Source organism: Polaribacter sp. Z022 (genome assembly GCF_023555495.1).
In the GTDB taxonomy this organism is placed as follows: domain Bacteria; phylum Bacteroidota; class Bacteroidia; order Flavobacteriales; family Flavobacteriaceae; genus Polaribacter.
In genome coordinates this window covers 115,344-172,709 of record NZ_JALCZO010000007.1, presented here as the reverse complement: position 1 = coordinate 172,709, position 57,366 = coordinate 115,344, and the positions used below count along the sequence as shown (strand labels likewise).

The 57,366-nt window shown below is 27.7% G+C and carries 52 protein-coding genes; 35 read left to right on the top strand and 17 right to left on the bottom strand.

Annotated elements, in window-relative coordinates; all coding sequences use genetic code 11:
• Positions 1 to 145: 145 nt before the first annotated feature.
• From MPF13_RS14590 to MPF13_RS14570, 5 genes are all read left to right on the top strand, one after another.
• The gene (locus MPF13_RS14590) at positions 146 to 436 is read left to right on the top strand and encodes an EF-hand domain-containing protein (protein ID WP_249983498.1); all 291 of its coding nucleotides are present in this window, start codon (positions 146 to 148) and stop codon (positions 434 to 436) included.
• Positions 437 to 467: 31 nt separating this feature from the next.
• Complete coding sequence (locus MPF13_RS14585) at positions 468 to 1,880, top strand: CotH kinase family protein (protein WP_249983497.1); 1,413 nt, start codon at positions 468 to 470, stop codon at positions 1,878 to 1,880.
• A 166-nt stretch (positions 1,881 to 2,046) separates the two neighbouring features.
• On the top strand, positions 2,047 to 2,796 hold the full coding sequence (locus MPF13_RS14580; RefSeq protein ID WP_249983496.1) for a polyphosphate polymerase domain-containing protein: 750 nt from the start codon (positions 2,047 to 2,049) through the stop codon (positions 2,794 to 2,796).
• Between the two features lie 2 nt (positions 2,797 to 2,798).
• Complete coding sequence (locus tag MPF13_RS14575) at positions 2,799 to 3,401, top strand: DUF4956 domain-containing protein (protein WP_249983495.1); 603 nt, start codon at positions 2,799 to 2,801, stop codon at positions 3,399 to 3,401.
• A gap of 24 nt (positions 3,402 to 3,425) precedes the next feature.
• Positions 3,426 to 4,139, top strand: a complete 714-nt coding sequence (locus MPF13_RS14570; RefSeq protein WP_249983494.1) for a DUF2490 domain-containing protein — start codon at positions 3,426 to 3,428, stop codon at positions 4,137 to 4,139.
• A gap of 58 nt (positions 4,140 to 4,197) precedes the next feature.
• Here MPF13_RS14570 and murB read toward each other — a convergent pair whose 3' ends face one another.
• On the bottom strand, positions 4,198 to 5,208 hold the full coding sequence (gene murB, locus MPF13_RS14565) for a UDP-N-acetylmuramate dehydrogenase (protein WP_249983493.1): 1,011 nt from the start codon (positions 5,206 to 5,208) through the stop codon (positions 4,198 to 4,200).
• Positions 5,209 to 6,399: a pyridoxal phosphate-dependent aminotransferase gene (locus MPF13_RS14560; RefSeq protein ID WP_249983492.1), complete on the bottom strand. Its 1,191-nt coding sequence runs from the start codon at positions 6,397 to 6,399 to the stop codon at positions 5,209 to 5,211. It abuts the gene before it with no gap.
• A 286-nt stretch (positions 6,400 to 6,685) separates the two neighbouring features.
• Between MPF13_RS14560 and MPF13_RS14555 the strand changes: the two genes are divergently transcribed.
• The gene (locus tag MPF13_RS14555) at positions 6,686 to 7,888 is read left to right on the top strand and encodes an aspartyl protease family protein (protein WP_249983491.1); all 1,203 of its coding nucleotides are present in this window, start codon (positions 6,686 to 6,688) and stop codon (positions 7,886 to 7,888) included.
• A 1-nt stretch (position 7,889) separates the two neighbouring features.
• Here MPF13_RS14555 and MPF13_RS14550 read toward each other — a convergent pair whose 3' ends face one another.
• Positions 7,890 to 8,294 (bottom strand): DUF1573 domain-containing protein, encoded by a 405-nt coding sequence (locus tag MPF13_RS14550; RefSeq protein ID WP_249983490.1) that lies wholly within the window; start codon positions 8,292 to 8,294, stop codon positions 7,890 to 7,892.
• A gap of 123 nt (positions 8,295 to 8,417) precedes the next feature.
• Here MPF13_RS14550 and MPF13_RS14545 point away from each other — a divergent pair, with 123 nt between their 5' ends.
• Complete coding sequence (locus MPF13_RS14545; RefSeq protein WP_249983500.1) at positions 8,418 to 11,072, top strand: valine--tRNA ligase; 2,655 nt, start codon at positions 8,418 to 8,420, stop codon at positions 11,070 to 11,072.
• A 168-nt stretch (positions 11,073 to 11,240) separates the two neighbouring features.
• The gene (locus MPF13_RS14540; RefSeq protein WP_249983489.1) at positions 11,241 to 12,101 is read left to right on the top strand and encodes an OmpA/MotB family protein; all 861 of its coding nucleotides are present in this window, start codon (positions 11,241 to 11,243) and stop codon (positions 12,099 to 12,101) included.
• Positions 12,102 to 12,170: 69 nt separating this feature from the next.
• Here MPF13_RS14540 and MPF13_RS14535 read toward each other — a convergent pair whose 3' ends face one another.
• The 3 genes from MPF13_RS14535 to MPF13_RS14525 all read right to left on the bottom strand — a co-directional run bounded on the left by MPF13_RS14535 (position 12,171) and on the right by MPF13_RS14525 (position 17,389).
• Entirely contained in the window at positions 12,171 to 13,169 is a 999-nt protein-coding gene (locus MPF13_RS14535; RefSeq protein WP_249983488.1) for an aldo/keto reductase, read from the bottom strand.
• 4 nt (positions 13,170 to 13,173) lie between these two features.
• Entirely contained in the window at positions 13,174 to 16,071 is a 2,898-nt protein-coding gene (locus MPF13_RS14530) for an FAD-binding and (Fe-S)-binding domain-containing protein (protein ID WP_249983487.1), read from the bottom strand.
• Positions 16,072 to 16,213: 142 nt separating this feature from the next.
• Positions 16,214 to 17,389, bottom strand: a complete 1,176-nt coding sequence (locus MPF13_RS14525) for an MFS transporter (protein WP_249983486.1) — start codon at positions 17,387 to 17,389, stop codon at positions 16,214 to 16,216.
• An 84-nt stretch (positions 17,390 to 17,473) separates the two neighbouring features.
• On the opposite strand from MPF13_RS14525, the gene MPF13_RS14520 reads away from it, so the two are divergent.
• The 6 genes from MPF13_RS14520 to guaB all read left to right on the top strand — a co-directional run bounded on the left by MPF13_RS14520 (position 17,474) and on the right by guaB (position 23,965).
• Positions 17,474 to 18,328: a hydroxymethylglutaryl-CoA lyase gene (locus MPF13_RS14520; protein WP_249983485.1), complete on the top strand. Its 855-nt coding sequence runs from the start codon at positions 17,474 to 17,476 to the stop codon at positions 18,326 to 18,328.
• A gap of 23 nt (positions 18,329 to 18,351) precedes the next feature.
• Entirely contained in the window at positions 18,352 to 19,860 is a 1,509-nt protein-coding gene (locus MPF13_RS14515; protein ID WP_249983484.1) for a bifunctional metallophosphatase/5'-nucleotidase, read from the top strand.
• A gap of 110 nt (positions 19,861 to 19,970) precedes the next feature.
• Positions 19,971 to 21,158: a porin gene (locus tag MPF13_RS14510; RefSeq protein ID WP_249983483.1), complete on the top strand. Its 1,188-nt coding sequence runs from the start codon at positions 19,971 to 19,973 to the stop codon at positions 21,156 to 21,158.
• A gap of 93 nt (positions 21,159 to 21,251) precedes the next feature.
• A complete protein-coding gene (locus MPF13_RS14505) occupies positions 21,252 to 21,788 on the top strand; it encodes an FMN-binding protein (RefSeq protein ID WP_249983482.1) in 537 nt (178 codons plus the stop codon).
• Entirely contained in the window at positions 21,788 to 22,282 is a 495-nt protein-coding gene (locus tag MPF13_RS14500; RefSeq protein WP_249983481.1) for an Aq_1264-related membrane protein, read from the top strand. The genes MPF13_RS14505 and MPF13_RS14500 overlap by 1 nt, the downstream gene beginning before the upstream one ends.
• A 207-nt stretch (positions 22,283 to 22,489) precedes the next feature.
• Entirely contained in the window at positions 22,490 to 23,965 is a 1,476-nt protein-coding gene (gene guaB / locus MPF13_RS14495) for an IMP dehydrogenase (RefSeq protein ID WP_249983480.1), read from the top strand.
• Positions 23,966 to 24,034: 69 nt separating this feature from the next.
• Here guaB and MPF13_RS14490 read toward each other — a convergent pair whose 3' ends face one another.
• Positions 24,035 to 24,580 carry an acyl-CoA thioesterase gene (locus tag MPF13_RS14490; protein ID WP_249983479.1) on the bottom strand — a complete coding sequence of 182 codons (546 nt, stop codon included), beginning with the start codon at positions 24,578 to 24,580 and terminating at the stop codon, positions 24,035 to 24,037.
• Positions 24,581 to 24,849: 269 nt separating this feature from the next.
• Between MPF13_RS14490 and MPF13_RS14485 the strand changes: the two genes are divergently transcribed.
• Entirely contained in the window at positions 24,850 to 25,620 is a 771-nt protein-coding gene (locus tag MPF13_RS14485; RefSeq protein WP_249983478.1) for a choice-of-anchor V domain-containing protein, read from the top strand.
• A 101-nt stretch (positions 25,621 to 25,721) separates the two neighbouring features.
• Positions 25,722 to 26,897: a GlmU family protein gene (locus tag MPF13_RS14480; RefSeq protein WP_249983477.1), complete on the top strand. Its 1,176-nt coding sequence runs from the start codon at positions 25,722 to 25,724 to the stop codon at positions 26,895 to 26,897.
• Positions 26,898 to 26,900: 3 nt separating this feature from the next.
• Here the strand turns inward: MPF13_RS14480 and priA are convergent, their stop codons facing one another.
• A complete protein-coding gene (gene priA / locus MPF13_RS14475) occupies positions 26,901 to 29,345 on the bottom strand; it encodes a replication restart helicase PriA (protein WP_249983499.1) in 2,445 nt (814 codons plus the stop codon).
• A 140-nt stretch (positions 29,346 to 29,485) separates the two neighbouring features.
• Here priA and MPF13_RS14470 point away from each other — a divergent pair, with 140 nt between their 5' ends.
• Genes MPF13_RS14470 through MPF13_RS14455 form a run of 4 tightly spaced genes read left to right on the top strand, consistent with a single transcriptional unit; the run spans position 29,486 to position 33,175 of the window.
• The gene (locus MPF13_RS14470; protein ID WP_249983476.1) at positions 29,486 to 30,844 is read left to right on the top strand and encodes a hypothetical protein; all 1,359 of its coding nucleotides are present in this window, start codon (positions 29,486 to 29,488) and stop codon (positions 30,842 to 30,844) included.
• A gap of 13 nt (positions 30,845 to 30,857) precedes the next feature.
• Positions 30,858 to 31,157 (top strand): hypothetical protein, encoded by a 300-nt coding sequence (locus tag MPF13_RS14465; RefSeq protein ID WP_249983475.1) that lies wholly within the window; start codon positions 30,858 to 30,860, stop codon positions 31,155 to 31,157.
• Positions 31,158 to 31,202: 45 nt separating this feature from the next.
• Positions 31,203 to 32,054: a phosphatase PAP2 family protein gene (locus MPF13_RS14460; protein WP_249983474.1), complete on the top strand. Its 852-nt coding sequence runs from the start codon at positions 31,203 to 31,205 to the stop codon at positions 32,052 to 32,054.
• Positions 32,051 to 33,175, top strand: a complete 1,125-nt coding sequence (locus tag MPF13_RS14455; RefSeq protein ID WP_249983473.1) for a hypothetical protein — start codon at positions 32,051 to 32,053, stop codon at positions 33,173 to 33,175. Before MPF13_RS14460 ends, MPF13_RS14455 begins: the two co-directional genes overlap by 4 nt.
• A gap of 412 nt (positions 33,176 to 33,587) precedes the next feature.
• On the opposite strand, the gene lon is transcribed toward MPF13_RS14455, so the two are convergent.
• Both lon and MPF13_RS14445 read right to left on the bottom strand, forming a co-directional pair.
• Positions 33,588 to 36,041: an endopeptidase La gene (gene lon, locus MPF13_RS14450; RefSeq protein ID WP_249983472.1), complete on the bottom strand. Its 2,454-nt coding sequence runs from the start codon at positions 36,039 to 36,041 to the stop codon at positions 33,588 to 33,590.
• 576 nt (positions 36,042 to 36,617) lie between these two features.
• Positions 36,618 to 37,277, bottom strand: a complete 660-nt coding sequence (locus tag MPF13_RS14445) for a class I SAM-dependent methyltransferase (protein ID WP_249983471.1) — start codon at positions 37,275 to 37,277, stop codon at positions 36,618 to 36,620.
• Between the two features lie 133 nt (positions 37,278 to 37,410).
• On the opposite strand from MPF13_RS14445, the gene MPF13_RS14440 reads away from it, so the two are divergent.
• Genes MPF13_RS14440 through MPF13_RS14425 form a run of 4 tightly spaced genes read left to right on the top strand, consistent with a single transcriptional unit; the run spans position 37,411 to position 40,315 of the window.
• Positions 37,411 to 37,977: an RNA polymerase sigma factor gene (locus tag MPF13_RS14440; protein WP_249983470.1), complete on the top strand. Its 567-nt coding sequence runs from the start codon at positions 37,411 to 37,413 to the stop codon at positions 37,975 to 37,977.
• Positions 37,967 to 38,491 carry a hypothetical protein gene (locus MPF13_RS14435; protein WP_249983469.1) on the top strand — a complete coding sequence of 175 codons (525 nt, stop codon included), beginning with the start codon at positions 37,967 to 37,969 and terminating at the stop codon, positions 38,489 to 38,491. The genes MPF13_RS14440 and MPF13_RS14435 overlap by 11 nt, the downstream gene beginning before the upstream one ends.
• On the top strand, positions 38,475 to 39,554 hold the full coding sequence (locus MPF13_RS14430; protein WP_249983468.1) for a DUF4097 family beta strand repeat-containing protein: 1,080 nt from the start codon (positions 38,475 to 38,477) through the stop codon (positions 39,552 to 39,554). The genes MPF13_RS14435 and MPF13_RS14430 overlap by 17 nt, the downstream gene beginning before the upstream one ends.
• 29 nt (positions 39,555 to 39,583) lie before the next feature.
• Complete coding sequence (locus tag MPF13_RS14425) at positions 39,584 to 40,315, top strand: head GIN domain-containing protein (RefSeq protein WP_249983467.1); 732 nt, start codon at positions 39,584 to 39,586, stop codon at positions 40,313 to 40,315.
• Position 40,316: 1 nt separating this feature from the next.
• Here the strand turns inward: MPF13_RS14425 and MPF13_RS14420 are convergent, their stop codons facing one another.
• Entirely contained in the window at positions 40,317 to 41,129 is an 813-nt protein-coding gene (locus tag MPF13_RS14420) for a DUF1853 family protein (RefSeq protein ID WP_249983466.1), read from the bottom strand.
• Positions 41,130 to 41,207: 78 nt separating this feature from the next.
• Between MPF13_RS14420 and MPF13_RS14415 the strand changes: the two genes are divergently transcribed.
• The 5 genes from MPF13_RS14415 (at position 41,208) to MPF13_RS14395 (ending at position 44,635) form a co-directional block, all read left to right on the top strand.
• The gene (locus MPF13_RS14415; protein WP_249983465.1) at positions 41,208 to 41,879 is read left to right on the top strand and encodes a DUF2461 domain-containing protein; all 672 of its coding nucleotides are present in this window, start codon (positions 41,208 to 41,210) and stop codon (positions 41,877 to 41,879) included.
• A 94-nt stretch (positions 41,880 to 41,973) separates the two neighbouring features.
• The gene (locus MPF13_RS14410) at positions 41,974 to 42,369 is read left to right on the top strand and encodes an acyl-CoA thioesterase (protein ID WP_249983464.1); all 396 of its coding nucleotides are present in this window, start codon (positions 41,974 to 41,976) and stop codon (positions 42,367 to 42,369) included.
• A 30-nt stretch (positions 42,370 to 42,399) separates the two neighbouring features.
• A complete protein-coding gene (locus MPF13_RS14405; protein ID WP_249983463.1) occupies positions 42,400 to 43,521 on the top strand; it encodes a DEAD/DEAH box helicase in 1,122 nt (373 codons plus the stop codon).
• 22 nt (positions 43,522 to 43,543) lie between these two features.
• The gene (locus MPF13_RS14400) at positions 43,544 to 44,167 is read left to right on the top strand and encodes a trimeric intracellular cation channel family protein (protein ID WP_249983462.1); all 624 of its coding nucleotides are present in this window, start codon (positions 43,544 to 43,546) and stop codon (positions 44,165 to 44,167) included.
• Positions 44,168 to 44,170: 3 nt separating this feature from the next.
• Complete coding sequence (locus MPF13_RS14395) at positions 44,171 to 44,635, top strand: MaoC family dehydratase (RefSeq protein ID WP_249983461.1); 465 nt, start codon at positions 44,171 to 44,173, stop codon at positions 44,633 to 44,635.
• Between the two features lie 39 nt (positions 44,636 to 44,674).
• Here the strand turns inward: MPF13_RS14395 and MPF13_RS14390 are convergent, their stop codons facing one another.
• Positions 44,675 to 45,109, bottom strand: coding sequence for a hypothetical protein (locus tag MPF13_RS14390; RefSeq protein WP_249983460.1), 435 nt, complete (start codon positions 45,107 to 45,109; stop codon positions 44,675 to 44,677).
• 116 nt (positions 45,110 to 45,225) lie between these two features.
• On the opposite strand from MPF13_RS14390, the gene MPF13_RS14385 reads away from it, so the two are divergent.
• Positions 45,226 to 45,669, top strand: a complete 444-nt coding sequence (locus MPF13_RS14385; protein WP_249983459.1) for a hypothetical protein — start codon at positions 45,226 to 45,228, stop codon at positions 45,667 to 45,669.
• Position 45,670: 1 nt separating this feature from the next.
• A complete protein-coding gene (locus MPF13_RS14380) occupies positions 45,671 to 45,871 on the top strand; it encodes a helix-turn-helix transcriptional regulator (RefSeq protein ID WP_249983458.1) in 201 nt (66 codons plus the stop codon).
• Positions 45,872 to 45,884: 13 nt separating this feature from the next.
• On the opposite strand, the gene MPF13_RS14375 is transcribed toward MPF13_RS14380, so the two are convergent.
• The 4 genes from MPF13_RS14375 to MPF13_RS14360 are packed head-to-tail and all read right to left on the bottom strand — an operon-like array spanning position 45,885 to position 51,018.
• Positions 45,885 to 47,288, bottom strand: coding sequence for a TolC family protein (locus MPF13_RS14375; protein ID WP_249983457.1), 1,404 nt, complete (start codon positions 47,286 to 47,288; stop codon positions 45,885 to 45,887).
• Positions 47,289 to 47,314: 26 nt separating this feature from the next.
• Complete coding sequence (locus MPF13_RS14370; protein ID WP_249983456.1) at positions 47,315 to 48,673, bottom strand: HlyD family secretion protein; 1,359 nt, start codon at positions 48,671 to 48,673, stop codon at positions 47,315 to 47,317.
• Between the two features lie 6 nt (positions 48,674 to 48,679).
• Positions 48,680 to 50,344: a peptidase domain-containing ABC transporter gene (locus tag MPF13_RS14365; protein WP_249983455.1), complete on the bottom strand. Its 1,665-nt coding sequence runs from the start codon at positions 50,342 to 50,344 to the stop codon at positions 48,680 to 48,682.
• A gap of 2 nt (positions 50,345 to 50,346) precedes the next feature.
• A complete protein-coding gene (locus MPF13_RS14360) occupies positions 50,347 to 51,018 on the bottom strand; it encodes a TetR/AcrR family transcriptional regulator (protein WP_249983454.1) in 672 nt (223 codons plus the stop codon).
• A gap of 239 nt (positions 51,019 to 51,257) precedes the next feature.
• Between MPF13_RS14360 and MPF13_RS14355 the strand changes: the two genes are divergently transcribed.
• Positions 51,258 to 51,710, top strand: coding sequence for a cold-shock protein (locus tag MPF13_RS14355; protein ID WP_249983453.1), 453 nt, complete (start codon positions 51,258 to 51,260; stop codon positions 51,708 to 51,710).
• A 152-nt stretch (positions 51,711 to 51,862) separates the two neighbouring features.
• Positions 51,863 to 54,382, top strand: a complete 2,520-nt coding sequence (locus tag MPF13_RS14350; RefSeq protein ID WP_249983452.1) for a TonB-dependent receptor — start codon at positions 51,863 to 51,865, stop codon at positions 54,380 to 54,382.
• Positions 54,383 to 54,448: 66 nt separating this feature from the next.
• On the opposite strand, the gene aroB is transcribed toward MPF13_RS14350, so the two are convergent.
• Complete coding sequence (gene aroB, locus MPF13_RS14345; RefSeq protein WP_249983451.1) at positions 54,449 to 55,507, bottom strand: 3-dehydroquinate synthase; 1,059 nt, start codon at positions 55,505 to 55,507, stop codon at positions 54,449 to 54,451.
• 90 nt (positions 55,508 to 55,597) lie between these two features.
• Here aroB and MPF13_RS14340 point away from each other — a divergent pair, with 90 nt between their 5' ends.
• Both MPF13_RS14340 and MPF13_RS14335 read left to right on the top strand, forming a co-directional pair.
• Positions 55,598 to 56,761 carry a proline dehydrogenase family protein gene (locus MPF13_RS14340; RefSeq protein WP_249983450.1) on the top strand — a complete coding sequence of 388 codons (1,164 nt, stop codon included), beginning with the start codon at positions 55,598 to 55,600 and terminating at the stop codon, positions 56,759 to 56,761.
• Positions 56,761 to 57,057: an LETM1 domain-containing protein gene (locus tag MPF13_RS14335; protein ID WP_249983449.1), complete on the top strand. Its 297-nt coding sequence runs from the start codon at positions 56,761 to 56,763 to the stop codon at positions 57,055 to 57,057. Before MPF13_RS14340 ends, MPF13_RS14335 begins: the two co-directional genes overlap by 1 nt.
• Positions 57,058 to 57,366: the final 309 nt, after the last annotated feature.

Sequence of the window (57,366 nt, the reverse complement as noted above, 5' to 3'; positions counted from 1 at the left end):
TTTTTTTTTTTTTTTTTTTTTTTGTAATTTATAAAAGCCTCATTATTAGTTTAATGAGGCTTTTTTGTTAAAGTAAAGTTAACGTGCACAAGTTTTTTTAAGTAGTTGCATCTAAACTTTATAAACAAAATAAAAAGAATTAAAGATGAAAAATTCAACAAAATTTATAACTGCCATTGGTTTAACTTTTTTAATGTCTAACACTGTTTTTGCTCAAGAAGAAAATAGAGATGAACGCCCAAAAGGACCACCAAGTATTAAGCAAATTTTTAAAGATTTAGATTTAAATGAAGATGGTAAAATTTCTTTAAAAGAAGCAAAAGGTCCACTGAAACAAGATTTTAAAAAAATAGATAAAAATGAAGACGGATTTTTATCAAAAAAAGAGATTAAAAACGCACCTAAACCAGAAAGAAGAGAAAGACCTAGAAATTAAAATTAATAAAAAATCAACTAAATAAATAATTATGGAATATTTAAAAAACGTATTTGCTACCAATTTTATAATGCTTATAATTTTTTCTTGTTCAAGTAAAACTTCTGTAGAAATTGAAGAAGAAGTACAAGAAGAAGAGGAAATTGTAGTTGTTGTAGATGATACAGACTTTGAACCAACAGATTGGACAGTTGATACGCATAGTAAAGATGCTGATCCAAATTTTGATGAAGTTTTTGATGATACTGCTGTAAAAAGATTAGATTTTGTTATTTCTGAAGAAAATTGGCAAAATATGTTAAATGACATGACAAGTCTCTATGGAAATTTTGGAAGCAGAGGGTCTTCAGGAAGTTTTTCAGATGTAGATCCAATTTTTGTGCCAGGAGAAGTTTTTTATCAAGGTAAAGAATGGTACAAAGTAGGGTTACGTTTTAAAGGAAATTCTAGCTTAAAATCTAGCTGGCAAGCTGGTATTTTAAAACTATCTTTTAAATTAGATTTTGATGAATATGAAGATGATTATCCTCAAATTAAAAACCAACGTTTTTATGGATTTAAAAAATTAAGTCTTAAAAATAATTACGATGATGATTCTTTGTTAAGAGAAAAAGTAGCTACAGATGTATTTAGAAATGCAGGTATGGTAGCTTCTCATACTGCATTTTATACTTTGTATGTAGATCATGGAGATGGACCTAAATATTTTGGTTTATATACTTTAGTAGAAGAAGTAGATGATACAGTTTTAGAAACACAATATTCTTCTGACGAAGGAAATTTATACAAACCAGATGGAGATGCTGCAACTTTTGCTAATGGTAGCTTTGATGAAGATGAATATGTAAAAAAGAACAATGAAGACGAAGCAGATTTTACAGATGTACAAAATTTATTAACTATTTTAAATGATGGTACTCGTACTTCAGATCCAGCAACTTGGAGAGCAAATTTAGAAAAAGTGTTTGATACAGATGTTTTTTTAAAATACTTAGCAGTAAATGGAATTATACAAAATTGGGATACATATGGTAGAATGACGCATAATTACTTCTTATATAATAATCCAGATACAAGTAAATTAACATGGATTCCTTGGGATAATAATGAGTCTTTACAAACAGGTAAACAAGGAGGATCTTTGCCTTTAAACTTTTCTGGTTTAAATTCTTCTTCATGGCCATTAATTGGGTATTTATATCAAGATGATGTTTATAAAGCTAAATATGATGCATACTTAAAAGAAGTAATTGAAGGTGCTTTTGAAGAAACAAGTATTCAAGCATTATATACAAAATATGCTGCTTTAATAGAAGAATATGCAACTTCAGAAGTATCTGGTTATACCTTTTTAAACTCTAGCTCTAGTTTTTACTCTGCAGTTAGTACTTTAAAAAGTCATGCAACTTCTAGAAAAAGTGCGGTTGCTTCTTATTTTGATTAAAGAATAATATTGGGGGATATTATTTTTTTGAAAGCTTCATCATTAAATTGATGAAGCTTTTTTAATTAAGTTTTTTTTAACAAAAAAGGCACAAGTTTTATTTTAGAATATCATCTAAACTTTAAGTAACATAAAAATAACAATTGTTTAATATTTTAAGAAATATATGATCAATACAATAGAGCCAATTATCAATCAATTTTCCTCTATTTCTTTAATAGAAATGAACAGTGTTTCTTTAATGAAAAGAACTGATACAAAGTTTGTTATCAATAAATATCAATTGGCAATTGTATTAGAAAGTATTAAAAATAACTATAAAGTTTTAGAAATAGATGCTAACAGAATAATGAGTTATTCATCATTGTATTTTGATACATTAGAAAACAAGTTTTACAATGATCATCATAATGGAAAAAAAAATAGAACAAAAATTAGACAAAGAAAGTATATAGAATCTGATTTATGTTTTCTAGAAATTAAACAGAAAAATGGAAAAGGAGAAACTAATAAATCTAGAATTCAAGTGAATGATTTTGAGAAAGATTTAACTAATATCTCTAAAGAATTCATTGCAAATACTACAAATAAAGAATACAATTTAGTACCAAGTTTATGGAATGGTTTTAACAGAATAACATTGGTGAATTTAGCAAGTAAAGAGCGTGTAACTATAGATTTAAACCTTTCTTATAACATTAACGATGTTAAAAAAGAATTCGAAAATTTGGTAATTATAGAAGTAAAACAAGAACGATTTAATAGAAAGTCAGAAATTATTAAATCGTTAAAATCAATAAGACAAAATCCTTATAGTATTAGCAAATATTGTATTGGTATGATTAGTCTTTACAACGATTTAAAATACAATTTATTCAAGAAAAAATTAATTAAAATAAATAACACAATAGCATAAGTATGGAGTTTTTAGACATCCCTTTATTCGATAATGATTTTTACAAAATGATTTTTAGATTCATTTTAAACTTTTCATTTTTAACAGTAATTATCCGATTTATTTATTATCCAGATTCAAAAAGAAAAGATTACGTTTTTACATATTACTTAATAAGTTTAATTGTGTTTTTCTTGTGTTTTACCCTTAAAAAATATGAGATGGATATTGGTATGGCACTAGGTCTTTTTGCCATTTTTGGAATTATTAGATACAGAACAAACCCTGTAGATATTAAAGAAATGACTTATTTATTTGTTGTTATAGGTGTATCTATAATTAATGCATTAGCTAATAAAAAAATGAGTTATGCAGAGATTCTTTCTGCAAACTTAATAATAGTATTTGTACTATTATTAATAGAAAAATATTGGTCATTAAAACAATTGGTAACCAAAACTATTGTGTATGAAAACATAGATAATATTAAACCAGAAAACTATAATTTACTTAAAGAAGATTTAGAAAACAGAACAGGTTTAACAATTAATAATATAACTGTTGGTGATGTTGATTTTTTAAAAGATGTAGCAACAGTTACAATTTTTTATTACAAAAACAAGTAAACTTTAAATTCACAAATTAAATTTATGATGAAAATTCAAAAAAAAAAAAAACTAGTACTATTTCTTACTGCATTATTGTACTCAACAATAAATTTTGCACAAACAGATGGAGAAAAAGATTTGGCTTTATGGAACACAGTAGGAGTAGAGTATAAGTTAAATGATAGATGGAGTTTTGGCTTAGAAGAACAATTAAGATTTAAAGAAGATATTTCTGTGGTAGATAATTATTTTACACAATTAACTGCAGATTATAAATTGTTTAAAGGTTTTAAAATAGGTGCTGGTGTTAGATATATTAGAGATAATGATAACAAAGGAAATATACAAGGTTATGAAAATCATTTTAGGTTTCAGTTTGATGTAATGTACAAACATGAAATTAATGATTTTAAAATAGGATATAGATTGCGTTATCAAAATAAAAACGAACTAGGTGTTTCTTATGATGAAGGAGATTATGCAAACCAAAACGTTCGATTTAAAACTTCTTTAGAATATAATATTAAAAACTGGAAATTAGACCCTAAGTTTTCTGCAGAAATATTTAATAAATTTCAAGAAGGAGAAGAAAATGGTTTTAATAAATATAGGTTAACGTTAGGTACAGATTATAAAACTAAGAATTTTGGAAAAATAGGTGTGTTCTATAGATATCAAAAAGAGATAAATGTAGATTTTCCTGATTCATCTAATATTATTGGTTTAAAATACATTTACACCATAAAGAATAAGTAATTTATTTTTGAATTGTTATTTTACTTTAAAAGTCTTGTTATTTAAAACAAGGCTTTTTTTATGCAATAATATTCACTTCAATTTCTAAAGAAATACCAAATTTATTAAATATAGATTCTTTTATTTTTTCAGCAAGCTGATAAATTTCAGCACCAGATGCATTTCCATAATTAACTAAAACTAAAGCTTGTTTTTCATGTACACCAAACTCTCCATAACGTTTACCTTTAAAACCAGCTTGTTCTATTAACCAACCAGCAGGAACTTTAATTTCTGTATCAGAAACAATATAACTTGGTACATTTGGATACTCTTTTTGAAGTTCTAAAAACTGAGATTTTGCAATTACAGGGTTTTTAAAAAAACTACCACTATTACCAATTTTTTTAGGATCTGGTAGTTTAGATTCTCTTATAGTAATTACTGCTTCAGAAATATCTTTAAGTGTTGGTTTAGTAATGTTTTTAGAAGCTAATTCTGTTTCTATAGCTCCATAAGAAGAATTTAAATTGTGGTTATTTTTTGTTAATTTAAAACTTACAGATATAATAATATATTTTCCTTTAACTTCATTTTTAAATATAGAATTTCTATATCCAAAATTACACTCCTTGTTAGAAAACTGAACTAATTTTCCTGTTTCAATTTCTAATGCTTCTACCTTAGAAATTGTGTCTTTAACCTCTACACCATAAGCGCCAATATTTTGTATTGGACAAGTACCAACATTTCCAGGTATTAAAGATAAGTTTTCAACTCCTCCATAATTTTCAGAAACACACCATAAAACAAAATCGTGCCAATTTTCTCCTGCATTTACAGTTAAATAAATATCATTATGATTTTCTCTGTCAATAGAAATCCCTTTAATATCAATATGTACAACCAACTTTTCAATATCTTTTGTAAGCAACATATTGCTTCCTCCAGAAATTAAAAAAATATCTTTTTCAATTTTTAAAAGTTGTTGTAATTGATAAACAGAATCTATAGAAATAAAACGTTTAGCATTTACATCAATACCAAATGTATTATAGCTTTTAAGTGATATGTTTTCTTTAAAGTTCAATTAACTATTATATTTTTTTAATGCTTCAGCTAAAATTTCTACAGATTTAATTAAATCTACTTTATTTAATACATAAGCAATTCTTACTTGGTTTTTCCCTTCTCCAGGAGTTGAGTAAAATCCACTTGCTGGTGCAATCATTACAGTTTCATTATTATGATTGAATTTTTCTAAAATCCATTGAGCAAAATGATCAGAATCTTTTACAGGTAACTCAACTACACAATAAAAAGCTCCTTTTGGATTGGCAACTTTTACACCCTCAATTTTTTGTAATTCTGTAATTAAAGTGTTTCTTCTTTCTACATACTCTTCTTTTACATCATCAAAATATTTTTGAGGAGTATCTAAAGCAGCTTCACTAGCAATTAAAGCATATGTTGGTGGACTTAAACGAGCCTGAGCAAATTTAATTGCAGTACCAATAAATTCTTTGTTTTTAGAAACTATACAACCAATTCTTGCTCCACACATGCTATAACGTTTAGAAACAGAATCAATTATAATGGCATTTTGCTCTAAACCTTCAACAGCCATCACAGATGTATGTTGCAAACCATCATAAGTAAACTCTCTATAAACTTCATCTGCAATTAAAAATAAATCGTGTTTTAAAACAATTTCTTTTAGTTTTAAGATTTCTTCAGGAGAATATAAGTAGCCTGTAGGATTACCAGGGTTACAAATTAATATTGCTTTTGTTTTTTTGGTGATTAACTTCTCAAAATCTTCTATTTTAGGTAAGGCAAAATTGTCTTCAATTTTAGAAATAACTGGTACCACTTTTACACCAGAAGCTGTAGAAAAACCATTGTAATTCGCATAAAAAGGTTCTGGAATTATAATTTCATCTCCAGGATCTGTTATACTTCCAATAGTAAAAAGCAATGCTTCAGAACCTCCTGTTGTTACAACAATATTATTTGAAGATACATTAATTTGATGTTTCTTATAATAATCTACAAGTTTATTTCTGTAATCTTCAGAACCTTCAGAACGTGCATAAGACAATGTTTCTATTGTATTGTTTTTTACTGCATCTAAAGCAATTTGAGGTGTTTTAATATCTGGCTGACCAATATTTAAATGAAAAACTTTAGTTCCTCTTTTTTTTGCATCTTCTGCAAAAGGAACTAGTTTTCTAATTGGAGACTCTGGCATTTTTAACCCTTTACTAGAAATTGAAGGCATAATAATTTTTTAAGAATTAATTAGTGCGAATTTCCGAAATATATTTTATTTATACCATTTTATTAAAGAAACTTTAAAGGTTAAATATTTGCTAAAAAAAATTAAATATATTTCTTAAGTTGTATATTGTTTACATTCAAATCTTATAATATTGAAAACAAGACTTTTCCTAATAATTTTTACTTTTTTTATTTCTTTTAATTCAAATTCTCAATCTGGATTTAGTTTTAACGGGTTTAATAAAAATAGAGTTCAATCAAGTTTTAAGCTTATTAATAACCTGATTGTGATTCCTTTAGAAATTAATGGTAAAAAATTATCGTTTATTTTAGACACTGGTGTTAATAAAACAATACTTTTTAACTTAGTAGAAAATGATAGTATAGATTTATTAAATACCGAAAAAGTAACTTTACGTGGTTTAGGAAAAGGAGAAGCTGTAAATGCGTTAGTTTCTAAAAAAAACACATTTAAAATAAAAAGTTTAGTTAGTAATAATGAAACTATCTATGTTATTTTAAAAGATTATTTTGATTTATCTAGTAAAATGGGGACTACCATTCACGGTATTATTGGCTATAATTTATTTAAAGATTTAATTGTTAGAGTAAATTATAATACTAAAAGAATAGATTTTTATAACCCTAAAACCTATGTCTATAAAAAGTGTAAAAAATGCGAAACAATTCCGTTTACATTTTATAGAAAAAAACCTTTTATTGATGCAAAAGTAAGTTTAGATACTATTGGTACTAACTTTATAGATGTAAAATTATTGGTAGATTCTGGTGGAAGTGATGCTATGTGGTTGTTCGAAAATTCTAAAAAAGAAATAAAAACCCCAAAACGTTATTTTAATGATTTATTAGGCGAAGGTTTAAGTGGACCAATATTTGGTAATAGAAGTAGAATTTCTAAATTTAAATTGGGTAAGTTTCAAATAGAAAACGCAACAGTTTCTTTCTTAGATTCTGCATCAACTCACAATGCAAGAGAATATAAAGCTAGAAATGGGAGTATAGGAGGAGGAATTTTAAAAAGGTTTAAACTATGGATTGATTACCCAAATATGAAATTTACTTTTAAAAAGAATGGTTCCTTTAAAACAGGATTTAATTATAATATGAGTGGTATAGATGTGGTTTATAATGGAGAACAATTAGTAAAAGAACAAGCTATTAAAAATATTGAAAACACATTTAATCAAAAATTAAACGACCGTAATTCTGTTTCTTTTGTAACCAATTATTCCTTTAATTTTAAGCCTTCTTATAAAATTTTGAATATTGTAAAAGACTCTCCAGCATACAATGCAGGTTTATTGAAAGATGATGTTATTGTTAGTATTAATGGTAAATATGTACATCAATTACAAATAGGAGAAATTATTCAAAAATTTCAAGAAAGAGATAATAAAAAAATTAAAATGGTTATAAAACGAAAAGGTGTAAAAATGAAATATGAATTTAGATTACATAAAAGTATATAGCTTAACTGTCTGAAAGTAAGCTTTTTTCTTTTTCTAAAGAAATACCCTTAGTAACAACCCCTCTAATTCTTATCATTTTTCTAGGTGTTTTAGCATTAGAAAAAATAGTGATTGTTTTAGAAAAACCACCAACTATTTTAGTGTTATAAGAAACTTTGATTTCTCCTTTTTTACCTGGCATTATTGGTTTTTCTGGTTTTTCTGGCACTGTACATCCACAAGTAGATTGAATGTTTTTTATAATTAAAGGTTTGTCTCCAACATTTGTAAAAACAAAAACGCGTTCTCCATTAGAACTTTTTTCAACTTTACCGTAGTTAATTGTTTCTTTTTCAAATTTAAATTCTTGTGCATTTATAGAAAAAGAAATAAAAAATAAGACTAAAAGAGTTCCAAATGTTTTCATAACTAAATGTTTATAATGTAAAATTAATACTAATAATTTGTATTAAAAAATCAACTACTAATTTTCTCTTCAAAATAGATAATTGTATTTTTGCCAACTATATATCAAAAAGGATACCAAAGTATGACAATTCCATCTAAATACGATGCAAAAAAAGTAGAAGATAAATGGTACGATTACTGGATGAAAAACAACTATTTTCATTCAACACCAGATGAAAGAGAGCCATATACAATTGTAATTCCTCCTCCAAATGTTACAGGAGTTTTACACATGGGGCATATGTTAAATAATACCATTCAAGATGTATTAATTAGACGTGCACGTTTGTTAGGTAAAAATGCTTGTTGGGTTCCTGGAACAGATCATGCATCAATTGCAACTGAAGCAAAAGTTGTAGCAAAATTAAAAGAACAAGGAATTTCTAAAAGCGATTTAACTCGTGAAGAATTTTTACAGCATGCTTTTGATTGGAAAGATGAATATGGTGGTATTATTTTAGAGCAGTTAAAAAAACTAGGAGCTTCTTGTGATTGGGAAAGAACTGCTTTTACAATGGATCCAGAAATGTCTGAATCTGTAATTAAAGTTTTTGTTGATTTATACAACAAAGGTTTAATTTATAGAGGTTACAGAATGGTAAACTGGGATCCTGAAGCAAAAACTACTCTTTCTGATGAAGAAGTAATTCATGAAGAAAGACAAGGAAATCTATACTATTTAGAATATAAAATTGAAGGTTCTAATGATACTTTAACAATTGCAACTACAAGACCAGAAACTATTTTTGGTGATACTGCAATTTGTATCAACCCAAATGATGAACGTTTTACCCATTTAAAAGGGAAGAAAGCAATTGTGCCTTTATGTAATAGAGTAATTCCTATTATTGAAGATGAATATGTAGATTTAGAATTTGGAACAGGTTGTTTAAAAGTAACGCCTGCTCATGATGAAAATGATAAAAATTTAGGTGATAAACACAATTTAGAAGTAATTGATATCTTCAATGAGGATGCTTCTTTAAATTCTTTTGGATTACATTATCAAGGAAAAGACAGATTTGTAGTTCGTAAAGAAATTGCTAAAGAACTTGAAGAAAAAGGAATTTTAGTAAAAACAGAAGTACATACCAATAAAGTTGGTACTTCAGAAAGAACAAAAGCGGTTATAGAACCAAGATTGTCTGATCAATGGTTTTTAAAGATGGAAGAGTTGGCTAAACCTGCAATTAAAGCGGTTTTGGGTGATGATACTGATATCAATTTATATCCTAAGAAATTCGAAAACACCTATCGTCATTGGATGGAAAATGTACGTGATTGGAACATTTCTCGTCAACTTTGGTGGGGACAACAAATTCCTGCATTTTTCTATGGAGATGGAAAAGAAGATTTTGTAGTTGCAGAAACTCGCGAAAAAGCTTTTGAACTAGCAAAAGAGAAATTAGCTGTCATTTCGACTGAAATGGAGAAATCTTTCAAAATTGAAGATTTACGTCAAGATGAAGATGCTCTAGATACTTGGTTTTCTTCTTGGTTGTGGCCAATGTCTGTTTTTGATGGAATTCGTAATCCAGAAAACGAAGAAATTAAATATTATTACCCAACAAACGATTTAGTAACTGGTCCAGATATTTTATTTTTCTGGGTAGCAAGAATGATTGTTGCAGGGTATGAATATAAAGATGAAAAACCTTTTAACAATGTTTATTTAACTGGTTTAGTTAGAGATAAACAAAGACGTAAAATGTCTAAATCTTTAGGAAATTCTCCAGATGCTTTAAAATTAATTGATGATTATGGAGCAGATGGAGTAAGAGTAGGACTTTTATTAAGTTCTGCTGCTGGTAACGATTTAATGTTCGATGAAGATTTATGTCAACAAGGAAAAGGATTTGCAAATAAAATTTGGAATGCATTTCGTTTGATAAAAGGTTGGGAAGTAGATGCAAGTTTAGAGCAACCAGAAACTTCAAAAATTGGGCTAACTTGGTATGAAGCTAAGTTTCAAAAAACGTTAGCAGAAATAGAAGATCATTTTTCTAAATACAGATTGTCTGATGCTTTAATGGCAATTTATAAACTAATAAATGATGATTTTTCTTCTTGGTTATTAGAAATTGTAAAACCTGCTTATCAACAACCAATTGATAAAAAGACTTTTGATGCAATAATTGAAGTTTTAGAAAATAATTTAAAGATTTTACATCCATTTATGCCATTCTTAACAGAAGAAATATGGCAATATATTGCAGATAGAAATACAGAAGAAGCATTAGTTATAGCTAAATATCCAACTATTAAAGAGTTTGATACAACTATTATTACTCAATTTGAATTTGCAACAGGAGTCGTTTCTGGTATTAGAACTATTAGAAAAGATAAAAACATTTCTTTTAAAGATGCTGTAGAATTATTTGTTATCGATAATGAAAAAAGTTCAAAAGACTTTGATACTGTTATTCAAAAATTAACAAATACTTCAGCAATTAATTATGTTTCAGATAAAGTAGATGGCGCTTCTTTTAGAGTAAAATCTAACGAATATTTTGTACCAATTTCTATTGATAATATTGATGTTGAAGCAGAAGTAAAGAAATTAGAAACAGAATTAAAAAGAGCAGAAGGATTCTTATTTGGAATTAACAAAAAGCTTTCTAATGAACGTTTTGTAGCAAATGCACCAGAACAAGTAATTGCTTTAGAACGTAAAAAAGAAGCAGATACAATTGCTAAAATTGAAACAATTAAAAGCAGTTTAGCAAGCTTAAAATAAAAAATCAACTACTTATCTATAGAACCTTCAAAATTTAAATTTTGAAGGTTTTTTTTGTCAATTAATTAAAGGAAAGTGTTGTTCAGTAATTTTTTAATAACATTCTGATTCTAATGATTTAAATGTGTTAAAATATATTTATAGACAATTAACCAACTAAAAATTAAAATGAAAAATTTTATTCCATTGTTATTGATGTTTTTACTTGTAGGAACATCTTGTGTATCTAAAAAAAAGTATGCAGAATTAGAAACAAAATACACAGACACTAAAACAAACCTTAATAGTTTAAAACTTAAGTTTGCTAAGATTGATAAGAGAGTTCAAATTTATAATGACAAAATAAACTCTCTAAAAGGTGACAATGTAACTTTAGAAAAAGAAAATGCTTTTAAATTAGATATGATTGATGGCAAAGTTGCTATTTCTAAAGATGTTAGAGCTTTAATGAATAAGACGTTATCTAAAATTTCTCCAGAAAAATTAGCAACAGCAAAAACATTAAAAGATTCTATAAATTTAGCAGTTTCTTATAATGTAGTCAGAAAAGCTTTAGGGAAATCTGAGTTTAATAATTCTGAAGATATAGATATTGATATTGACCAAACTGTTGTAATGATTACTGTTTCTGAAAAATTGTTATTTAATTCTGGTAGTTATAAAATTAAAAAAAGTGCATTAAAATTAATTACAAAATTAGCAGATGTAATAGAGTCTGAACCAAGTATGGATGTTATGATTGAAGGACATTCTGATACTAATAAAATTACCAATAAAACAGAAAGTGTAGAAGATAATTGGGATTTAAGTGCTAAAAGAGCTACTTCTATGGTTAGACTTTTACAAAATAAATTTGGTATAGATGGTAGTAGATTAATTGCATCTTCTAGAGGAGATACAATGCCTTTATACCCAAATACAACTAGAGAAAATAGAGCTAAAAATAGAAGAATTAGAATTGTAATTTTACCTAATCTAAACAAATTTTTTGCCTTACTAGCTGAAGAAGGAGTTATTGAAAAGAAATAATTTTTAGAAACTTTTTATAATAACCCTTAATTATTAAAATATAATTGAGGGGTTTGTTTATTTAATAAACTAATTTAAAACAGTATTGATATTTACTAATTCTTCTTCAGAAAAATAAGTGTTTTCTGTTGCTTTTATACTATCTATAATTTGCGATGTTTTACTAGCTCCAATTAAAACAGATGTAATTCTATCATCTTTTAAAATCCAAGAAATTGCCATTTGTGCTAAATTTTGATTTCTATTTTTAGCAATTTCATTTAAAGCTTTAATTTTTGGTAACATTTCTAAAACTTTGTCCGTTTTTAAATATCGTCCATCTTTAATTGCTCTAGAATCTTTTGGTAAACCATTAATATATTTATCTGTTAGCATTCCTTGTGCAAGAGGAGAAAAACAAATAGCACCAACTTTAGATTTTCCTAATAAATCTAACAATCCATCTTCAATCCATCTATCAAACAAACTATATCTTGGTTGATGAATTAAACAAGGAGTTCCTAAATCTTTTAGAATTTTAAAAGCTTTTTCTGCTCTTTCAGGTCTGTAATTAGACAAACCAATGTACAATGCTTTTCCTTGTTTTACAATTAAATCTAAGGCACCCATGGTTTCTTCTAAAGGAGTATTTTCATCTGGTCTATGATGATAAAAAATATCTACATAATCTAAGTTCATTCTTTTTAAACTTTGATCTAAACTTGAAATTAAATATTTTTTTGATCCATAATTTCCATAAGGACCAAGCCACATATCATAACCAGCTTTCGAAGAAATAATTAATTCATCTCTATATTTTTTAAAATCTTTTTTTAAGATTTTACCAAAAGTAGTTTCTGCAGATCCATAAGGAGGACCATAATTATTAGCCAAATCAAAATGAGTAATTCCATTATCAAAAGCGCATTTTAAAAGGTTTCTAGCATTTTTAAAATCGTCTTTTTCTCCAAAATTATGCCATAAACCTAAAGACAATTCAGGTAATAATAAACCACTATTGCCTGTTCTTCTGTAGTTCATTTTTTCATAACGATCTTCAGCAGCTACGTATGTACCTTTTTTACTCATATTTTTAGATTAATGCTTCTTTTAAAATTGTAATAGGATGTTTCGCAATACGTTTTGTTCCATCAAAAATTTGATGTCTACAACTAGTACCAGCAGCAGCAATTTCTGTATCCTCACTACAATTTCTCACTTTTGGAAACAAAGTGTCCTCACCAACTTGCATAGAAACTTTGTAATGTTCTTTTTCATATCCAAAAGAACCTGCCATTCCACAACAACCTGTATTCATAATGGTTACAGTATAGTTTTTAGGAATATTTAAAACTTGAAAACTAGCATGTGTACCTGTTAAAGCCTTTTGATGACAATGACCATGAACTTTTAATGTTTTAGAGTCTAAAGTAAATAGAGTAGTATCTATATTGTTTTTTTCTAATTCTTTAGATAAAAATTCTTCGAATGTAAAACTGTTTTTTGCAATTTTTTCTGCAGCTGTTTTATCATCTGCTAAACGAATATATTCATCTCTAAAAGTTAAAATTGCAGAAGGTTCAATTCCTATTAAAGGAGTATTGTCTGTAATAATATCTTTAAAAATTGATACATTATTATTACTAATTGCTTTTGCTTCTTTTAAAAAGCCTTTAGAAATATGACTTCTACCACTTTCATCATGAGCAATCGTTTTTACTTCATATCCTAATTTTTCTAAAAGGATAACTGCATCTTTACCAATTTCTGTATCATAATAATTGGTAAATTCATCATTAAATAAGTAAACTGATTTTTTAGATGTTTTAGGTTGATGTTTTTTTAACCAGCTACTTAATGTTTGTTTTGCCAATTTAGGAACAGTTCTTTCTACTGCAACTCCTAACATTTTTTTAGAAAAGTTAGTATTAGTAATATAATTTGTAAGCGCTGGAAAAATACTACCTAATTTATTGTATTTAGCGTTGTTAGCAAACATTTTACTTCTAAAAGAATAACCGTTTGTTTCTTGATATTGATATAAAAATTCTGCTTTTAAACTAGCTATATCAACATTACTTGGACATTCAGTTGCACAAGCTTTACAACTTAAACAAAGATCTAAAACTTGTTTTAATTCTTTAGAATCAAATTTATTTGTAGCAGTATTATTTGTTAAAACATCTCTTAACGTATTTGCTCTAGCTCTTGTAGTATCTTTTTCATCTTTTGTAGCTCTATAACTTGGGCATAATGTTCCACCAGCTTCTACAGGTTTTCTACAGTCTCCAGAACCATTACATTTTTCAGCTAGTTTTAAAATTCCTTCGCTTTCAGAAAAATCTTGAATGGTTTTAATTATTGGTTCTTCTCTATCAACTTCATAACGTAGGCTTTCATCCATAGGAAAAGCATCTGTAATTTTTCCTTGATTAAATACGTTGTTAGGGTCAAAAGCTTTTTTTATTCTTCTTAATAATTGATAATTCTGTTCACCAATCATTAAAGGAATAAACTCAGCACGTACAATTCCATCTCCATGTTCTCCACTAAAAGAACCTTTATATTTTTTTACTAACTCAGCAGTTTCAGTGGTTATTTTTCTAAATAAAACAACATCTTCTTTTTCCTTAATATTTAAAATAGGACGTAAATGCAATTCTCCAGCTCCTGCATGTGCATAATACACAGCATTTTGTTGGTATTTAGCCATGATTTGGGTAAACTCTTCTATGTAATTTGGTAAGTCTTCCAATGCTACAGCTGTATCTTCTATACAAGCAACTGCTTTTTTGTCTCCAACAATATTTGCCAAAGCACCTAAACCTGCTTTTCTAAGATAATGTACTTTTGCAATATCTTTTCCGTAAACTTTTGGATGATGATACCCAAAGTTGTTTTTTTCTAAATCTGCTATTAAATTATTTGCATAAATTTCGGCTTGTTCTATTGTTGCAGCAGAAACTTCTAACATTAAAACAGCCTCAGGATCTCCTTGTAAAAAGAACCTGTTTTTTGCTAAATCTGGATGATTTTTAGTACAATCTAAAATGGTTTTATCCATTAATTCACAATTATATAAATTATGATTCATAGAAACCAAAGTTGCTTTTAAACTTTCGTTTATACTTGTAAAATGAGAACAAACCATGATGCTTTCTTTAGGAGCAACATTGTCTAATTGTAAAGTAATAGCAGTAGAAAAAGCCAATGTACCTTCACTACCAGATAATAATTTTGCAACATTAATTGTTGGCGAAGTTCCTCCAAATAAATCTGAAGTTAAAAACTCATCTACAGCATATCCTGTACATCTTCTGTGTATGGTTTCTTTAGGAAATTCTTTCTTTATTTCTTCTTGATTTTCTTTTAATGATAACTCATCAAAAATGGCTTTATATATTTTACCTTCTTGTGTGTTTTCTTTTGTTTTTTTGATAAATTCTTCAGACGAAATTTCGTTAAAAGTTGCTTTGCTACCATCACTTAAAATAGCATCAATAGATAATACTTTGTCACGAGTTACTCCATATTTAATAGAAGTACTTCCAGAAGAATTGTTACCAACCATACCACCAATCATACATCTATTAGATGTAGAAGTATTAGGGCCAAAAAACAAACCATATTGTTTTAAATATACATTTAAAGAATCTCTAACAATACCTGGTTGAAGAGTTATTGTTTTTGCTTTTTCATCAAAAGAAATAATGTTTGTAAAATGTTTAGAAACATCAACTACAATTCCTTCACCAACACATTGTCCTGCTAAAGATGTACCTGCAGTTCTTGGTATTAATGTAATGTTGTTTTTTGTAGCAAATTCAATTAAAGTAATAATGTCTTTTTCATTCTTTGGAAAAGCAACTGCTAATGGAATTTTACGATAAACAGAAGCATCTGTTGCATATAAAGTTTTGTGTAAATTGTCAAAAAGAACATCACCAGAAAGTGAATTGTGTAAAGTTTCTAAAGCCGAATTTTGAATCATTATTTATTTTTGAAAAAATAGAATATAAAGACAAATATCCGAATAAAAAATTTGATGCTTTAATGAAAGCGCTATGTAAAAAACACTTTTATTAATTTAATAATTTTAGGTACATTTTTAACCTAAAAATTGAATTAAAGTTTTAATTTAAAATATTTCTTTTTGAAAAACCAAACAATCCTAAAATTGGTCCGATAGCAAGAATCATAAATATAAAATTAGAATCAATACTATTTTGAAAATAACTTATTGTTTGTATGCTTACAATAGTAATTGCAAATCCAATACAATTTACAATTGTTAGTGCAGTTCCTTTGTCTTTAGAAGGTGCATTTTGAGCAACTATAGTAGAAAATAATGGAGAGTCTGCAATAACAACCATTCCCCAAAACAATAAGAAAGTTATAAATAAAACTTCATGTTGTGTTAAAAATATAAAGGGAGATATTACACAACAAACACAAGATAAAAAGAGTGCATTAAAAGCTATTTTTTGAGGACTAAATTTTTCGGCTAAATAACCAGCCAAAACACAAGATATGGCACCAATACCAATTATTAAAAACGAAAGTAAAGGAATATTAAAGTTTATCTGTGGATGTATAGTTTTATATAATTTTAATAAAGTTGGAACTAAAAACCAAAAGGTATACAACTCCCACATATGACCAAAATATCCAAATGCAGCTTTTCTAAATTTTTTAATGTTAAATATAGAAAAGCAAATTGTTAAATCTAATTTTGTGCCCGCTTTTCTATAAGGACCATTAGGTATAAAAAGTAACATAAGTAAACCACCTACAAAAGAAAGCATAGAAATTGAAATTAGAATATTTTTCCAAGAATACGCTTGCATATATTCTTTTAATAAATGGGGTAGAGCAGTACCTAAAACTAAAGCACCAACTAAAAACCCTAAAGATTTCCCTAAGCCTTTATCAAAATAATCTGTAGCTATTTTCATTCCAACAGGATAAATTCCTGCCAAGAAAAATCCTGTAAAAAAGCGAAGACTTATTAAACTTAATAAAGATTGATTTCCAAAAATGATACTGAAATTAAATAAAGCTCCTAAAAAAGCACTTATAAAAAAGACTTTAGATGGTGAATAACGATCTGTGATACTAAATAAAGCAAATAAAAGTGTACCAATTATAAAACCAAATTGTACAGCAGAAGTTAAATATGCAATAGCATTATCATTTAAACCAAAAGTAGTAACTAAATCATTTATAACACCATTACCTGCAAACCACAAAGAAGTGCAACAAAACTGAGAAATGATAATAATAGGAAGTACAATTTTTGTTCTATTCATAAAGAAAACGAAAGTACTAAAAAGGGAGCAATATTAAAGTTAAAATATTTTGCAACGTCATTAGAATCTTTATCTTTGAAATTGATGAAAAAAGTAAAAATCATTGAATGTCCTAGAGATGCAATGCAGGGAATAAAATCTCATTTTATTTCAACTGAACAAAAGGCATTATATATCAATTCCTTATTAAAAGTAGGTTTTGATACTATTGATTTTGGAAGCTTTGTTTCGCCAAAAGCAATTCCGCAAATGCGAGATACTGCAGCAGTTTTAGAAAAATTAGATTTATCTAAAACCACAAGTAAATTGTTAGCAATTGTTGCAAATACAAGAGGAGCAAATGATGCTTCTCAATTTGAAGAAATAGATTATTTAGGCTACCCTTTTTCAATATCAGAAAACTTTCAAATGCGTAACACGCATAAAACCATTGCAGAATCTATTGAAACTTTAGATACTATTTTAAATATTGCAAACAAATCTAATAAAGAAGTTGTGGCATATTTATCTATGGGATTTGGAAATCCTTATGGAGATCCTTGGAATGTTGAAATTGTTGGTAATTGGACAGAAAAACTCTCTAAAATGGGCGTTAAAATCTTGTCATTATCAGATACTATTGGTAGTTCTACTCCAGAAGTTATCGATTATTTATTTAGTAATTTAATAGATCAATATCCTAAAATTGAGTTTGGTGCGCATTTACATACTACACCAGATAAATGGTTAGAAAAAGTAGATGCTGCTTTTAAAGCAGGATGTTTACGTTTTGATGGTGCAATTAAAGGTTTTGGAGGTTGCCCAATGGCTAAAGATGAGTTAACAGGTAATATGCCAACAGAAAAATTATTGAGTTATTTTACAGTGCATAAAGCAGAAACAGGAATAAAACCTATGAGTTTTGAAAGTGCATTTAACAAAGCTTTAGAAACTTTTTAAAGTAATTATTTAATAAAATTAAAATGAATTTTACAAAATCAATTTTTTACTTTTTATCTCTAGTAATACTATTTTCATGTTCTAATAAAGATGAAAAAATAGATTTTACTTTTTTACAATTAAACGATGTGTATGAAATTGCACCCATTCAAGGTGGTGAATATGGTGGATTGGCTAGGGTAGAAACTATTCATAAAGAATTGATAGCCGAAAATAAAAATACAATGCTTTTTATGGCAGGTGATTTTTTAAATCCTTCTTTGTTAGGAACTATAAAAGTAGATGGAGAAAGAGTAAGAGGTAAGCAAATGATTGAAGTTATGAATGCTATGAATTTTGATTTGGTAGCGTTTGGAAACCACGAATTTGATGTTTCTCAAAAAGATCTTCAAAAAAGATTGAATGAAAGTAATTTTCCATGGATTTCTGCCAATGTAAAACTAAAAACCAAAGAAGCTGCAGTACCTTTTTATAAAGAAAGAAATGGGCATAAAGAACATGTTGGTGAAACTTTTATTAAAGAATTAATAGATGCAGATGGAATAAAAATTAAAATTGGTTTTATAAGTGTTTGTATACCTTCTAATCCTAAAGATTATGTAGAATATGGAAACATGTTTGTAAAAGCAAGAGCTTCTTATGCATCTTTAAAAGATTCTGTTGATGTTGTTTTTGGATTAACTCATGTTTCTCTTGAAGATGATAAAAGAATTGCAGAAATAATTCCAGATTTGCCTTTAATAATGGGAGGTCATGAACATACAAATAGCAATGATTTAGTTGGTAATGTTCAAATATCAAAAGCAGATGCTAATGCAAAAACAGTTTATATTCATAAGATTTCTTTTGATAAAAAAACGAAGAAAACAATTGTAAAGTCAGAATTAAAAGAAATTAATTCTGCTATTACACCCGATGAAAAAGTTGCTAAAATAGTAGATAAGTGGCAATCTATTTTAAACTTAAAGATTAATGAAATTATAAAAAATCCTAATGAAGTTATTTTTAATGCAAAAACTCCTTTAGATGGAAGAGATACTCCAATAAGGAGTGTACAAACTAATTTGGGTAAAATAATTACTAGAGCAATGTCTTTTGGTTATAATGATAAACTAGATTGTGCTTTGGTAAATGGTGGTTCTATAAGAATAGATGATCAATTAAGTGGTAATTTAACAGCAGTAGATATTTTTAGAGTTTTACCTTATGGAGGTGATGTTTTAAAAGTTGAAATAAAAGGTACTTTGCTAAAACGAGTGTTAGATTATGGCGTTAAAGCAGCTGGTACAGGTGCTTATTTACAACGTTATAATGCAGAAATAGTTGATGGTAAATGGTTAATAAACAATAAAGTGTTAAATGAAAATAAAGTTTATAAAGTTGCATTTTCAGACTATTTATTAAAAGGATTTGACATTCCTTTCTTATCAGACAAAAATGATGATGTTATTTCTATTTATAAACCTTTAAAATCTGAAATATCTTTTGACATTAGAAAATCGGTCATTTCTTATTTAAAAACACTTCAATAATTTAATTGTTATTTTTATTTAAATTAATTCTAAATAAACTTTGTAGATGTAAAAATGTGTAGTACATTTGCATCCGAATTATTTAACTATTTATATTTAATCTAAATAAAATGAAAAGGTTTTTAACTTTTGCAATTGCTGTAGCTTCAACAATAAGTTTAACAGCTCAAAACACACAAAGAGATTCTATTAACAATCCCAACAACCAAGTAAATACGGCTCAACGTATTTTAAATGGTAATATTAATACTAAGGGTGTAACTGTTGGTGGTTATGGAGAATTAACTTATAACAGAAAAGATCAAAATAATGCAGAATTAGACGTTCAACGTTTAGTTTTATTATTTGGTTATAAATTTGATGATAGAACTCAATTTATAACAGAAATAGAATTTGAACATGTAAAAGAAGTGTTTGTAGAGCAAGCATTTTTACAATATTCTATAAGCGATAATGTAAATTTAAGAGCTGGTTTAATGTTAGTACCTATGGGTATTGTAAATGAGTATCATGAGCCAACTACTTTTAATGGAGTAGAAAGACCAAGTATAGATGGTTCAATAGTACCAACAACTTGGAGAGAAATTGGTTTTGGACTTTCAGGAAAATACAATGAAGCTTCTTTACGTTACCAATTATATGCTTTTAATGGTTTTGTTTCTTCAACTTCAGATGGAAATGGTAACATTACAGGAGGTAAAATAGGAGGAAGTTCTGGTCTTAGAGGAGGAAGACAAAAAGGTGCAAAATCTACTATGAATAACTTAAATTTTTCTGGTAAATTAGATTATTATGGTTTACCTGGTTTACGTTTAGGGTTATCTGGTTATTTTGGAAGAACTCAATCTCCAGGAGATGTAGAAGATATTGCAGGAGCAGATGTAGGTATTTCTATGATTGGTTTAGATGCACGTTATGCATACCAACGTTTTACTGCTAGAGGTCAATTTATTCATGGTAGTTTAAGTGATACTGAAGCTTATAATAATGCAACAGGATCTAAATTAGGAAGTGCTTTACAAGGATATTATTTAGAAGCAGCCTACAATTTATTACCTCAAAATAAGAAACAACAATTATTTGGTTTTGTTAGGTATGAAGATTATGATACTCATGCTTCTGTAGATGGAAGTTTAACAAAAGATTTAAGCTATGATAGACAAGAATGGACATTAGGTTTAAGTTATAAGATTGCTCCAGGTGCAGTTGTAAAAGGAGATTACCAATTTAAAAACAATGCTGTTGTTGGTGGATCGACTGTTAATCAATTAAACTTTGGGGTAGGAGTTTGGTTCTAGTAAAAGATATTTATTAAATGTAGTTAAGTCAATTCAAATTTATTTGGATTGGCTTTTCTTTTTATTTAGATTAATTCTAATTATTTTTGCATCATGAATTTAAAAAAGTATTCTTTCTTATTAATAATAGTGTTAAGCACTTTGCTTTATTCTTATACTTTACCAAATAAGATTTTAAAGAAAGTAAATAAAGAAATTAAAAGTATTTTTGAAGTTAAAGAATTTAATTTAAAAGCTATTAAAATAGCAGATTCTATTAATAATAAAATGCGTTTTAAAATTGGTGCAGATAACCTTTTTAAAATAGAAAATAATAACACACTTATTGGTTATGCATATGTAGATAAAGCAGCTAGTAAAACAGATGAGTTTGATTATTTAATTCTTTTAGACACTAATTTAATTATTGTAAAAACTAAAGTTTTAATTTATAGAGAAGACTATGGTGGTGAGATTGGAAGTAAACGTTGGTTAAAGCAGTTTATTGGTAAAAAACCTGCTGATCAATTAAAATACCAGCAAGATGTTATTGCAATTTCTGGAGCAACAATTTCTGCAATTTCAATGACAAACGCAGTAAATCAATTTTTACAAAATTTAGAAACTTTAACTTTTAATAAGGTTATATAATGGTACTTAAAGGACTTATTTATAAATTTCCTAAAGAAATAAAACTATTAATAATTGCATTTGTTTGTACATTAAGTATAGGGTTTTATAGCGGAATTTCTTTTGTAAGATCTACAACTAATGCAAATCCTAATGGAATTGAACAACGTTATTTAGGAAATGAAGATGATGAAAATGCAACAAAGATGATGTTTAAAAAGTCTGAAGGAGAAATTATGACTACTGTTCACAGTCATATTTTATCTTTATCAGTAGTGTTTTTCATGATTTCTTTAATTTTATCTACTACAGATATTTCACATAAATTAAAATTATTTTTAATGATAGAACCATTTTTATCATTGGTTTTTACATTTGGAGGTATCTATTTTTTATGGAAAGAAATCCATTGGATGAAATACATTATTATGTTTTCTGGTTTTTTTATGACGGCTTCTTATACTGCTTCTGTTTTTATTATTTTAAAACAAGTCTTTTCATCTAATAATAAATAGGTTAACTTTAAATAGAATTACTTCTATTAAAGATCAAAAACTTTTAAATTTCTACACAAATCTATCTGATTAGATTAATTATTTAAAATTTTTAATCAGATATTCAACTTTTAAAGACATAAATTTTAACTAAATAGTCTATAAATTAATAGCTAATAAGTCATTTATTAATTGTAAATTTGCACGCAATTATACCATAATTGCCACATGACAGCACATAACAACAAAATTTTAGGAGAAGGTTTAACTTACGACGATGTTCTATTAGTTCCTGCCTTTTCAGAAATTCTTCCTAGAGAAGTTAGTATACAAACAAAATTTACAAAAAACATTACTATTAACGTACCAATTGCTTCTGCAGCAATGGATACAGTAACAGAATCTGCTTTAGCAATAGCCATTGCTAGAGAAGGAGGAATAGGTGTTTTGCACAAAAACATGACTGTTGAGCAACAAGCTCGTGAAGTTAGAAAAGTAAAACGTGCCGAAAGTGGTATGATTTTAGACCCAGTAACTTTACCTTTAAGTGCAGTTGTATTAGATGCAAAAGCTAATATGAAAGAGCACAAAATTGGTGGAATTCCTATTGTAGATGATGAAGGTACTTTAAAAGGAATTGTTACAAATAGAGATTTACGTTTTGAGCATGACAATCAAAGACCAATTGTAGAAGTTATGACAAGCGATAATTTAGTTACTGCAGATGTTGGAACTTCATTAAATGATGCTGAAAAAATTCTTCAAAATCATAAAATTGAAAAGCTTTTAATTGTTGATGATAATTATAAATTAAAAGGACTTATAACATTTAGAGATATTACAAAAGTTACTCAAAAGCCAATTGCTAACAAAGATTCTTATGGAAGATTAAGAGTTGCTGCTGCTTTAGGAGTTACTGGAGATGCAGTTGATAGAGCAGAAGCTCTTGTAAATGCTGGTGTAGATGCAGTTATTATTGATACAGCACATGGACATACAAAAGGTGTGGTTGCTGTTTTAAAAGAAGTAAAAGCAAAATTTCCAAGTTTAGATGTAGTTGTGGGTAATATTGCTACTGGTGAAGCTGCAAAATATTTAGTTGAAGCTGGTGCAGATGCAGTAAAAGTAGGTATTGGACCAGGTTCTATTTGTACAACTAGAGTTGTTGCAGGTGTTGGTTTTCCTCAGTTTTCTGCAGTATTAGAAGTTGCAGCTGCTATTAAAGGTAGTGGAGTACCAGTTATTGCTGATGGTGGAATTCGCTATACAGGAGATATACCAAAAGCTATTGCTGCTGGTGCAGATTCTGTAATGTTAGGTTCTCTTTTAGCAGGTACAAAAGAATCTCCTGGTGAAACCATTATTTTTGAAGGAAGAAAATTTAAGTCTTATAGAGGTATGGGATCTGTAGAAGCTATGAAAAAAGGTTCTAAAGACAGATATTTCCAAGATGTAGAAGATGATATTAAAAAATTAGTTCCAGAAGGAATTGTAGGACGTGTACCTTATAAAGGTGAATTGTCAGAAAGTATTCATCAATTTATTGGAGGTTTACGTGCAGGTATGGGATATTGTGGTTCTAAAGACATTGAAACTTTAAAAGAAACAGGTAAATTTGTTAGAATTACAGCAAGTGGAATTAACGAAAGTCATCCACATGATGTAGCAATTACAAAAGAAGCTCCTAATTATAGTAGAAGATAATAATTAGCGTATATAAATAAAAAAACCGAGTAGATATTTACTCGGTTTTTTTTTGGTTATTGGTTGGTTTTAAAGATCAACTTTAGAATTACTATTTTTCAGTAAACTTAAATAATCTTCAGTTTTAAATACTTTACTACTAAATCTAGAAACTCTATTTCTACCTTCATTTTGTCTTGTAATACTTCTAGCAAAACGTCTTACTTGGCTTGTGTTTTTTAAAATAATACCTGGTACAGGAGCACCAATTCCATTTTCATCTTTTGCAACCATTGTAAAATATGAAGAATTACAATGCTTAATTTCTCCAGATCTAATGTTTTCAGAAGTTACTCTTAATCCTACAACCATAGATGTTCTTCCTGTAAAGTTTATTGAAGCTTTCATTGTAACTAATTCTCCAACTTCTATCGGATTTAAAAAATTAACTTTATTTACAGAAGCTGTTACACAATAATGTCCAGAATGTTTAGAAGCACATGCAAAAGCAATTTGATCCATTAAGTTTAAAATATAACCTCCGTGAATTTTACCACTAAAATTAGAATTAACGGGTTTCATTAATTCAGTAATTGTAATTTGAGATTCTTCTATATGTTTAAATTTTACTGACATAAATTAACTTTTCACTATTAATATTACTTTTTTAGGAAATTTCTAAACTTAAATTTTTCCTTTTTAAGGCCTAATTTTCCTTCTAAGCTTGTTTTTATTTCTAAAATGCAAAATTATAGCTTTATTTACTTAGTTGAATAAAAAACATTAATTTTTACATATTATTAGTAACTTTATAAAAAAATCACTTAAATATTATCTACTTACTGTAATTGATGTGTTTTATTTACGACTATCATTTAATAACCATACACTAAAACCAAATTAAAATGAAAAAACATTACTTTTTAAAATTTTTATTACTGTTAATTCCAGTTTCAGCATTTTTATTAATGTCTAGTTCTGGTGGAAGAGATCAAAATACAACAGGTTCTCCTGGTGATTCTAATAATACGTGTACACAATGTCACTCTGCAGGAGCTAATTTTAATTTATCTCCAAGTATAACAACAAATATTCCTGTTGATGGTTATGAGTTAAACAAAGCATATACTATAAATGTAAACTCATCATCATCATCATCAAAATTAGGATTTCAATTAACAGCAGAAAATAGTTCGAACACTAAAATAGGTAGTTTTACTGCAGGTACAGGATCTAGAGTTTCTGGTCAAAGAATTACACAATCTGCTCCATCTTCTAGTGGAAATTGGTCTTTTACTTGGGTATCACCAGCTACAAATGAAGGCGAAGTTACTTTTTATGCAGCAGTAAATGCTACAAATGGAGATTTTAGTACTTCTGGTGATCAAGTTGTAACAACTAGTACATCTGCACAAGTATTAGGAATTTCTGAAGCAAAACGTTTACAGTTTGATATGTATCCTAACCCAGCAACTGAAAGTTTAACAATACAGTTGCCTTCTAGTTCAGACAAAGCTACTGTTCAGTTTTATGATTATATTGGTAGATTATCTTTAACAAAAACCATTACTAATTCTAACGATAAAATTAATATTAATGAACTGAGTTCTGGAGTATATATTTTAAAAGTTTTATCTAACGATAAAATTGGTACTCAAAAATTTATAAAAAAGTAAACACTTTTTTGCATATTTTATAAAACCGATTGTAATCAATACAATCGGTTTTTTATGTCCACTTTTTAAAGTAAATTTGTTTTACTTCAAAAAAAGAAAAAATGAATTATATTTTATTTGATGGAGATGTTAGAAACGCTCTATTACCTTTTACATATACAAGACCAGTTGCAGATATTAGAATAGGAATTTTAACAATTAGAGAAAAATGGGAAAAACATTTAGGTTTAACCACAACCACTTTAACTGAAGAATATTTAGAAGAAAAATATCCAATGGTAGAAATGGAAGCTAACATTTTAATTAACGCTTCTTTTTGCCCAACTAATAATTTGGTTGAAAAAGTAAAAAGTTTATCTAAAAATGAAGCAATTTTTAAAGGTGATGATGTTATTGCTTTTTATACTTCAGATTCTCAGGAAGAAGTAAATTTTGATGAGTATAAACAAATTGATTTTGAGGAAGATGTAATTCAAGTAAAAAACACTTGGGATATTTTTTCTTTTAATTTTGAAGCGATTCAACAAGATTTTAATTTGTTAACAGAAGGAAGAAAATCGCAACCAATACCAGAAGGAACAAGATATATCAACAAAGAAAATATTTTTATAGAAGAAGGAGCAGAAATAACTTTTGCTACTTTAAACGCATCTTCAGGACCAATTTATATTGGTAAAGATGCTGTTATTTTAGACAATTCTGCTGTGAAAGGCCCTTTTGCTATGGGTGAACATGCAGTGCTAAAAATGGGTGCAAAAATTTATGGAGGTACAACATTAGGACCTTATTGTAAAGTAGGTGGTGAGGTTAGTAATTCTGTTTTATTTGGTTATTCTAGTAAAGGACATGATGGTTATTTAGGGAATTCAGTTTTAGGTGAATGGTGTAATTTAGGTGCAGATACCAACAATTCTAATTTAAAAAATAATTATGCTGAAGTTAAATTGTGGAATTATGAAACTGGTAGGTTTGCAAAAACAGGTTTACAATTTTGTGGTTTAATGATGGGAGATCATTCTAAAAGTGGAATTAACACTATGTTTAATACAGGAACTGTTGTTGGTGTAAGTGCAAATATTTTTGGAAGCGGTTTTCCTAGAAATTTTGTGCCATCATTCAGTTGGGGAGGAGCATCTGGATTTACAGAATACAAAACCAATAAAGTTTTTGAAGTTGCAGAAGTAGTTATGAAACGTAGAAAAATTGAGTTTGACGATCAAGAAAAAAAGATACTAGAAAGTGTTTTTGAAGAAACTAAAAAATATAGAAATTACTAAAAACTAATAAGCATCTACATCTGTTATAAAACGGATAGGTCTAAAATCTTTAACAGCTTCAAAAGTATTTTTAATCTTTTGAAGTTGTTTTTTTGTATTAGCTAAACTTTGTTTTGGCGGAATTTTAATAACAATGTTCTTTATATATTGATTTCTAATTCTAGAAACTGCTGGAGCAGTAGGACCTAAAACATGTTCTCCAAAAGAATTTTGCAACGCTTTAGCTAGCCAATTTACACCATTTTCTACCTTATTATAATCTCTATGTTTTAGAGTAATTTTTATCAATCTATAATAAGGAGGGTATTTGTATTGCCAACGTTCTTGTAATTGTTCCTTATACATTTCTGTGTAATTGGTTGTAGAAACTTGTTGCAATATTTGATGATAAGGATTAAAGGTTTGAATAGCAACATTTCCTTGTTTTACACTTCTACCAGCTCTTCCAGAAACCTGAACCATCATATCATAAGCACGTTCATGTGCTCTAAAATCTGGAAAATTTAACATGGTATCTGCATTCAAGATTCCAACTAAAGAAACATTTGCAAAATCCAATCCTTTAGAAAGCATTTGTGTACCTACTAAAATATCAATTTCTTTGGCTTCAAAAGCTCCTATTATTTTCTGATAGCCATGTTTTCCACGAGTGGTATCTAAATCCATTCTTCCGATATTAAAATCAGGAAAAAGTTGTTTTAGTTCTAATTCAATTTGCTCTGTACCAAAGCCTTTGGTGTCTAGAGTATTACTTCCACAAGCACCACAACTATTAGGCATTGCACGTTGATAATTGCAATAATGACAACGTAGTTCCCCTCTAAATTTATGATAGGTTAACGTAATATCGCAATTAGGACATTCAGGAGAAACACCACAAGTATTACACTCAACAACAGGAGAATAGCCACGTCTGTTTTGAAATAAAATAACTTGTTCTTTTTCTTCCAAAGCTGCAGTAATTAACTTAATCATTCTATCAGAAAAATGACCTGTCATTTCCTTTTTTCGATGCTTTTCTTTAACATCAATCAACTCAATTTTTGGCAATTGCACATTTCCAAAACGTCTGTTCAATTCAACAAAACCATATTTATTTTGTTGTGCATTAAAATAACTTTCTAAAGATGGTGTAGCAGAACCTAATAAAATTTTTGCATTATGAATTTTAGCCAAAACAATGGCAGCATCTCTAGCATTGTATCTTGGTGAAGGTTCAAATTGCTTGTAAGAAGTTTCATGTTCTTCATCAACTACAATCAATCCTAAATTAGAAAAAGGTAAGAAAATAGATGATCTTGCACCTAAAATAATTTGTGCTTTTGTTTTGTTTTCTAGTACATTGTTCCAAACTTCTACGCGTTCATTCATAGAGTATTTAGAATGAAAAACCGAAATTTGATCACCAAAATAAAACTGTAATCGTGTTATTATTTGCGTGGTTAAAGCAATTTCTGGTAATAAAAACAACACTTGTTTACCAGCATCTAAAACTTCTTGAATCAGTTTTGTATAAACTTCTGTTTTACCAGAACTTGTAATTCCATGTAAAAGTGTAACGTCTTTTTCTTTGAAAGATTCTTTAATATCTAAAAGCGCTTTTTCTTGAAATTCATTCAAGGTTTTTAAAGAATTGGTATCACCTTTAAACTGAATTCTATCTGTTTGAATATGATAAAATTCTAATATTTCTTTATCAACCAATGATTTTAAAATTGAAGAAGAAACCTGAGCTTTTTCTTCTAAATCTTTTGCTTTTATAGGTTTTTTAGAGGCTAATAACTGAAAAAATGTTAAAACAGCATCTCGTTGTTTTTTTGCTCTAGATAATTCTGTTAGAAGTTTTTCTAGAGAATCATCAGAATTGTAAGAAGCATTTAAACGAACATATTTTACCAATTTAGGTTTGTATTGTTCGTAAATTTCTTCTTTTATAGTTATTGCCGTTTTTTTTATTAAAGAATTTACAATAGGCATAACTTTTTTCTTCCCCAAAATTGCAACTACTTGATGAATTGTTAATTGAGATTGATGTTGTAATGCTTCAAATATTAAAAACTCATCATCTGCAAGAATATCTTCTTCTGTAAAAGCATCATTTTTATTGATAATAGTTTCGCTTTCTAACAAAAAAGCAGAAGGTAAAGAAGCTCTATAAACATCACCCAAAGAACACATATAATAATTAGCAATCCATTGCCAATGTTTTAGTTGGAGCTCATTTACCAAAGGTGTTTCATCTAATATTTGATGAATATCTTTGGCTTCATACAATGTGGGTTTTGTTTGATGAATATTAAAAACTAAAGCAGCATACATTTTAGATTTTCCAAAAGAAACTGCAACTCGCATTCCTTTTTGTAAGAAATTTGCTTCATCTTCTGTAACAGAATACGTAAAGGTTTTCTGAATAGGAATAGGTAATATGACGTCTATATAATAAATAATGTAAGTCTTTTCTGCAAAATCAAAACTACAAAAAAACAGTATATTGTAGTCTATATTCTAAGAATAATGAATATTTGATTTTTAAGGAAACTCTGTTTGTTTATTTTAGCGTTAAACATTAATTTTCAAAAAAAATAATTATGAAAAAAAGTTTACTATTTTTTGTGTTTTTTACACTTGGTTTTCAAGTTACAATTGCTCAAGATGATGTTTTAGAAAGTGTTTTTGAAAGTGCTTTTGATGATACCAATATTTTTAATGCCAATTTAGGTTTAACAAATATTGATGGTCAAAATTATTTTGGTTTAAGAGTTCAACCAGAGTTTACCATAGGAAAATTAGGTGTTGGTTTAGACATACCCTTACTTTTTGATATGGAAAATGGTCAAATTAGAACAGAAGAATTTAAACATGGTGCTGGTATATTAAGAATGATTCGTTTTTTAAGATATGGAAATAAAAAAACAGATCCTGTCTACATAAAAATTGGAGATTTAACTGGAGAAAAATTGGGTTATGGATCTTTAATTGGTAATTATACAAATGCAACTTCTTTTGAAAGAAGAAAAATAGGAGCTAGTGCTTCTATCTTAATTAAGAAAACTTATGGATTAGAAGTAATTTATAGCGATTTAAATTTTAATGGTTCTACTAAATTATTAGGTATTAGACCTTTTATGAAACCTTTTGGACAAAGTAGTATTCCTATTGTAGAAACTATGGAAATTGGTGTGAGTACAGTTTCTGATAATGACAATTATCAAGAAGTTGGAGCTACAGAAGTAACAACTAAATATAGTAGCAGTGGTATAAAAGCAAATAGTTTTGATGTTGGTGTAAGTCTTATAAGAACCCAAATGTTAAACCTAGGTTTAGATGCTCAGTTTAGTAAACTATCAAAAAACAATTTATTAGCTTCAGATAATCCTACTGCAAATTATGGTGCAGGAACTGGTTTTGCCATTGGTTTAGAATCTAATTTTAAGTTTATTGCCAATACTGTTTATATGAATGCAAGAATAGAAAGACAATGGTATGGTGATAATTACATACCTCAGTTTTTTAATTTTGCTTACGAAATTAACAAAGATGCAAGAATGCAAGAGTTATTAACGGCAACAAAATCTCAAGGTATTTTTGGAACATTAACTGCAGAAATTTTACAATCTATAAAAATTGGAGGTTCTTTAATGATACCAGATGATATGGATAGTAATGATCCAAATAGCAGAAGAGCCATTGTTGGTTTAGATTTAGAAACCAAACAAATAGGAAAATTTAAAGCTAAAGGCACTTACGTAAAAGCAGGTTTAAATAATTTAGGTGATGCTTTTTCTTTAGATGAAAGATCTTTAGCAAACTTAATTGTTACATATAAAGTTAATAGTTTTATGGAAGCTGGTGTAGATTATCAATGGACATTTGCCGAAAATGAAAACGGAGTTTTCAAAGCCATAAACCAAGTAAGACCTTATGTAGGTGTTAGTATGGAATTTTAGTAAATTTCTATTTATGAAAGAAATTAAAGAATTGGTAGATTATTTTTTAACTTCTAGAAACATTTATGGAGTAGAAGAAGCTATAGATATAATTGTGTCTAAAACTACTACTTATAATTATAAAGAAATTATACATTATATAGAAAATCATCCTGAATATAAAATAGAATCTGATATCACAATTTATTTAGCTGAAATAGCTAATAAGGATTTACCAGAACTAGAAACAATTATTAAAGAAAGATTAAAAATATTTACAAGTAAAAGTGGAATTGAAGATTTAAATGAAGCTTTGCAAAAAATTAATTATTAGCATTTTTATTTTATATTTATAAAAATTAAAGCACCTCTACTTAATATGCACATAAAAAAAATAGACATTCTTTTTTTGGGTTATGTGTTTATAACAACAATTTTATTGTTTTTATCTTGGAATAATTCTGATAACTCTTTACAATTATTTATTACTAGAGGAGTATTATTAGGTTTAGGAATAACCATTATTTATTTTGATGTTAAAATTAAAAACAGCCTACTAAATTTAGTTAGAAATTGTTACCCAATACTATTTAGCTTGCTTTTTTACACAGAAACCGTGTATTATAACAAGTTGTTTTTTAGTAATTTAGATAAATATTTAATTCGTTTAGATAATTTGTTATTTGGTTTTCAACCCAGTGTTCAATTTTCAAAATATTTTTCAAGTTCAATATTTAGTGAGCTAATGTATATTGGCTATTTTTCTTTATATATTTTTATAATCAGTTTTGTATTGATTACTTTTTTTAAACTAAAAAAAGAGGCAGAAGAGCTCTATTTTAAATTAGCAGCCTCTATGTTGTTATTTTATTTATTCTTCTGTTTTTTTCCTGCAGCAGGACCTCAGTTTTATTTTTCATCACCAGAAAAAGATTTACCAACAGCATTTCTGTTTGATAAAATTATGCACTTTTTACAGCAAGCAGAACAACCAACAGGAGCTTTTCCAAGTTCGCATGTAGGTATTTCATTAATTATTGTAATCATATTTAAAAACAGAGTTGCCAACTATTTTAAAATTGCATTTCCCTTTCTAATTTTACTAATACTTTCTACTGTTTATATAAAAGCACATTATGCTATAGATGCTATTGCAGGTATAATTTCTGCTCCAATTGTATTATATATTAGTAATTATTTATATAAAAAAATCCCTGAAATTAAATTATGATTCATTTAATAGAAGTTAAAACTAAGAAGCAATTAAAGCAATTTATTATGTTGCCTTATACCATTCATAAAAATCATAAAGAATGGTTGCCTCCTTTAATTTCTGATGAATGGAAAGTGTTTGATAAACTCAAAAATCATTCTTTTGCTCATTGTGATACGATTATGTATTTAGCCATTAAAAATGATGAAATTGTAGGGCGAATAATGGGAATTATTAACCACACTTATAATACAGGAAATAAAGAAAATAATGTTCGTTTTTTTGGATTAGAATGTTATGATGATGTTGCTGTTTTTGATATGTTGATAAATGCCATAGAAGTTTGGGGAAAACAAAAAGGTATGGAAACAATTATTGGTCCTTTAGGTTTTTCAGATAAAGATCCTCAAGGGTTTTTAATTGATGGTTTTAAAGACCCTATAACTGTAATGGTTACAAACCACAGTTATAAATACATGATACAACATACAGAAAGAAATGGTTTTAAAAAGAAATTAGATGTTTTTCAGTACCGAGCAAAAATAGCTGATAAAACTGCTGCAATTTATACAAGAATTGCAGAAAGAGCTACAAGAAGCGGATTTAAAGTATTAGAATTTAAAAAATCGAAACATGTTAGACCTTATGTTACAGAAGTTTTTAATTTGATAAACAAAACCTATAAAGATATTTATGGTTTTGCTCCTTTAAGTGAAATAGAGTCTAAAGAATTTTCTGAACGTTTTTTACCACTTTTAAAACCTCAATATATAAAACTGGTGTTAGATTCTTCTGATAGAGTAGTAGCTTTTGTAGTAGCAATGCCAGATATTTCTGAAGGATTTAAAAAAGCAAAAGGGAAATTATTTCCTTTTAGATTTTTACACATTTTAAAAGCCTTTAAAACCACCAAACAACTAAATTTATTATTGGGTTGTGTAGATGAAAATATTAGAAACTCAGGTTTGGTTGCTTTAATGCATATTGCATTGTTAAATGCTGCAAGAAAAAACAATTTAACAGTTTTAGATAGCCATTTAATCTTAGAAGAAAATACCAAAATGCGTGCAGTTATGGAACGCATGGAACACACCATTTATAAGAAATATAGAATTTTTGAGAAAAGTATAATTAATTAAGTATTCAACTAAAATGGATGGTTTTCCTATTGATTTTCTGAATAAAAAACCCGAACTTTGCTATTTGCTAACTTCGTATATAACGAATTAAAACTCGGCGATATACGAAATCACGTTAGCGAATTTACAATAAACGAAAGCTAGCAAATAAGTTTAGCCCTGATAGGAACAATTGTTTGAGCTCTTTTTTATTCCTTTTTTCAGAATAAAAAAAGCGAGTGTGGATAGCAGGAAATAGCTTCAAAAATAGAATGTAAGATTTCTCCATAAAGTCGAAATGACATTTAGATTGTCATTTTGAGCGAAACAAAGTGGAGTCGAAAAATCTTAATTACCAATTATTATACTTTTTACCTAAAGTATAAATAACAATAAAACATAAAAAAAGCCTCCAAATAGGAGGCTTTTTAGTTTACGCTAATTTCTTTGCATTTTTAACTTTTTGCTTTGTAAGTGCAATGTCTATTACTTCTTTCATTTCTGTAACATAATGAAAAGTTAAGCCTTTTAAGTAGCTTTCTTTTATTTCTAAAATGTCTTTTTCATTGTCTTTACACAAAATAATTTCTTTAATATTTGCTCTTTTTGCAGCTAATATTTTTTCTTTAATTCCGCCAACAGGTAATACTTTTCCACGCAAAGTAATCTCACCAGTCATTGCCAACTTGTTTTTAATTTTACGTTGTGTAAAAGAAGAAACTAAAGAAGTTAACATTGTGATACCAGCACTTGGTCCGTCTTTTGGAGTTGCACCTTCTGGCACGTGAATATGTACATCGTAGTTTTCTAAAATTGCTGGTTTAATACCAAATTCTTCAGCATTAGATTTTATGTATTTCATGGCAATAGTAGCAGATTCTTTCATTACAGTTCCTAAATTACCTGTAATAGAAAGTGCTCCTTTACCTTTAGATAAAATAGATTCTATAAATAAAATATCTCCACCAACTTGTGTCCAAGCTAAACCTGTAACAACACCAGCAACATCGTTATTTTCAAATTTATCTCTAAATCTTGGTGTTCCTAAAATATCTTCTACTTTTTCTGAAGTTAATGAAACATCGTATTCTTCTTCTAAAGCAATAGATTTTGCAGCAAAACGAACTACTTTGGCAATTTGTTTTTCTAAACCTCTTACTCCAGATTCTCTTGTGTAACCTTCTACAATTACTTCTATTTGTTTTTTACCTAATTTTAAATCTTTGGTAGTTAAACCATGTTCTTTTAATTGTTTAGGTAATAAATGTTTTTTGGCAATTTCTAGCTTTTCTTCAATAGTATAACCAGTAACATTTATAATTTCCATTCTATCACGTAAAGCCCAAGGAATTTGCCCTAAGTTGTTTGCTGTTGCAATAAAAAGTACTTTAGATAAATCGTAACCAACTTCTAAATAATTGTCGTAAAACGCTTCATTTTGCTCAGGATCTAACACTTCTAACATAGCAGAAGAAGGGTCTCCTTGATGACTTTGCCCTAATTTATCAATTTCGTCTAAAACAAAAACTGGGTTAGAAGTTCCTGCTTTTTTCAAGTTCTGAATCAAACGCCCAGGCATTGCACCAATATAAGTTTTTCTGTGTCCTCTAATTTCTGCTTCATCACGTAAACCACCTAAAGACATACGTACATACTTACGTCCTAAAGATTCTGCAACAGATTTTCCTAAAGATGTTTTACCAACTCCTGGAGGTCCATATAAACAGATAATTGGGGATTTCATATCTCCCTTTAACTTTAAAACAGCTAAGTGTTCTATGATTCTTTCTTTAACTTTTTCTAAGCCAAAGTGATCTCTGTCTAAAACTTTTGTAGCGTTCTTTAGGTCGAATTTATCTTCAGAATAAATGCCCCAAGGTAATTCTAACAACAGTTCTAAATAACTTCTTTGTACACCATATTCTGCAGATTGAGGATTGATTCTTTTTAAACGATTCAATTCTTTTTCGAAAGTTTCAGCAACTTCTTTGTTCCATTTTTTAGTTTTGGCTTGCTGACGCATTTCTTCTAATTCTTGATCATTAGAAGCACCACCTAATTCTTCTTGAATGGTTTTTAATTGCTGATTTAAATAATATTCTCTTTGTTGTTGGTCTAAATCTTCTCTAGTTTTAGACTGAATATCATTACGTAATTTTAATTTTTGAAGTTCTTTGTTTAAGTTTTTTAATGCTAACAAAGCACGTTCTTTTAAACTGTCTTTTTCTAAAATTACTTGTTTTTGAGCCACAGATAAATCCATATTTGATGAAATAAAATTCACCAAAAACGAATCTGATTTTATGTTTTTAATTGCAAAAGAAGCTTCACTAGGTAACATAGGGTTTTCCTTAATTACTTCTAAAGCTTGCTCTTTTATAGAGTCTATTATAGCATCAAATTCTTTTTGATTGTCAATATCTCTTTCTTCAATTGCTTCTTTTACAGTTGCTTTTAAATACGGTTTATCTTGAATAATAGTATCTATTTCAAAACGTTTTTTACCTTGTATAATAACTGTTGTGTTACCATCAGGCATTTTTAAAACTCGTAAAATTTGTGCAACTACACCAGTTGTGTGTATGTCTTTAATTCCAGGTTCTTCTACGTCTTCATTCTTTTGTGCAACAACTCCAATTACTTTATCGCCTTTATTGGCATCTTTAATTAACTGAATAGATTTATCTCTACCAGCAGTAATAGGAATAACAACTCCAGGAAATAAAACCGTATTTCTTAAAGGTAAAATTGGTAATATTTCTGGTACACTTTCTTTATTGATAATTTCTTCATCTTCTGGCGTCATTAACGGAATTAATTCCGAATCTTCATTCAACATATTTTGAAGCGACAAATTGTCTAAATGCATTATTTTTGGTTTGCTCATGTGCTATATCTCTGTCATACTGACATTGAATTTTTAAAAGAATAAAATCAATATCAGTGTTATGTTTTTATGTTATTGATAATCAGTAATTTAAAATTAATTACATAAATTATCATTATTATAAAATCAATTGTTGTGCCAATGTTATTTTTAATCAGATTTGTATTTATGTTGTCATTTTATTAAAAACGTAGCAAAATAGAGAGTTTTAATATTGTGTTATAGATTTCTCCACAAGGTCGAAATGACAAGTAGAGTATTTTACTTTTTTAGATAAAAATAACTGTGATGTATTTTAATTAAATTATAAATATTTTAAAAGGTTAAAATTACATTGGTTTGTCATTTCGATTGAAACGAAGTGGAATAGAGAAATCAATCTTTAAATTTCTCCACAAGGTCGAAATGACAAGTAAAATGTTTTCTGTTTTAGATAAATATAACTGTGATGTATTTTAATTAAATTATAAATATTTTAAAAGGTTAAAATTACATTATTTGTCATTTCGATTGAAACGAAGTGGAATAGAGAAATCTATCTTTACATCTATTCACAAAGGTTAAATGATATTTACATTAAAACATTTGGTATAATATAGTTTTAATTACACCTTTATTGTTTACTAACTCATAAGAATGCAAAAGCAGTTCTTCTTTAACTTTTAAATTAAAAGGAGCTTCTAAAAGAAGGATACCACTTTGTTTTTTTATTCGAATACCTTGACCTGAAATAATATCTAAATTAGGTGTAAAAGCACCATAGGGTAGATGTTCTGTTAGAATTATGTATTTATATTGATATAATTTTTCTACTATATTTATTACTTCTTTGTTAGATAAATGTTGTAAAACTTGTCTTATAATAACACAATCTACTTTTGGTAAATTGTCTTTTGCTATATTTAAACAAAAGAATTCTAGATTTTCTTTATTAAACGTTTTTTTGTTGTAATCTATTAAGTTTTCTACAATATCTACTGCAATGTATTTTTTTGTGAGTTCAACAAAATGTTTTCCAATATTAAAATCTCCACAACCTAAATCTAAAACAGAAATAGGTTCTTTAAAATCATTTAAAAAAGAACTAATTGTTTTTATATACGGATTTATAATTTCTAATTTATGAGAACCTTCTCCAGAATAAAAAGGAGTTTGGTTGTTACCCCAAAGTTGCATTTCATACACTTGCTTCATTGCATCTTTTGTAGGCCAAGGTTGCTTCTTTATTTTATTCATTTCATAAAAATTATCAGCATCAAAAGTACCTTAAATCCTTTAAAATTCAATACTCATTAAAAAAAGAGTATTTTTATTTTGTTAAACTGTCACAAATCAAAAACAGTTTTGTCTATATAATAGAAACGTTTTATTGGAAACTAATCAACCACATATAACCAACCTTATAGAACGCTGCAAAAAATCGGATAAAAACGCGCAGTTAGATTTATATAAAGCTTATTATAAAGCTATGTATAATACTGCATACCGTATTTTAAAAGATAATTTTGAAGCTGAAGATATTATGCAAGAAGCCTTTTTAACGGTTTTTACAAAAATGCATACATATAAAGGAGAAGTAACATTTGGAGCGTGGTTAAAAAGAATAGTTATAAATAAAAGTTTAACACAATTAAAAAAGAACAATCGCTACAATGAAGTAAAAATGGAAGTAATTCCTAATGATGAAGTAGAAGAGGAGTCAATTGATTATGCTGGTTTAAAAGCCAGTAAAGTGTTAGATTGTTTACAAAGTTTAAAAGAAAATTACAGATTGGTTTTAAACTTACATTTAATAGAAGGGTATGATTATGAGGAAATTGCTCAAATTTTAGATTATACCAATGAAAATGTTAGAACAACAGTTTCTAGAGCAAAAAAGAAATTAAAGCAGGTTTTACTTGCAGAAAATATACAAGCACAAGCGTATGGAAGATAAATTACATCAATTTTTTTCTGAAAATGAATTCGATTTTCAAGAGCCACATTCTGGTCATTTAGAAAGGTTTGAACGAAAACTAAATCAACCTAAAAAAGTTAATAGAACTTCTTGGAAATGGTTGTCTGTAGCAGCATCAGTAGTTTTAGTACTTGGTTTTTGGTTGGGTAGTAATCATCAAAAAAATCAATTTGATTTAGCAGATGTATCTCCAAAAATGGAAGAAGTTCAAACGTACTTTGTATCAACAATTAATCAAGAATTAAAAACTTTAGAGAAAAACAGAAGTTTAGATACAGAAAGTATTATAGAAAATGCTTTAGAAGAATTAGAAGAACTAGAAGATGAGTACAAAGCTTTTGTTAAAGAGTTAACTAAAAACGGACAACAAAGGAAAATTATAAACGCAATGATTAAAAATTATCAGCAACGTTTAGAAATTTTAGAAAACACCTTAAAACAAATAGAACAAATTAAGAACCCTAATATTATAAACAATGAAATCTATATATAAAATAGCCTTAATTTTATTCTTATTCCCTCTCATAGCTTCTGCTACAGAAGGACCAAAGAAACATGAAAAAAGTAGAGTAATAAAAAAAGAGTTTTCTGTAAATGCAGATGCAAAAGTATCTTTAAACAATAGATATGGTAACCTAAATATTTCTACTTGGAATAAAAACAGTGTAGAAATAGAAGTTACAATTACTGTAAAAGGAGATGATTTAGACGACGTAGAAAACAAATTATCTATTATAGATGTTGTTTTTAATGCAAATGCATCTATGGTTAGTGCAGAAACAATTTTCGAAAAAAATAAGAGCAATTGGTCTTGGTGGAAAAAGAATAATAACGTGAATTATAAAATTAATTACGAAGTTAAAATGCCAAGGTCTAATTCTGTAGATTTAGATAATGATTATGGTAATATTTATTTAGATGAATTAGATGGTAGAGCAGATGTTAATTGTGATTATGGTAAAATTTCTATTGGAGATTTAAACGCATCTAACAACAACATTAACTTAGATTATAGCTCAGGATCTAGCATAAATTATATGAAAAATGGAGATGTTAATATTGATTATTCGAAATTAACTATAGACAAATCAGAAAAAATTAGAGCAAATACAGATTACTCAAACTTAACCTTAGAAAAAACAGGAAGTGTTAATTTTAATAGTGATTATGGTTCTATAGTTATTGATGAAGCAAATAATATTAAAGGAAATTCTGATTATTTATCAATGCGTTTTGGAACTGTACATAAAAACTTAATAATAGATACAGAATATGGTTCTTTATCTGTTAAAAAAATGGCAAAAGGTTTTGAAAACGTAGAAATAGATGGAGAATATGCTGGTATTAGAATTGGTGTTGATACCAATGCAGTTTTTGAATTTGAATTGGATTTAGAATATGCAGGTTTTAGCAGAAATAATGATAAAATGGAGTTTTTTAAAAGTATTACTAAGCCTACAAAAAAATATTACTTAGGTAAATTTGGAAAAGGAACTACCAACTCAAAAATTAAAATTACTTCTCAATATGGAGGTGTAAGTATTAAAGATTATTAATAAAAAATAAACAACCAAAAATAAAAATCATGACTAAAAAAATACTTTTATCTAGTTTCATTTTAATGTTAACTTTTACAATAAATGCACAAGATTGGTTTAGTAATAAGAGAATAAAAGGAAATGGAAATGTAGTTACTGTTAACAGAACAACATCAGATTATGATGCAGTTTCTGTAGGTGGCTCTTTTGATGTAATTCTTGTAAAAGGAAATGTTGGGAAAATTAAAATTGAAGGAGAAGAAAACATAATACCTTATATAGAAACAGAAGTTACAAGAGATGTTTTAAAAATTAAATACAAGAAAAACACTAATATTAGAACTACAAGAAGGTTAACAATTACTGTTCCTTATAAAAGTTTACGAAGTGTAGCTTTAGGTGGATCTGGTAAAATTTCTGGTAAATCTTTAATAAAAACAAACGATTTTAATGTAAGTTTAGGTGGTTCTGGAGATATAACTTTAAATGTTGATGCTGATGAAGTAAAAGCATCTATAGGTGGTTCTGGTAACATTAATTTACAAGGAACATCTAATGAGTTAACATGTTCTATTGCAGGTTCTGGAAGTATTAGAGCTTATGAATTAAAAACGGATGAAGTTTATGCAAATGTTGCAGGATCTGGAAGTATTAAAACAACTGTAAAATCTAAAATTAAAGCTAAATTAGTAGGTTCTGGTAGCGTTTATTACAAAGGAAATCCTACTCATGTAGATAGTAAATCTGTGGGTTCTGGAGATATTATTGACAGAAACTAAGTTACCACCACACTAAAAATATTTTTATAAGTTCGCCATTTTGCTTTTTCACCCAGCAAAGTGGCGAACTTTTTCTTTGCATATAATCATCAGAAAGATTTTTAAAAGTTTCAAAGTTTAACCAACTTACATTTTTGTGTGGAATTACAATCCAATCTTTTTTATTTGGCATGTAAAATTTACAATCTTTAAAAAGTAAAAGTTCTTTTTGATTGATGTAAAAACCTGTAACACAATCTTGATTTAAAGTTGATAATTGTAAATCTTTAGCTGTAAAAGGAACAAATAATTGTCCTTTAAAATATACTTGTTGCTCAATTTTTTTAGTATTTAAATTTATAGTTTCTAAATACGCTTTGCATTCTTTAGAGAAGAGAAGTGGTAATTGTTTGTTTTTAAGTTTGTTTAATTTTTCAACTAAAGAATCTTTTCTATTGGGGCCTATAAAATGCTCAATTTCAGTTTCTCCAACAGTAGCATCATATAAATAGAATTTATAAATAACTTCTAAATGAATATGTTTTTCTTCTTTTTTAAGAATACAATCTAATTCGCCCAAAGTTATTTTTTCTTTCTGAATTTGAACATTTTCACAAAGAATAGAAATAGATTTATCTTGTTCTAACTGAAAAGAAACCAATCTCTCTATATACTTTCCTAACCTCAGTTTTTCATTAATTTCAATATCAATTTTATTAGAAATAGAAGGGAATTCAAATTGAGTTAATTGATACACAGCATCATGCTCCCACAACTTTTTTGTTTGCAGAAAACCTTCATAATGTTTTTGAATGTTTTTGTTTTGTTGATGCATATTTTCATTTCAAATTTACGTATTTATAATTTTCATTTTACAAATATGTTGTACATTGAAAATCTAAAAACCATTATAATGCAATTTCAAAAAAATCACGTTCAATTTTTAAAAGATTTACAAAAAAACAATAACAGAGATTGGTTTACAGAACACAAACCAAAATTTGTACAAATTCAAAAAGAAGTAAAAGAAGTTTTTTTAGAAATGCAGTCTAATTTAGAAATGCATGATGAAATAGAAAAAATGAAAATTTATAGAATTTATAGAGATGTTCGTTTTTCTAAAGATAAAACGCCTTATAATCCTAGGTTTGCAGTTTCGTTTTCTAGATTAGGAAAAGAGTTAAGAGGTGGTTATTTTTTACAAATTAAACCTGGTGAAACCTTATTAGGTGGTGGTTTTTGGCAGCCAGAAAAAGACGATTTACAAAGAATCAGAAAAGAAATAGAGCAAGATGCAACTGAGTTTAGAGAGATTTTAGAAGATAAAGATTTTGTAAAATATTTTGGAGGAAAATTTGAAGGAGAAGAATTAAAATCAGCACCAAGAGGATTTGATAAAGAGCATAAAGACATAGATTTATTGCGTAAAAAAGGATTTATTGCAGTCAGAAATTTCACAGATGCAGAAGTACTTGCACCTAACTTTTTAGAAGAATTAAACAAAAGTTTTAAAGCTTTACGTCCGTTTTTTAATTTGTTTAGCGATGTTTTAACTACCAATTTAAATGGAGAATCTATAATTTAATTTCAAGAACGAATGTCATTTCGAAATGAGCTTTTTTAAGTGATTGAGAAATCTCAAAAATAATATTTTAAAAAGTTTTTTAAAGTTGAATAATTTGAACAACATTTTTACCCTAAAATTAAAAGTTTCTAAAGAAGATATAGATACTTTGCATCATGTAAATAATCTAGTCTATGTAAAATGGATGGATGATATTGCTACCAAGCATTATGCTTTTTTAACCAAAGACAATCCTTTACCACAATACGTTTGGGTGGTAACAAGGCATGAAATTGATTATAAAAATCAAGCAATTTTAGGTGATGAAATTACTGTAAAAACGTGGGTAGGAGAAACAAAAGGAATTACATCTGTTCGTTTTATGGAGTTTTATAAAGAAAATACATTATTAGTACAAGCCAAAACTACTTGGGTAATGTTAGATTCTAAAACGTTGAAACCAACAAGAATTAGAGAAAATGTTTTAAAAGTATTACAACCTCCTAAATAAAAGTATCTTTGCACAAAATTAAGATACAAAATGTCAACTTTTTCTTCCTTAGGAATTCATAAGAATTATATAAAATCTATTAAAGAATTAGGAATTTCTACACCTACAGAAATTCAAGAAAAAACAATTCCGGTTTTATTAAAAGCAAAAACAGACTTTATTGGTTTAGCTCAAACTGGTACTGGTAAAACTGCTGCTTTTGGTTTGCCTGTATTAAATCAAATTGATGCAAATTCATATAATATTCAAGCGTTAATTTTATCGCCAACAAGAGAATTGGTTCAGCAAATTAAAAAACAATTATTTAAGTTCACTAAATATAGTGAAAATAGAATTTTTGTTGAAGCTGTTTTTGGAGGAGAAAAAATTGACAGACAAATGAATAATCTAAAGAGAACAACACATATTGTAGTTGCTACTCCAGGTAGATTAATTGATTTGATTGAAAGAGGAAGTATAGACATTAGTCATGTAAAAACAGTAATTTTAGATGAAGCAGATGAAATGTTAAGCATGGGTTTTAAACAAGATTTAAATAGAATCTTAAAGTTTACAACTAAAACAGACAGAAAAACATGGTTGTTTTCTGCAACAATGCCAGAAGAAATTAAAAGAATTGTTAAGACTTATATGGACTCTAATGCACCTAGAGTAGAGATTAACAGAAGTTCTTTGGTAAATGCTAACATTCGTCATCATTTTGCAAAAACTACTTTAAAAGAAAAAAACGATGATATTGTTACTTTCTTAGAAAAAAGACAAGATCAAAGAGGAATTATCTTTTGTAGAACAAAAGCTGGAGCTCAAAATTTAGCAAATTTTTTAATTGAAGAAGGGTTTTCTGCAGCAGCTTTAGAAGGAGATATGCAACAAAAAGAACGCGATAAAGTAATGCGTGCTTTCAAAAAAGAAAATTTACAGTATTTAGTTTCTACAGATGTATCTGCTAGAGGAATTGATGTTCATGGATTAGAATTTGTAATTCATCATCAATTACCAGAACAATTAGATTATTACACTCATAGAAGTGGTAGAACTGCAAGAGCAGGAAAAACAGGAGTTTCACTTGCTTTTATTTTGCCTTCAGAATTAGAGAAAATTCACCAAATTCAAAAAGAATTAAATATTAAATTTTCTCAGGTAACTGTTTAAAAATCAATAAAAATAAATATAAATGGAACTCATTTATGTTTTAGACATTTTAGGAACTTTTGCTTTTGCAATTAGTGGAGCCTTGGTTGCTTCTGATAAGAAATTAGATTTATTTGGAGTAATTATTATTGCTTTTGTTACTGCAGTTGGTGGTGGTATGTTACGTGATGTTTTAATTGATGCACATCCAATTAATTGGATTGGAGACCTTAATTATTTGTACACAATTTTAGCTGCTGTAATTATTACTTTTTTATTTAAAAGTAAAATTGCACCTTTAAGTAAAACTATGTTTTTGTTTGATACTATTGGTTTAGGTGTATTTACATTGTTAGGTTTACAAAAAGGTTTGTCTTTTAATTTACATCCAATTATTGCTTTAATTATGGGAATGATTTCTGCCGTTTTTGGGGGAGTTTTAAGAGATGTTTTAACCAATAAAGTGCCTTTAATTTTTGAAAAAGAAATTTATGCATCTGCTTGTTTAGCTGGAGGAATTACATATTTAATATTGAACTATTTTAATGTAAAAGAAAATGTTATTTTTATAATTGCTGCATCTGTTATTGTTTTAATAAGAGTAATTGCTGTTAAGTATCACTTACAATTGCCAAAAATTAAAGACGATTTATTTACTAAAAAGTAAGTTATGAAACCATTAGAATTTGCAAATTTTGAAGCATTTAAATTAATAAAAGGTAAATCTTTACCTGTTGGTAATTGGTATACAATTACTCAAGAAATGATTAATGATTTTGCAAATGCTACATTAGATAAACAATGGATTCATATAGATGAAAAAAGGGCAGAGAAGGAGAGTCCTTTTAAAAAAACTATTGCACATGGTTTTATGTCTGTTTCTATGATTTCTAAACTTTTAGAAGAATCATTTTCTATTAAAAGTGTAAAAATGGGACTAAATTATGGACTAAATAAAGTTCGTTTTCCCAATCCTGTTCCTGTAAACAGTGAGTTAAGAATGCATTCTGAAGTAAAAGAAATAGAAACGCTTTCTAATAATGGAATTAAAGTAACTTTTAACTGTTTAATAGAAATTAAAGGACAAGAAAAACCTGCATGTGTTGCAGAATTTATTGCTGCATTGTTCGAATAAAAAAAGCTGCAAAATAGCAGCTTTTTTTATAGTTGAATTTTAAGATAAAATTCCATCATCTGCACATTTTTTAGAGTACCAATAAAGAAATATTGAAAAAATAGGAATCATAATTAGCATAGAGTACTCCATTGCACCATACATTTCTTTTCCAGGATTCATAAATATATTATAGGTTGTTTGTACAATTACTGCCAATAAACCAATGAGAAAAAAAGTTTTGGCAATTTTTTTTCTCATTAAAAGTAAAATACAAGCAAAAACTGACGAAAAAACTGCAATAGCAAAAGCAGCAGTTACCCAAGATGGTAAATTAAAAATTATTTCTAATTGCTCTTCTGTGTACATAGATTTAAAACGATCTGTTTGGTATGCTTGGTTTATATACCCATCTATACCCATGGCATTCCATATTAAAGCAATTACACCAATTATCCAAAATGATTTAGCAGGTTTGTTTGTGTTGGTTGTCATCTTAATTAGTTTTAGGTTAGTTTTTTAAATGTACAAAAAATCTTGTACAATTTAAAAATGTAAAGTATATTTGTCATTATATAAAATAAACTTGTCTAATTGTAAAATAAATATCCATGTCTAAACAATCAATTTGTGAAAGAGAAAGAAGTCAACTAGAAAAAATGAATAAATTTCAATTGGGTAATCGTTTTAAAAAAATTGGCTTTACAATAGCAATAGCTACATTTATTTTGATGGTTGGTAGAAAGTATGTTGAAAACTCTGAATGGGTAAGACCAATTTTACATGGTATTTTATTAATTGGTTTGTTAATGATTTCTTTATCTAAAGAAAAGTTAGAAGATGAGTTTATAGATAGTTTGCGTGCACAATCTTATAGGTTGGCTTTTGTTTTGGCCATAGTATATTCTTTAGTACAACCAATAATAAATTATGCAGTTGCATCATTATTAAATCAAGATGATGAATTACAAGGATTTAGTTATTTTCAAGTACTATTTTTTATGTTAATAGTACAATTATTGTTTTTTTGGCAATTAAAAAGAATGAATAGATAGTATGAAAAACACAATAAAAGTTCAGAGAGCCATCTTAGATTTAACACAAGATGATTTAGCAAAAGCTATTGGTGTATCTAGACAAACCATTAATTCTATTGAAAAAAATAGATATGTGCCTTCTACAGTTTTGTCTTTAAAACTATCTAAAGTTTTTAATATTCCTGTAAATGATTTTTTTACCTTAGAAGAAGAAGATTAACTTAATTTATGCATTATTCTGCAATAGAAATAACAATTGTCTTAAATAAATTAGCTTTTGTTTTAAAGAAAGAATTTTCTAAATCAATTGCTTTTAATTTATTTTCTATTAATTTAACTTCTCTATAGTTTACCAAAAACAACGAACTTTCTCCTAATAAAAATTTACGATCTTCTGCTTTTAATAGTGTAGTGTAATCTGCAACTATATTTTCTGTTAATTCATTTTGTAAAATGTAAGAATCTAGTTCTTGCTGAATTGCATTAATCTTATTTTTAATAGTAACTTTTACCACTTCATTTTCAAATTTTTGGTCTTTTAATTTAATTTTTGCCAATTTTAAATCACCTCTTTCTTTTCTTAAAAATAATGGTACTTTAAAGTTAATACCAGCTTTATAGTTTTGGGTGTTTAAAGAATTTAATTGATTACCATTTTGCGTTAAAAAATTATACTGCACATCTAATTTAGGAAGTAAGTTGTTTAATTTAAGGTTTTTATCAATAGTTAAGCTTTTTGTTTTAAACTCTAAAGATTTAATTTTTGGATGCTTATTCAAATCAAAATTAGCATTATTAAACAACGCTATATTAAAAGTAGCATCAATAGAAGTAGCTGTATTAATTTCTGGAATGATATTGTCTTGTAATTCTACAGGAGTATTGTTATTCAGCCATAAAAAATTAGAAAGTTCTAAAGCAGATTTCACTAATTTTATTCTAGCTTTTTCTACATTTAATTTTCTAGTATTTAAATTTATTTTAGCTTCTGTAGTATCTATTGCAGGTTTTTCTCCTTCATAAAACGCTCTTTTTGTAGCTTTAAATCTTATTTCTGCATTGTTTAAGAATTCTTCATAAACCCTTTTTTCATTGTAAGTTTTTAACCAATTAAAATATGAAATTGAAGCCTTGTATAAAATTTCATTTACCAAAATTTGTTGGTCTTCTTTAGCCTGATTTAAAAAGTATTTGGCTTGTTTTAAAGAAGCCATTCTTTTATTTATAAGCAATCCGTTTAATAAAGAAGCAGAAATTCCTGCACTATACAAACCATCTGTTGGTACTGTTGCTTCTGGGTTTAAATATAAACCATCGTTGTTCTCAAAATTTGCTTTAAATTCAATTCCATAATAAGTTGGAATTTTAAAAGCAGCATTTAGTTTATTGTAGTATTCTTTGTCTTTAAATTGTTTTTTATCAAAATCAACTTCAATTTTAGGATCAAAAGCACCTCTTGCTTTTAATAATTTTGCTTCACTTTTATTGATAACAAGGTTTGCTTGTTTTACAATTGGATGAAAGTTTTTTACGTAGCCTAAATATTCAGACAAAGTCATTACAGAAGTTACTTTATCTTGCCCTAATACTACAGTAGATACAATAATAAAAAACGGAATTAAAATATACTTTTTCATATTAAAATGAATTTAATAAGTTGATATTATTTCTTTTTTTCAGTTTTACTTTTATTACCATTTTCTGGTTGATAATAGTTAGGAGGGAAGCTATTTAATTGTCTCCAAAGTTCAAACCAAATAGGTACATCTTCTAATAAAGCAATAGTTTTTGCACCAGAACCTACTCTAATGGCTTTGGGCCAAGTATGATCTGTGTTATCTGGAGCTAATAAAACTCTATATTTTCCATTATTGCTTATAAAATTTTCTATAGCAACTACTTTTCCACCATAAGTTCCGTAAGAAACATTAGGCCAACCACTAAATACAATTGCTGGCCAACCATCAAACTGAACACGTACTTTTTCGCCAATGTGTAATAGTGGTAAATCTATTGGTTTTACATAAGTTTCTACAGCTAAATCGTATTTTTCAGGCATTATTCCTACCAAATCTTCTCCTTCTTTAAACGTACCTCCAATTCCGCCTTTTATAGCTTTATTAATATATCCATTTTGAGGAGCTGTAATGTATAATAAGCTGTTTCTAACACTATAATTACTTTTACTATTTTCTAATTTAGATACTTGTGCTTTTGCATCAAATCCACTAGATTTTGCAGTATACATATCACTTTGTGCCTTAGAAATTTTATCTGTATACGTTGCTGTAATTCTAGATAACTCTAATTTTGCATTTAAAATATTGTTTCTACTTGCTAACAATTTATTTTCTTGTGAAATTAATTTAGCTTGTGTAGCTTGTAATTTTAAACGCTTTTCTTCAACATCTTTTAAAGCTTTTAAACCTTCTCCTTGTAAAGTTTTTGTTCTGTTAAATTGTCTTTCTGCAATAGAAATGTTTGTTTTAGCAGCTTCAAAATCTATACTATCGCTTTTAACTTTTAATTTAGATTGTAGTAACTTATTTCTAGTTTGAGCTGTTTTTAACTTTTGTTCTTGTTTTAAAGCTTCAACTTGTCTTTTTAACGCTTCAACTTTGCCTTTATATGCATTAACAGAGGAAGATTTTGCATTTATTTGATCGTTTGTTCTTTCAATTAACCTACTATCAAAATACTCACTTTTAATTTCAGAAATACGTAAAATAGTATCACCTTTTTTTACAAAATCTCCTTCTTGTATAAACCATTCTTCTATTCTTCCAGGTATTTGAGATTGTATTGTTTGTGGTCTTTGATTAGGATATAAAGTAGTTACTTGACCTTGACCAGTTATATTCTGAGTCCAAGGCAAGAACAATATGATAAATATTAAAATAGCAAAGCCAAAAAGAAATTTATTAAAAGCTTTGTAATATTTTTTATTAAATATTTTTTTACCCGATTTAAAATTTTTTAAATCAACAGCTTTGTTTAATTGGTTATTAGATATATTTAACATTTCTAATTATTTTATTGATTTAATTTTTCCTTTTTCTAATGTAATTGTTTGTGTACATTGAGTTCTCCAACTCTTTTTACTACTTACAACAATCAATGCCCAAGGTCTTTTTGCATCCGTTAAATAGTCTATAATTTTTAGAGTTTCTTCTAAATTAAATTGATCTAAAGGATCTTCTAAAATCATTATTTTGGGTTGTTTAATAATGGCTCTAGCTAATATTATTTTTTTAGCAATAGTATAAGACATTTGTTTTCCTTCTGGATATAAAACGGTTTCCAATCCATTAGGTTGTTCTTTTAAGAATTGAGTTAAACCAACAATTTCTAAAGCATCGTATATTAAATCATCTTTTACATCTTTATTACTAAAAACTAAATTGTTTCTAATACTACCTTCAAAAGGTGTTTCATCTGAAAGAGATAAACCTAATTGAGACCTGTAATGATTTAGTTGTAGGCTCTTTAAAGATAAATTGTTAACATAAATATTTCCTGCAGTAGGTTCAATTACTCCAGATATTAAGCGTAATAAGCTAGATTTTCCTGCACCACTTTCTCCCATAACCAGAATTCTACTTTTAGGGTTAAGAGTTAAGGATATATTTTTAATAATATGTTTTTCTCTATTTTCTACACCAAAAGAAACATCTTCTAATTCTACAATTAAACCCTCTTTAAATAAAGGTTTTTCTCCCTCTTGATGTTCTAATTCTTTGTCTACAACCTGACCAATTTTTTCTATAGAAGTAAGAACGTCATAAAAAGATTCTAAGCCAATAATTAGCTTTTCTACAGATGCAATTACTAAAAGTATAATAATTTCTGCTGCAACAAACTGACCAATATTCATTTCTTGATTTAATACTAAAGCACCACCAATTAACAATAAACTAGCAGTTACAATAACTTTAAAACTAATCATTTGTATGAATTGAATCATTAAAATCTTAAAATGATTTTCTCTAGCTAATAAATATTTATCAACCAAAGCATCATTTTTTTGAAGTGCTAAATTGGTGTTACCAGATAACTTAAAACTTACCACAGTTCTAGCTACTTCTTGTATCCAATGAGCAACTTTATACTTGTTTTTAGATTCTATTAAACTTGTTTCTAATCCTTTTTGAGCCGTAAACTTAAAAACGATAAAAATCAGCAGTATTAAAAGGATTCCAAAAATTATAAAAAATGGATGATAGAATGATAACAAGATCAATGCAAAAATAATTTGTAATAAAGCTGTTGGTACATCAATTAATATTTTAGACAAACCTTTTTGTATTGTAAGCGTATCAAAAAATCTATTTGCTAATTCTGGTGGATAATAATCTCTTAATTCAGACATTTTTATCTTTGGAAATCGATAACTCAACTCAAAAGAAGCTCTTGTAAAGATTCTTTGTTGAATTGTTTCTATGATTCTTAGTTGCATTAATTGCAATGCACCAGAAAAAATAACCCCTATTGTTACTACAATTACAAGTACAACCCAAGAAGTAGAAATTTGAGCTCCTTGTATTAAGTTAATTATTGCCTGAATTCCTAAAGGCAATGAAAGTGATACAATACCTCCAAAAATGGCATAATAAAATATTTGAAAAATGTCTTTTTTCTCTAATTTTAGTAGACCAATTAATCTTTGCCAAGGTGTTAACTGATTGTTTTTCATAACTATTTTAAACTGTTTTTAACTAATTGAATAAAAAAACTTGTTGGACTTTTGTCATTTTTAGAATTTGTAATAGAAGGAAAATGTTCTTTTAAATAATGTTGATGTAAAGCTCCTTCAATAACAGTACTGGCTAAACTTAAAGAATAAGGATACTCTTCTTTTACTTCCAAAATTATGTTACTAATTCTTGTAATTAATCTTTTATAAATTTCAAAATAGCCTTCTTTATTTTCTGTATCTACCTCTTTTGTTAAAAAAGATTTAGAGTTTTCATTTACAATAATGTTAAATAATATAATTTCATTAATATGTGTAAAATTTCCATCTTCTTTTACTGTTCTTGTAACTACAGTAATTGCTTTTTCTAATTTTTCATTTGCATTAGAAATACTAAAAGTTTCTATAACTAATTGATATTCTACCCATGCCCAATACCAAGAAGATAAATAGAGTAGTAGCTTGTGTTTGTTTTCAAAGTATCTATAAACAGAACTTTCATTAGAATTTATTTTTTTTCCTAACTTTTTAAAAGTAAAACTTTCAAAACCTATTTCATTAATTAATAAAATACTATTACCTACAATTCTTCTGCCTAATTCTGATGTTTCAGGGTTTTTTATGTAGGTTTTATCAGGAACAGAAATTTTTAAAACGGATAATAAATTCTTCATATTTTTAAAATTATTTACAAATATAATAGTATTACTATTAATTATTGATAGTTTAACTAATGTTTATTATTTTTTTAACATCTAAATGTTAAAAATTTTAAAATTCGTTTATAAATACTATCTTTGTAGCTGTAAGACAGAATACACTCCACTCATTACACTAGTTAGCTTTAGGTTTGATTTTCCAGTTAGGTATTTTATCTTATAAGAACTAATAATTTAAAACTCTTATATTCTTAATGGCAAAATCGCAACAAACATTTAGTAAAAGTGAAAAAGAAAAAAAACGTTTAAAAAAGCGTCAAGACAAGCAGAAAAAAATGGAAGCTAGAAAAGCTGCCAAAGAAGAAAATGGTTCAGCAGGAATTCAGTTTGCATATGTAGATCATAATGGTAATTTAACTGATACTCCACCAGATCCAGAATTAAAAGTAGAATATGAATTAGAAGATATTCAGATTTCTACAACTAAAAAAGAAGATTTACCAGAAGAAGATCCTGTTAGAAAAGGAAAAGTATCATTTTTTGATACTTCTAAAGGTTTTGGTTTTATTATAGATACTGAAAATAACGAAAAATATTTTACACACGTTAGTGGTTTAATAGATGAAATTTCAGAAAACGACAAGGTTTCTTTTGAATTAGAAAAAGGAATGCGTGGAATGAACGCTGTTAAAGTGACAAAAATTTAAGATTTCTAGTATATTACTTATACAATCCTTCTGAAAAGAAGGATTTTTTTTTGGATTTAATAAAAATTATGATGCTTTTAAACCATTTATTTCTAGTTAGTCTAACTAACTTAAAATAAGTGTAATTTTGCAAAAAAAAATCAAATTTAATAATGATGAATTTTAAAAAATGGGTATTCTTTTTATCCTTAATTATTATCTCTCAATTATCTGTTGCTCAAATAACAGGAAAAGTTATTGAAGCAGAAAGCAATGCTCCATTAGAATACGCTTCTGTAGCATTATACCAGTCTAAAAACAAAGTTTTGGTAACAGGTGTAGTTACAAATTTAAATGGTTTGTTTTCTTTTACAAATATTAAACCAGGTACTTATTATTTAGAAGCTTCTTTTATAGGTTATAAATTAAATGAAGTAGAAGGGATTACTATTATTAAAAAAGGAGAAAGAAAAGAATTAGGAAATTTAAAATTGACATTGGGTTCTGGTAATCAGTTAAATGAAGTTGTGGTTAGAACAGAAAAACAAACGGTTCTACATAAAATTGACAGACAAGTATTTGACACTAAAAAATACCAAAGTACAGTTGGTGGAACTAGTGTAGATGTTATAAAAAACCTACCATCTGTAACTGTAGATGGTTTGGGAGAAATTAGTGTAAGAGGTAGTAAAGGTTTTACAGTTTTAATTAACGGAAAACCAACTCAAGGAGATGCTAGCACAATTTTAGCACAATTGCCTGCAAATGCATTAGAAAGTGTAGAGTTAATTACTGCTCCTTCTGCAAAATATGATCCAGAAGGAAAAGGTGGTATCTTAAATATAATCACCAAAAAAGGAGCAATTAACGGAACCTTTGCACAAGTAAATGTAAGAGGAGGATTTCCTTCTATAGAAGATTATGACACCAAAGTAGCAGCTAAAAGATATGGTATTGATGCTACTGTTAACAAAAGAACTGACAATTGGAATTTTTCTGTAGGTGCTAGTTATCAAAGAAATGATAAAACTGGTAGAAGAGAAGGAGATATGTATATTGTAAATGCAGCAGATGATAAAACTACTTTTTTGCCTTCAGATGGAGAACGTAGTTTTGATGATGTTACTTATAATGGTCGTTTTAATGTAGATTATACTCCAAATAAATCAGATACGTATTCTGTAGGCTTTTTCGCAGGAAAACGTACTAAAGAGCGTTTAGCAGATATTGTATATTATGATAACCATTCTATTTCACCAATTGGAGGTAGCAATAGAGATTATACATTTGCATACTACAACCATAATTTAAGAGTTAGAAAAGGTGATTTTGCTTTAGGTAGTTTCGATTATTCTCACAAATTTGAGAATGCTTCAAAATTATCTACATCTATTTTATACGAATACACTTTTTTAGGCGGACCAACAGAGAATGATAACTTAGGACATCCAAATAATAATACAGTCTATCAAAAAGAATACAATACAAACGACAATCCTCTTTATGGAACACGTTTTAATTTAGATTATTTGTGGAAACCTTTTTCTTTTGGAACTTTAGAAACTGGATATCAATTTAGAGATTTAGATCATACAGGAAAATTTGTGTACGAAAGAGATGGTATACAAGTACCAGAGTTTTCTAGTGATGTAAGCCTTAAAAGAGTTATTCACTCAGGTTATGCTCAATTAAATGGTTCTAAGAATAAATGGAATTATGCTGCTGGTGTTCGTTTAGAGTCTATGGATAGAGAGTATAAAGAAGCTTTACAAAGTGAAACTAAAGAAAATGTTTATGAATATGATTTTGTAAAATTATTTCCTTCTGCATCTTTACAATATAAAGTGAATGATAAAACAATTATAAAAACTGCTTATAGCAAAAGAGTAGAAAGAACTACTACTTTTAAAATGAATAGTTTTGCAGAACGTGAGCACTCTGAAGTTTTTGAACAAGGAGATAATACCTTATTACCAGAGTTTATAGATTTGGTAGAATTAGGAATTACCAAAAAAGGTAAAGGAGGCAATTCTATTTATGCAACAGCATATTTTAGGCATGTAGATAATGTTATAAATCGTGTAAATACATTGGCATATCAAGCTAATGGACAAGTTATAGATAGTATAATTAACAGAGTATATTCTAACGTGGGTAAAAGTAATTCTATAGGATTAGAAATAGGAGCAACCCTAAAACCAACACATAATTGGTCTAACTTTATAGGTGTAAACGTGTATAATTATGCAATAGATGGTGTTTTAAATTTTAAACATAGAGATGGTATAGAGAGAAATTATGATATAGACTCTAAGTCTACAATTTATTCTATCAATTTAAATTCTACTTATAATTTCTGGCAAAATGCTTCTTTACAATTTACATTTAATTATTTGTCTGATAGAAATACAGCCATGGGAGAAGATTCTCGTTTTTATTCTCCAAATTTAACTTTCAGAAAAAAGTTTATGGAAGATAAATTAACAGCTACATTACAATGGCAAAATATAGATATGGGACTCTTTAAAACCAATGAACAACGTATAACAACGTCAAGACCAAATCAATTTTATACAACTACAAACTATGTATATGAAGTAGATATGGTTTCTTTAAATCTGTCTTATACCTTTAATGCCGCTAAAAATAAATCGAAATTTATTGATAGTGAATTTGGTAAGAGAGAGTTTTAATATGTCTCCTCGAGCGCAGTCGAGAGGTTAATAGGTCTCGACTGCGCTCGACCTGACATTTAAAATTTACAAATTATAAAACTCCATACTTTCAATAATTAGCTCTTCAGGAACTTTACAATCTATTTTATAGTTTTCAAAATCGTTTAATAAAACAAAATTTACTTGTCCATTTACGTTTTTCTTATCGTGTTTTAACAATTCCATAATAGCAGAAAAGTCTTCTTTTAAAAGATTTGTTTTATCATAAATAGACAAAACAACATCTTTTACCTGTGTTACTTTTTCTGATGGAAAACCTAATAGTTTGTCAGACATATAACTTTCGCAAACCATACCAATAGCAATAGCTTCACCATGTGTAAGGTTTTCTTTATCTTCAGATTCTAAATAAAAAGATTCTATTGCATGTCCTAAGGTATGACCAAAATTTAAAATTTTACGTAAACTTTGTTCTTTAGGATCTTGTAAAACAACTTCGTTTTTAATTTCTATAGAACGAAAAATTAAATCATTAATATTTAGATTTTTATTGTTTTTTATTTCATTAAAAAGTTTGATATCGTAAGTAATACCATATTTAATTATTTCTGCAGTTCCAGACTTAATTTCTCTTTCAGTAACTGTAGTTAAATAATCTGTATCAACCAATACCATTTCTGGGTTAGCAAACAAACCAATCTGATTTTTTAAAACACCTAAATCAACTCCAGTTTTACCACCAACAGAAGCATCAACCATAGATAATAGAGTAGTAGGTATGTTTACAAAACTAATTCCTCTTTTAAAACAAGAAGCAACAAAACCACCTAAATCAGTAATAACACCACCTCCTAAAGTAATTAATAAACTTTTTCTATCACCACCTAATTCTGTAATTGCATTCCAAACACCAATACAAGTTTCTAGGTTTTTATTAATTTCTCCAGATTCAATTTCTATAACTTCAATGCGCTTTTTTGTATCTAAATTTTGAATAAATTTCGGATAACAATGCTCAAAAGTATTCTCATCTACTAAAATAAATAGGGTAGAATAGTTGTTTGTTTCAATTAAATTAGAAAGCTCTTGGTATGCTTTGCTTTGAAAATGAACAGGATAGGTTACTGCTTGTATAGTATTCATTGTTAAAAATATTGTGCTTGCAAATTAAAAATAAATTATTCAATTATTAGCATTCATTAGCTATATTTGTTTCTACTTAAACGATATAGTATGAAAATTTTTGACAATACAGAAATAGCTTTTTCTTTAAAATCAGATTCTCAATTAGAACGTGCCTATTTTTTATTTAGGATGATACAAAATGAGCCAATGGTAAAAATTGGTAGTGCTGTAACTAATTTTGCTTTAAAAGCTAATTTACCAATAGAACGTTTAATTCGTTCTACTGTGTTCGACCATTTTTGTGGAGGAGTAACAGAAGATGATTGTATACCAATTATAGACAATATGTATAACAATGGTAAAGTACATAGTGTTTTAGATTATTCTGTAGAAGGTAAAGATGAAGAAGCTAGTTTTGATGGTGCTTTAGAGAAAATTTTAAGAATAATCACTTTTTGTGAAGAAAAAAAATCGATTCCATTTGCTGTATTTAAACCTTCTGGTTTTGGTCGTTTTGCATTGTTTCAAAAAATATCTGAAGAGAAAGAGTTATCTATAGAAGAACAAGACGAATGGTTAAGAGTAGTAACACGTTTTAACAAAGTTTGTAAACTTGCTCACGAAAAAGATGTTCCATTATTAATTGATGCAGAAGAAAGTTGGATGCAAACTGCTGCAGACGATTTAATTGAAGATTTAATGGAAACCTATAACAAAGAAAAAGCAATTGTGTTTAATACATTACAAATGTATAAGCATGATAGAATGGAGTATTTAAAAGGATTGCATGCAAGAGCGCAAGAAAAAGACTTTTATATTGGTATGAAAGTTGTTAGAGGTGCTTATATGGAAAAAGAAAGAGAAAGAGCTCAAGAAAAAGGGTATCCTTCTCCAATTTGTAAAGACAAACAAGCTACAGACGATAATTATAATGAAGCTATTTTGTATATGATGGAGCATCCAAAAATGGCATTATTTGCAGGTACTCATAATGAAGAAAGTTCGTATATGTTAATGGAACTTGCCAAACAATATGGTGTAAAAGAAAATGACAATCGCCTTTGGTTTGGACAATTATTTGGAATGAGTGATCATATTAGTTATAATTTAGCAAATCAAGGATATAATGTAGCCAAATACCTTCCTTTTGGACCTGTAAAAGATGTTATGCCTTATTTAATAAGAAGAGCAGAAGAAAACACCTCTGTTGCAGGACAAACAAGTAGAGAGCTTACCTTATTAAAAGTAGAAAGAAAGCGAAGAAAGTTATAATGACTAGTTTAGAAGAAATAAAGGTTTTACTTCATAGAAATAAATTAAGATTAGCGCAAGAATTAAAGCAAAGTAAAGAAGCTGTTTTTTTAATAAAAAAAGCGACTCATTCTAGTTTATCAGATGATGAAAAGGAAAAAATTAGAATTCAGTTGTTAGATATTTGCAAAGCTATACCTGCATTAGCAGTGTTTTTATTACCTGGTGGAGCCTTATTATTGCCTCTTTTAATTAAACTAATACCAGATATTTTACCTTCTGCTTTTCAAGAAGATTTAGAAGAAGATGTAGAGTAATCAAAAGCATTTGTTACATCGAGTGAATAAATCGATTGTAATGAGAATTATTTGTATCGAGATGCGTTAAGTTTAATGAGTTCTCGATACAATTTTTCGTGCCTCAAAATCACTCGAACTGACATTGAGAGTACTGTTATCATTTCAACCTTGTGAAGAAATCTAATAAACACAATAGTATGAGATTTCTCAGCGCTCATTCTTCGCTTTTATCGAAATGACATTTGGAGCCCTTATGTCATTCTAAGCGAGCTTGCGATGAGGAATCTCAACAAGTTCTTAATTCAATTTTTTTAGTGCCTTAAAATC

Bases quoted from the DNA above. Each gene is read 5' to 3' on its own strand.
- MPF13_RS14540 (WP_249983489.1), top strand. From the start codon at position 11,241: ATGAAAAATTTTATTCCATTGTTATTGATGTTTTTACTTGTAGGAACA.
- MPF13_RS14500 (WP_249983481.1), top strand. From the start codon at position 21,788: ATGGTACTTAAAGGACTTATTTATAAATTTCCTAAAGAAATAAAACTA.
- lon (WP_249983472.1), bottom strand. From the start codon at position 36,041: ATGAGCAAACCAAAAATAATGCATTTAGACAATTTGTCGCTTCAAAAT.
- MPF13_RS14375 (WP_249983457.1), bottom strand. From the start codon at position 47,288: ATGAAAAAGTATATTTTAATTCCGTTTTTTATTATTGTATCTACTGTA.
- MPF13_RS14380 (WP_249983458.1), top strand. From the start codon at position 45,671: ATGAAAAACACAATAAAAGTTCAGAGAGCCATCTTAGATTTAACACAA.
- MPF13_RS14425 (WP_249983467.1), top strand. From the start codon at position 39,584: ATGACTAAAAAAATACTTTTATCTAGTTTCATTTTAATGTTAACTTTT.
- MPF13_RS14455 (WP_249983473.1), top strand. From the start codon at position 32,051: ATGATTCATTTAATAGAAGTTAAAACTAAGAAGCAATTAAAGCAATTT.
- MPF13_RS14490 (WP_249983479.1), bottom strand. From the start codon at position 24,580: ATGTCAGTAAAATTTAAACATATAGAAGAATCTCAAATTACAATTACT.
- MPF13_RS14515 (WP_249983484.1), top strand. From the start codon at position 18,352: ATGAATTTTACAAAATCAATTTTTTACTTTTTATCTCTAGTAATACTA.
- MPF13_RS14465 (WP_249983475.1), top strand. From the start codon at position 30,858: ATGAAAGAAATTAAAGAATTGGTAGATTATTTTTTAACTTCTAGAAAC.
- MPF13_RS14400 (WP_249983462.1), top strand. From the start codon at position 43,544: ATGGAACTCATTTATGTTTTAGACATTTTAGGAACTTTTGCTTTTGCA.
- MPF13_RS14525 (WP_249983486.1), bottom strand. From the start codon at position 17,389: ATGAATAGAACAAAAATTGTACTTCCTATTATTATCATTTCTCAGTTT.
- MPF13_RS14415 (WP_249983465.1), top strand. From the start codon at position 41,208: ATGCAATTTCAAAAAAATCACGTTCAATTTTTAAAAGATTTACAAAAA.
- MPF13_RS14370 (WP_249983456.1), bottom strand. From the start codon at position 48,673: ATGTTAAATATATCTAATAACCAATTAAACAAAGCTGTTGATTTAAAA.
- MPF13_RS14590 (WP_249983498.1), top strand. From the start codon at position 146: ATGAAAAATTCAACAAAATTTATAACTGCCATTGGTTTAACTTTTTTA.
- MPF13_RS14360 (WP_249983454.1), bottom strand. From the start codon at position 51,018: ATGAAGAATTTATTATCCGTTTTAAAAATTTCTGTTCCTGATAAAACC.
- MPF13_RS14365 (WP_249983455.1), bottom strand. From the start codon at position 50,344: ATGAAAAACAATCAGTTAACACCTTGGCAAAGATTAATTGGTCTACTA.
- MPF13_RS14430 (WP_249983468.1), top strand. From the start codon at position 38,475: ATGAAATCTATATATAAAATAGCCTTAATTTTATTCTTATTCCCTCTC.
- MPF13_RS14395 (WP_249983461.1), top strand. From the start codon at position 44,171: ATGAAACCATTAGAATTTGCAAATTTTGAAGCATTTAAATTAATAAAA.
- MPF13_RS14550 (WP_249983490.1), bottom strand. From the start codon at position 8,294: ATGAAAACATTTGGAACTCTTTTAGTCTTATTTTTTATTTCTTTTTCT.
- MPF13_RS14350 (WP_249983452.1), top strand. From the start codon at position 51,863: ATGATGAATTTTAAAAAATGGGTATTCTTTTTATCCTTAATTATTATC.
- MPF13_RS14405 (WP_249983463.1), top strand. From the start codon at position 42,400: ATGTCAACTTTTTCTTCCTTAGGAATTCATAAGAATTATATAAAATCT.
- guaB (WP_249983480.1), top strand. From the start codon at position 22,490: ATGACAGCACATAACAACAAAATTTTAGGAGAAGGTTTAACTTACGAC.
- MPF13_RS14445 (WP_249983471.1), bottom strand. From the start codon at position 37,277: ATGAATAAAATAAAGAAGCAACCTTGGCCTACAAAAGATGCAATGAAG.
- MPF13_RS14480 (WP_249983477.1), top strand. From the start codon at position 25,722: ATGAATTATATTTTATTTGATGGAGATGTTAGAAACGCTCTATTACCT.
- MPF13_RS14535 (WP_249983488.1), bottom strand. From the start codon at position 13,169: ATGAGTAAAAAAGGTACATACGTAGCTGCTGAAGATCGTTATGAAAAA.
- MPF13_RS14545 (WP_249983500.1), top strand. From the start codon at position 8,418: ATGACAATTCCATCTAAATACGATGCAAAAAAAGTAGAAGATAAATGG.
- MPF13_RS14460 (WP_249983474.1), top strand. From the start codon at position 31,203: ATGCACATAAAAAAAATAGACATTCTTTTTTTGGGTTATGTGTTTATA.
- MPF13_RS14335 (WP_249983449.1), top strand. From the start codon at position 56,761: ATGACTAGTTTAGAAGAAATAAAGGTTTTACTTCATAGAAATAAATTA.
- MPF13_RS14505 (WP_249983482.1), top strand. From the start codon at position 21,252: ATGAATTTAAAAAAGTATTCTTTCTTATTAATAATAGTGTTAAGCACT.
- MPF13_RS14575 (WP_249983495.1), top strand. From the start codon at position 2,799: ATGGAGTTTTTAGACATCCCTTTATTCGATAATGATTTTTACAAAATG.
- MPF13_RS14585 (WP_249983497.1), top strand. From the start codon at position 468: ATGGAATATTTAAAAAACGTATTTGCTACCAATTTTATAATGCTTATA.
- MPF13_RS14385 (WP_249983459.1), top strand. From the start codon at position 45,226: ATGTCTAAACAATCAATTTGTGAAAGAGAAAGAAGTCAACTAGAAAAA.
- MPF13_RS14580 (WP_249983496.1), top strand. From the start codon at position 2,047: ATGATCAATACAATAGAGCCAATTATCAATCAATTTTCCTCTATTTCT.
- MPF13_RS14340 (WP_249983450.1), top strand. From the start codon at position 55,598: ATGAAAATTTTTGACAATACAGAAATAGCTTTTTCTTTAAAATCAGAT.
- MPF13_RS14520 (WP_249983485.1), top strand. From the start codon at position 17,474: ATGAAAAAAGTAAAAATCATTGAATGTCCTAGAGATGCAATGCAGGGA.
- MPF13_RS14435 (WP_249983469.1), top strand. From the start codon at position 37,967: ATGGAAGATAAATTACATCAATTTTTTTCTGAAAATGAATTCGATTTT.
- aroB (WP_249983451.1), bottom strand. From the start codon at position 55,507: ATGAATACTATACAAGCAGTAACCTATCCTGTTCATTTTCAAAGCAAA.
- MPF13_RS14510 (WP_249983483.1), top strand. From the start codon at position 19,971: ATGAAAAGGTTTTTAACTTTTGCAATTGCTGTAGCTTCAACAATAAGT.
- MPF13_RS14355 (WP_249983453.1), top strand. From the start codon at position 51,258: ATGGCAAAATCGCAACAAACATTTAGTAAAAGTGAAAAAGAAAAAAAA.
- MPF13_RS14390 (WP_249983460.1), bottom strand. From the start codon at position 45,109: ATGACAACCAACACAAACAAACCTGCTAAATCATTTTGGATAATTGGT.
- MPF13_RS14570 (WP_249983494.1), top strand. From the start codon at position 3,426: ATGATGAAAATTCAAAAAAAAAAAAAACTAGTACTATTTCTTACTGCA.
- MPF13_RS14470 (WP_249983476.1), top strand. From the start codon at position 29,486: ATGAAAAAAAGTTTACTATTTTTTGTGTTTTTTACACTTGGTTTTCAA.
- MPF13_RS14560 (WP_249983492.1), bottom strand. From the start codon at position 6,399: ATGCCTTCAATTTCTAGTAAAGGGTTAAAAATGCCAGAGTCTCCAATT.
- MPF13_RS14485 (WP_249983478.1), top strand. From the start codon at position 24,850: ATGAAAAAACATTACTTTTTAAAATTTTTATTACTGTTAATTCCAGTT.
- MPF13_RS14530 (WP_249983487.1), bottom strand. From the start codon at position 16,071: ATGATTCAAAATTCGGCTTTAGAAACTTTACACAATTCACTTTCTGGT.
- MPF13_RS14420 (WP_249983466.1), bottom strand. From the start codon at position 41,129: ATGCATCAACAAAACAAAAACATTCAAAAACATTATGAAGGTTTTCTG.